Source organism: Bacillus sp. 11C, from assembly GCF_055486375.1.
Window position 1 is genome coordinate 1 of sequence record NZ_JBUPVZ010000015.1, and the last position, 57671, is coordinate 57671.

Annotated in this window: 55 protein-coding genes; 20 read left to right on the plus strand and 35 right to left on the minus strand. The window is 44.7% G+C overall.

What is annotated here, in order from left to right:
• Positions 1–114: 114 nt before the first annotated feature.
• The gene (dat, locus tag ACY3LV_RS17355; protein ID WP_464864231.1) at positions 115–963 is read right to left on the minus strand and encodes a D-amino-acid transaminase; all 849 of its coding nucleotides are present in this window, start codon (positions 961–963) and stop codon (positions 115–117) included.
• Positions 964–1246: 283 nt separating this feature from the next.
• Here dat and ACY3LV_RS17360 point away from each other — a divergent pair, with 283 nt between their 5' ends.
• Entirely contained in the window at positions 1247–2095 is an 849-nt protein-coding gene (locus ACY3LV_RS17360) for a polysaccharide deacetylase family protein (protein ID WP_333562003.1), read from the plus strand.
• A 25-nt stretch (positions 2096–2120) separates the two neighbouring features.
• Here the strand turns inward: ACY3LV_RS17360 and ACY3LV_RS17365 are convergent, their stop codons facing one another.
• The 3 genes from ACY3LV_RS17365 to ACY3LV_RS17375 form a co-directional block, all read right to left on the minus strand.
• Positions 2121–2864 (minus strand): NAD-dependent protein deacylase, encoded by a 744-nt coding sequence (locus ACY3LV_RS17365; RefSeq protein WP_148964125.1) that lies wholly within the window; start codon positions 2862–2864, stop codon positions 2121–2123.
• A 73-nt stretch (positions 2865–2937) separates the two neighbouring features.
• Positions 2938–4053 carry a mechanosensitive ion channel family protein gene (locus ACY3LV_RS17370; RefSeq protein ID WP_333518330.1) on the minus strand — a complete coding sequence of 372 codons (1116 nt, stop codon included), beginning with the start codon at positions 4051–4053 and terminating at the stop codon, positions 2938–2940.
• A 150-nt stretch (positions 4054–4203) separates the two neighbouring features.
• A complete protein-coding gene (locus ACY3LV_RS17375) occupies positions 4204–4311 on the minus strand; it encodes a YhdX family protein (RefSeq protein WP_003224203.1) in 108 nt (35 codons plus the stop codon).
• A 233-nt stretch (positions 4312–4544) separates the two neighbouring features.
• Between ACY3LV_RS17375 and ACY3LV_RS17380 the strand changes: the two genes are divergently transcribed.
• The 3 genes from ACY3LV_RS17380 to crcB are packed head-to-tail and all read left to right on the plus strand — an operon-like array spanning position 4545 to position 6011.
• Positions 4545–5276: a glycerophosphodiester phosphodiesterase gene (locus tag ACY3LV_RS17380; RefSeq protein ID WP_464864232.1), complete on the plus strand. Its 732-nt coding sequence runs from the start codon at positions 4545–4547 to the stop codon at positions 5274–5276.
• Positions 5263–5655 carry a fluoride efflux transporter FluC gene (locus ACY3LV_RS17385; RefSeq protein ID WP_464864233.1) on the plus strand — a complete coding sequence of 131 codons (393 nt, stop codon included), beginning with the start codon at positions 5263–5265 and terminating at the stop codon, positions 5653–5655. The genes ACY3LV_RS17380 and ACY3LV_RS17385 overlap by 14 nt, the downstream gene beginning before the upstream one ends.
• Positions 5655–6011, plus strand: coding sequence for a fluoride efflux transporter CrcB (gene crcB / locus ACY3LV_RS17390; RefSeq protein WP_464864260.1), 357 nt, complete (start codon positions 5655–5657; stop codon positions 6009–6011). Before ACY3LV_RS17385 ends, crcB begins: the two co-directional genes overlap by 1 nt.
• 13 nt (positions 6012–6024) lie before the next feature.
• Here the strand turns inward: crcB and ACY3LV_RS17395 are convergent, their stop codons facing one another.
• Both ACY3LV_RS17395 and ACY3LV_RS17400 read right to left on the minus strand, forming a co-directional pair.
• Complete coding sequence (locus tag ACY3LV_RS17395; RefSeq protein ID WP_333562006.1) at positions 6025–7407, minus strand: hemolysin family protein; 1383 nt, start codon at positions 7405–7407, stop codon at positions 6025–6027.
• A gap of 247 nt (positions 7408–7654) precedes the next feature.
• Complete coding sequence (locus ACY3LV_RS17400) at positions 7655–8836, minus strand: pyridoxal phosphate-dependent aminotransferase (RefSeq protein WP_464864234.1); 1182 nt, start codon at positions 8834–8836, stop codon at positions 7655–7657.
• Positions 8837–8993: 157 nt separating this feature from the next.
• Between ACY3LV_RS17400 and cueR the strand changes: the two genes are divergently transcribed.
• The 3 genes from cueR (at position 8994) to ACY3LV_RS17415 (ending at position 11862) form a co-directional block, all read left to right on the plus strand.
• A complete protein-coding gene (gene cueR, locus ACY3LV_RS17405; protein ID WP_148964340.1) occupies positions 8994–9425 on the plus strand; it encodes a Cu(I)-responsive transcriptional regulator in 432 nt (143 codons plus the stop codon).
• Positions 9426–9485: 60 nt separating this feature from the next.
• Positions 9486–10820 carry a hemolysin family protein gene (locus ACY3LV_RS17410; RefSeq protein WP_148964119.1) on the plus strand — a complete coding sequence of 445 codons (1335 nt, stop codon included), beginning with the start codon at positions 9486–9488 and terminating at the stop codon, positions 10818–10820.
• A gap of 142 nt (positions 10821–10962) precedes the next feature.
• Positions 10963–11862: an NAD(P)-dependent oxidoreductase gene (locus ACY3LV_RS17415; protein ID WP_333562008.1), complete on the plus strand. Its 900-nt coding sequence runs from the start codon at positions 10963–10965 to the stop codon at positions 11860–11862.
• A 20-nt stretch (positions 11863–11882) separates the two neighbouring features.
• Here ACY3LV_RS17415 and ACY3LV_RS17420 read toward each other — a convergent pair whose 3' ends face one another.
• From ACY3LV_RS17420 to ACY3LV_RS17430, 3 genes are all read right to left on the minus strand, one after another.
• Positions 11883–13010, minus strand: a complete 1128-nt coding sequence (locus ACY3LV_RS17420) for an NAD(P)/FAD-dependent oxidoreductase (RefSeq protein WP_464864235.1) — start codon at positions 13008–13010, stop codon at positions 11883–11885.
• A 101-nt stretch (positions 13011–13111) separates the two neighbouring features.
• Positions 13112–13711, minus strand: a complete 600-nt coding sequence (locus ACY3LV_RS17425) for a 1-acylglycerol-3-phosphate O-acyltransferase (RefSeq protein ID WP_148964116.1) — start codon at positions 13709–13711, stop codon at positions 13112–13114.
• Positions 13712–13844: 133 nt separating this feature from the next.
• A complete protein-coding gene (locus ACY3LV_RS17430; protein ID WP_464864236.1) occupies positions 13845–14840 on the minus strand; it encodes an aldo/keto reductase in 996 nt (331 codons plus the stop codon).
• A 194-nt stretch (positions 14841–15034) separates the two neighbouring features.
• On the opposite strand from ACY3LV_RS17430, the gene sigM reads away from it, so the two are divergent.
• From sigM to ACY3LV_RS17445, 3 genes are read left to right on the plus strand one after another with little or no spacing between them, the layout of a single operon-like run.
• Positions 15035–15526, plus strand: coding sequence for an RNA polymerase sigma factor SigM (sigM, locus tag ACY3LV_RS17435; protein ID WP_087991201.1), 492 nt, complete (start codon positions 15035–15037; stop codon positions 15524–15526).
• The gene (locus tag ACY3LV_RS17440) at positions 15516–16592 is read left to right on the plus strand and encodes an anti-sigma factor (RefSeq protein ID WP_148964114.1); all 1077 of its coding nucleotides are present in this window, start codon (positions 15516–15518) and stop codon (positions 16590–16592) included. Before sigM ends, ACY3LV_RS17440 begins: the two co-directional genes overlap by 11 nt.
• Positions 16580–16870 (plus strand): anti-sigma factor, encoded by a 291-nt coding sequence (locus tag ACY3LV_RS17445; protein WP_087991199.1) that lies wholly within the window; start codon positions 16580–16582, stop codon positions 16868–16870. The genes ACY3LV_RS17440 and ACY3LV_RS17445 overlap by 13 nt, the downstream gene beginning before the upstream one ends.
• 32 nt (positions 16871–16902) lie before the next feature.
• On the opposite strand, the gene ACY3LV_RS17450 is transcribed toward ACY3LV_RS17445, so the two are convergent.
• Positions 16903–17331, minus strand: coding sequence for a GNAT family N-acetyltransferase (locus ACY3LV_RS17450; protein ID WP_087991198.1), 429 nt, complete (start codon positions 17329–17331; stop codon positions 16903–16905).
• 109 nt (positions 17332–17440) lie between these two features.
• On the opposite strand from ACY3LV_RS17450, the gene pdxR reads away from it, so the two are divergent.
• Positions 17441–18844 carry a MocR-like pyridoxine biosynthesis transcription factor PdxR gene (pdxR, locus tag ACY3LV_RS17455; protein ID WP_464864237.1) on the plus strand — a complete coding sequence of 468 codons (1404 nt, stop codon included), beginning with the start codon at positions 17441–17443 and terminating at the stop codon, positions 18842–18844.
• 35 nt (positions 18845–18879) lie between these two features.
• Here pdxR and ACY3LV_RS17460 read toward each other — a convergent pair whose 3' ends face one another.
• From ACY3LV_RS17460 to citA, 4 genes are all read right to left on the minus strand, one after another.
• A complete protein-coding gene (locus ACY3LV_RS17460; RefSeq protein WP_148964410.1) occupies positions 18880–20235 on the minus strand; it encodes a sodium-dependent transporter in 1356 nt (451 codons plus the stop codon).
• Between the two features lie 120 nt (positions 20236–20355).
• Positions 20356–21753: a branched-chain amino acid transporter BcaP gene (bcaP, locus tag ACY3LV_RS17465; RefSeq protein ID WP_333562241.1), complete on the minus strand. Its 1398-nt coding sequence runs from the start codon at positions 21751–21753 to the stop codon at positions 20356–20358.
• Between the two features lie 257 nt (positions 21754–22010).
• Positions 22011–22880 (minus strand): SDR family oxidoreductase, encoded by an 870-nt coding sequence (locus tag ACY3LV_RS17470; protein ID WP_333562240.1) that lies wholly within the window; start codon positions 22878–22880, stop codon positions 22011–22013.
• Between the two features lie 78 nt (positions 22881–22958).
• Positions 22959–24059 carry a citrate synthase CitA gene (gene citA, locus ACY3LV_RS17475; RefSeq protein WP_464864238.1) on the minus strand — a complete coding sequence of 367 codons (1101 nt, stop codon included), beginning with the start codon at positions 24057–24059 and terminating at the stop codon, positions 22959–22961.
• A 108-nt stretch (positions 24060–24167) separates the two neighbouring features.
• On the opposite strand from citA, the gene citR reads away from it, so the two are divergent.
• Positions 24168–25043, plus strand: a complete 876-nt coding sequence (citR, locus tag ACY3LV_RS17480) for a transcriptional regulator CitR (RefSeq protein WP_087991192.1) — start codon at positions 24168–24170, stop codon at positions 25041–25043.
• A gap of 69 nt (positions 25044–25112) precedes the next feature.
• Here citR and ACY3LV_RS17485 read toward each other — a convergent pair whose 3' ends face one another.
• Entirely contained in the window at positions 25113–26126 is a 1014-nt protein-coding gene (locus ACY3LV_RS17485) for a C40 family peptidase (RefSeq protein WP_148964406.1), read from the minus strand.
• A 532-nt stretch (positions 26127–26658) separates the two neighbouring features.
• Here ACY3LV_RS17485 and phoA point away from each other — a divergent pair.
• The gene (phoA, locus tag ACY3LV_RS17490) at positions 26659–28044 is read left to right on the plus strand and encodes an alkaline phosphatase PhoA (RefSeq protein WP_464864239.1); all 1386 of its coding nucleotides are present in this window, start codon (positions 26659–26661) and stop codon (positions 28042–28044) included.
• A gap of 29 nt (positions 28045–28073) precedes the next feature.
• On the opposite strand, the gene spoVR is transcribed toward phoA, so the two are convergent.
• Positions 28074–29480: a stage V sporulation protein SpoVR gene (gene spoVR, locus ACY3LV_RS17495; protein ID WP_464864240.1), complete on the minus strand. Its 1407-nt coding sequence runs from the start codon at positions 29478–29480 to the stop codon at positions 28074–28076.
• 166 nt (positions 29481–29646) lie between these two features.
• On the opposite strand from spoVR, the gene ACY3LV_RS17500 reads away from it, so the two are divergent.
• From ACY3LV_RS17500 to ACY3LV_RS17510, 3 genes are all read left to right on the plus strand, one after another.
• The gene (locus tag ACY3LV_RS17500; RefSeq protein WP_464864241.1) at positions 29647–31173 is read left to right on the plus strand and encodes a mechanosensitive ion channel; all 1527 of its coding nucleotides are present in this window, start codon (positions 29647–29649) and stop codon (positions 31171–31173) included.
• 107 nt (positions 31174–31280) lie between these two features.
• Entirely contained in the window at positions 31281–31721 is a 441-nt protein-coding gene (gene nsrR, locus ACY3LV_RS17505) for a nitric oxide-sensing transcriptional repressor NsrR (protein ID WP_333562235.1), read from the plus strand.
• 151 nt (positions 31722–31872) lie between these two features.
• Entirely contained in the window at positions 31873–33312 is a 1440-nt protein-coding gene (locus ACY3LV_RS17510; RefSeq protein WP_464864242.1) for a C40 family peptidase, read from the plus strand.
• A 40-nt stretch (positions 33313–33352) separates the two neighbouring features.
• On the opposite strand, the gene ACY3LV_RS17515 is transcribed toward ACY3LV_RS17510, so the two are convergent.
• Positions 33353–33676, minus strand: a complete 324-nt coding sequence (locus ACY3LV_RS17515) for a YqzG/YhdC family protein (protein ID WP_333518348.1) — start codon at positions 33674–33676, stop codon at positions 33353–33355.
• A gap of 199 nt (positions 33677–33875) precedes the next feature.
• Between ACY3LV_RS17515 and ACY3LV_RS17520 the strand changes: the two genes are divergently transcribed.
• Positions 33876–34118, plus strand: coding sequence for a YhdB family protein (locus ACY3LV_RS17520; RefSeq protein ID WP_464864243.1), 243 nt, complete (start codon positions 33876–33878; stop codon positions 34116–34118).
• Positions 34119–34132: 14 nt separating this feature from the next.
• On the opposite strand, the gene ACY3LV_RS17525 is transcribed toward ACY3LV_RS17520, so the two are convergent.
• The 14 genes from ACY3LV_RS17525 to ACY3LV_RS17590 all read right to left on the minus strand — a co-directional run bounded on the left by ACY3LV_RS17525 (position 34133) and on the right by ACY3LV_RS17590 (position 49209).
• Complete coding sequence (locus tag ACY3LV_RS17525; protein WP_087991184.1) at positions 34133–34657, minus strand: NADPH-dependent FMN reductase; 525 nt, start codon at positions 34655–34657, stop codon at positions 34133–34135.
• Positions 34654–35301 (minus strand): response regulator transcription factor, encoded by a 648-nt coding sequence (locus ACY3LV_RS17530; protein WP_333518350.1) that lies wholly within the window; start codon positions 35299–35301, stop codon positions 34654–34656. The genes ACY3LV_RS17525 and ACY3LV_RS17530 overlap by 4 nt, the downstream gene beginning before the upstream one ends.
• Entirely contained in the window at positions 35298–36440 is a 1143-nt protein-coding gene (locus tag ACY3LV_RS17535) for a GAF domain-containing sensor histidine kinase (protein ID WP_464864244.1), read from the minus strand. The genes ACY3LV_RS17530 and ACY3LV_RS17535 overlap by 4 nt, the downstream gene beginning before the upstream one ends.
• 147 nt (positions 36441–36587) lie before the next feature.
• Positions 36588–38333: a phospho-sugar mutase gene (locus ACY3LV_RS17540; RefSeq protein WP_464864245.1), complete on the minus strand. Its 1746-nt coding sequence runs from the start codon at positions 38331–38333 to the stop codon at positions 36588–36590.
• Between the two features lie 133 nt (positions 38334–38466).
• A complete protein-coding gene (gene glpD, locus ACY3LV_RS17545; RefSeq protein ID WP_464864261.1) occupies positions 38467–40134 on the minus strand; it encodes a glycerol-3-phosphate dehydrogenase in 1668 nt (555 codons plus the stop codon).
• A 141-nt stretch (positions 40135–40275) separates the two neighbouring features.
• On the minus strand, positions 40276–41766 hold the full coding sequence (glpK, locus tag ACY3LV_RS17550) for a glycerol kinase GlpK (protein ID WP_333518352.1): 1491 nt from the start codon (positions 41764–41766) through the stop codon (positions 40276–40278).
• Between the two features lie 18 nt (positions 41767–41784).
• Positions 41785–42609 carry a glycerol uptake facilitator protein GlpF gene (gene glpF / locus ACY3LV_RS17555; protein WP_087991179.1) on the minus strand — a complete coding sequence of 275 codons (825 nt, stop codon included), beginning with the start codon at positions 42607–42609 and terminating at the stop codon, positions 41785–41787.
• Between the two features lie 177 nt (positions 42610–42786).
• Positions 42787–43365 carry a glycerol uptake operon antiterminator GlpP gene (gene glpP / locus ACY3LV_RS17560; RefSeq protein WP_333562231.1) on the minus strand — a complete coding sequence of 193 codons (579 nt, stop codon included), beginning with the start codon at positions 43363–43365 and terminating at the stop codon, positions 42787–42789.
• 27 nt (positions 43366–43392) lie between these two features.
• On the minus strand, positions 43393–44745 hold the full coding sequence (locus ACY3LV_RS17565; RefSeq protein ID WP_464864246.1) for an aminotransferase: 1353 nt from the start codon (positions 44743–44745) through the stop codon (positions 43393–43395).
• A gap of 144 nt (positions 44746–44889) precedes the next feature.
• On the minus strand, positions 44890–45804 hold the full coding sequence (locus tag ACY3LV_RS17570; RefSeq protein WP_333562229.1) for an AEC family transporter: 915 nt from the start codon (positions 45802–45804) through the stop codon (positions 44890–44892).
• A gap of 108 nt (positions 45805–45912) precedes the next feature.
• Complete coding sequence (locus ACY3LV_RS17575) at positions 45913–47454, minus strand: GNAT family N-acetyltransferase (protein ID WP_464864247.1); 1542 nt, start codon at positions 47452–47454, stop codon at positions 45913–45915.
• A 15-nt stretch (positions 47455–47469) separates the two neighbouring features.
• Positions 47470–48132 (minus strand): HAD family hydrolase, encoded by a 663-nt coding sequence (locus tag ACY3LV_RS17580; protein ID WP_464864248.1) that lies wholly within the window; start codon positions 48130–48132, stop codon positions 47470–47472.
• Between the two features lie 121 nt (positions 48133–48253).
• Entirely contained in the window at positions 48254–48676 is a 423-nt protein-coding gene (locus ACY3LV_RS17585; protein ID WP_148964390.1) for a CBS domain-containing protein, read from the minus strand.
• 137 nt (positions 48677–48813) lie between these two features.
• A complete protein-coding gene (locus ACY3LV_RS17590) occupies positions 48814–49209 on the minus strand; it encodes a YhcU family protein (RefSeq protein WP_464864249.1) in 396 nt (131 codons plus the stop codon).
• Positions 49210–49318: 109 nt separating this feature from the next.
• On the opposite strand from ACY3LV_RS17590, the gene ACY3LV_RS17595 reads away from it, so the two are divergent.
• Positions 49319–50224 carry an RluA family pseudouridine synthase gene (locus ACY3LV_RS17595; RefSeq protein ID WP_464864250.1) on the plus strand — a complete coding sequence of 302 codons (906 nt, stop codon included), beginning with the start codon at positions 49319–49321 and terminating at the stop codon, positions 50222–50224.
• A 22-nt stretch (positions 50225–50246) separates the two neighbouring features.
• Here ACY3LV_RS17595 and srtA read toward each other — a convergent pair whose 3' ends face one another.
• Together srtA and ACY3LV_RS17605 are read right to left on the minus strand one after the other, a co-directional pair.
• On the minus strand, positions 50247–50843 hold the full coding sequence (gene srtA, locus ACY3LV_RS17600) for a sortase SrtA (RefSeq protein ID WP_333518357.1): 597 nt from the start codon (positions 50841–50843) through the stop codon (positions 50247–50249).
• Positions 50840–54472, minus strand: coding sequence for a 5'-nucleotidase C-terminal domain-containing protein (locus ACY3LV_RS17605; protein WP_464864251.1), 3633 nt, complete (start codon positions 54470–54472; stop codon positions 50840–50842). Before ACY3LV_RS17605 ends, srtA begins: the two co-directional genes overlap by 4 nt.
• A gap of 82 nt (positions 54473–54554) precedes the next feature.
• On the opposite strand from ACY3LV_RS17605, the gene ACY3LV_RS17610 reads away from it, so the two are divergent.
• Positions 54555–55208, plus strand: a complete 654-nt coding sequence (locus ACY3LV_RS17610; RefSeq protein ID WP_148964385.1) for a spore coat protein — start codon at positions 54555–54557, stop codon at positions 55206–55208.
• On the opposite strand, the gene ACY3LV_RS17615 is transcribed toward ACY3LV_RS17610, so the two are convergent.
• The gene (locus ACY3LV_RS17615; RefSeq protein WP_464864252.1) at positions 55140–56108 is read right to left on the minus strand and encodes a hypothetical protein; all 969 of its coding nucleotides are present in this window, start codon (positions 56106–56108) and stop codon (positions 55140–55142) included. The two genes, ACY3LV_RS17610 and ACY3LV_RS17615, sit on opposite strands and share 69 nt — an antisense overlap.
• Positions 56109–56230: 122 nt before the next feature.
• Positions 56231–56809, minus strand: a complete 579-nt coding sequence (locus ACY3LV_RS17620) for a YhcN/YlaJ family sporulation lipoprotein (protein WP_333562222.1) — start codon at positions 56807–56809, stop codon at positions 56231–56233.
• Positions 56810–56958: 149 nt separating this feature from the next.
• On the opposite strand from ACY3LV_RS17620, the gene ACY3LV_RS17625 reads away from it, so the two are divergent.
• On the plus strand, positions 56959–57399 hold the full coding sequence (locus ACY3LV_RS17625) for a hypothetical protein (protein WP_333562221.1): 441 nt from the start codon (positions 56959–56961) through the stop codon (positions 57397–57399).
• The last annotated feature ends 272 nt before the right edge of the window (positions 57400–57671 follow it).

A 57671-nucleotide genomic window follows, 5' to 3' on the forward strand; every position in this document is an offset into this window, starting at 1 on the left:
ATTAGCTGAACAACTAAAGAAACAGCAGAAAACAAAAAAGCTTGTAGAAAAAACGTCGTTTTCTCTACAAGCTGAAGAGCTCCGCTTGCAAAGCGGGCTCTTTTTTATGCTTCATTACGAAATGCTTGCTGCCTGCTGAATGCTTTCTTGAAAAGCAGCCTGAAGCTGTTTTGTCACCGGTCCGGATTCGCCGTTTCCGATTGAGTCCCCATCGAGCGTCACGACCGGAATAATCTCTGCCGTCGTTGACGAGATAAAGATTTCCTCTGCCTGTCTCAGCTCTTCCTCACTGACAGGCTTCTCATCAAACTTGAGCCCGTTCTTTTCAATCAGCCCTAAAATATTCATCCGTGTAATGCCATTAAGAATGAGCCGGTTAGCCGGATGCGTTCGCACCGTCCCGTTGATAACGGCGTAAACGTTAGAGGATGTACCTTCCGTAACAACACCGTCTCTAATTAAAATGGCCTCAAAAGCTCCAGCTTCATAGGCCTTTTGCTTCGCCATGACATTATACAGTAAATTCAGACTTTTAATGTCACACCTCAGCCAGCGAAGATCCTCATCTGTAATGGCTGCCACTCCGTACGCCTGTTCTTGCTGCGGTTTTTTCACAGAAAATGTGTAAGCAGTCGTCTGCGGCTCAAGTCCAGCTTCGTACTGGTGCTTTCGCGGCGCCGCACCTCTTGTCGTCTGAATGTATACCGCTCCCTCACTGACCGCATTCTCCTGAACAAGCTTTTCCAGATCCCACTCGAGATCTTCTATACTGAACGGGAGTGAGATTCCGATTTCAGTCGCACTTCTGAAAAAACGCTCCGCATGCTCGCGCAAGCCGAACAATACCCCTTTGTACACCCTGATAACCTCATAAATACCGTCGCCAAACTGATAACCGCGATCTTCCAAATCGATTGATGCTTCGCTGCGTTCGATCAGCTGTCCGTTGACTAAAACCTTCATAATAGCCCTCCCTTTTCGAGATTTCCCTGAAGTTTTTCTAGCTGTCATTGTCACTTATTCTACCATATTGGATGAGCTGAAAAACAGAAAGAACAAGAGATCTATAGCGGGAAGGAGTTTATTTTTTCCTTAAAATCTGACATTTCGACATTTTTTCTATGTTCTTCCCATTTTTATTCCTGTATACTTGACTCGTAATACATAAGTTGTAAACTTATGCATCTTGATAAGCTGCCTGCTGTACAGCGTTATGTAGAGATTTTATGCCAATGGAGAGATTGTTATGCGACAAACGAGAGAAGACGCTTCTCCTTCTGCAGTTTCGCTTGCCTTTAAATTTGCAAGTTTAGCAGTTTTATGTGTGCTGCTTTTGATTATGGTGATGTTGGTTTATTCCAACAGCTCAACGAAAGCAAAGGAAGTCACTGTCACAACAAACGGCGAGCTTCGCAATGAGAAGGAAAGCCTGAAGCTGAAAAACGACTCCCCCGATCTGCTGATAAAACATCTGCAGACGAAACAGAACATGGGAGATAAGACGGTTTACCTAACCTTCGATGACGGCCCGTCAGCCTATACAAACCGCTTGCTCGACGTATTGAAGCGCACTGATGTAAAAGCGACATTTTTTATGCTGTCACCGCGGATGAATGAATTCAAACAAGCTGTAAAAAGATCAGAAAAGGAAGGCCATGCACTCGGTTTACACGGCGTCACCCATAATAATAAACTATTCTACCAAACACCGACATCCCCGTTAAAAGAAATGCGGGAGGCGCGTGACACGCTGCAAGACATTACAGGATATAAAACCGACCTTGTCAGAACGCCATATGGCAGCAAGCCGTCATTGACCTCCTCACAAATCCGCAATCTTGAGAAAAACGGTTTTGTGTACTGGGATTGGACCATCGACAGCATGGACTGGAAATACCGGAATTCAGCATATGTGACGTCCGTCTTACAGCAGCTTGAGAATATGGAACACAGCCGTTCAAGCCGGCCATATGTGATTCTCATGCATGATCTTCCGGCTACAGTGAACGCGCTGCCAGTATTAATCAATAAACTAAAAGAAAAAGGCTATTCCTTTGGAGTATTAGAGGACACAATGGTTCCTGTTCACGAATAAAAAAGTGAGGCGCATGAGTGCGGCCTCACTTTTTTATTCCCAAACTTCGGGCAAACTCTCCAATTTTTTGATGGATGACCATGTCAAACAAGCTGTCGCAATACGTCGGTTCTAGGTTAATGATGACTTTCTTCATGCCGGGAATCCGGCTTGCGTCCTCAGGCACAAATCTTGCCGGAGCGACTTCGAGAGATGTGCCTATGACCAATAAAAGATCTGCTTGATCCAGCTTTTCATAAAGGGTCTCAAAGTGCAAGACGGCATCGCCAAAGAGAACCACATCGGTTTTTAATACTGTTTTGCAAATGGCACCATCTTTTCCGGACGCCGTACACTCCGGCACCTCCCGCTCCAGCAAATGAGGGAGATCATATGGCGCTCCGCATGCCGGGCAGGCTGCTGTCCGGATAGACCCATGCAATTCGTACACATGTCTGCTCCCGGCTTTTTTATGAAGGCCGTCAATGTTTTGCGTAAAGATATCGACCTGCTTCCCTTGCTTCTCCAGCTCAGCCAAAAGCAAGTGCCCTTCATTCGGTTCAAAGCTGCCGCTCATTTTCATCTGGAACAATTCTTTGAATTTGGGCCAAAACTGACGCGGGTGGCTTAAAAAGTAATCAACACTCATCGCTTCCATTCTTGAGGCATCCTCCGTCCAGATGCCACCTGCCGAACGAAAGTCGGGAATTCCTGATTCTGTGCTCATTCCCGCTCCGGTCAGCACGACAATTCGCTGCGCTTCATTTAAAATGTTTTCGAATGTTTCCAACTTAACACCGCCTTTTTTCTCTTATTTTACCACGAAAAAGACTCCGCCTCTGTCAGACGAAGTCTTTCCCTTTTTAAGCCCGTTCCTTTTCCTCTTTACTTACATTCACTTGGAACGGATCGTTTTGGTGCTTTTGCTTCACAAAAACCATTTGGCCGGGATATGCAAACTCGACACCCTCTGCGGCAAGGATTTCAATGATTTTATAGTTGATATCCTCTCTAATATCGAGGTTTTCAGCCCAAACCGCTGTTTTTGTATAGAAGTTGAAAAATAAATTGTAATAGCTGTCGGCAAACGTATCAAAGTTGACCATGATCGTTTCATTATCAACGCCCTCGTGCTCTAAGAGCATTGTTCTGAGAGAACGAATAGAGCGGTCAAGATTCTCAACCGGCGTAGCGTAGGACACATGGATGGAAAACGTGATCTGGCGTTTGGTCATTCTTGTCCAGTTCGTGATCGCTTCCATCGACAGCGTAGAGTTCGGCACTGTTACAAGCGCCCCTTGTGCGGTTCTGAACCTCGTACTTCGGAAGGTAATATCCTCTACTGAGCCCGTTACCGTCGACGTCTCCACCCAGTCACCGATGGTAAACGGCTTTTCTGTAATAATAATGATTCCGCCGAAGAAGTTGCTGATGGTATCCTTCGCTGCAAGCGCAAAAGCGAGTCCCCCAAGACCTAAGCCCGCCACGAATCCATTGACATCATAATTGAATTCCTGAGCGATCACACTGACACTGAGCGCAATGATGACAAAACGAAGCAATTTGGATAAAAACGGTGCCAGAATGTCATCCATCTCCAGCTCAAAGCGCTGATTCACCTTATGGAAGATAAACGAAGACGCTGCGGTCAAATTACAAAGCCCCCAGCACAAAAGCGCCACAATCAGCGAGCGGTATATGTTGCTGATGACAGGCATTTGTTCGTCTAAAAACGGTGAATACCGGATCGCTAAAAACAGCCCTAAAGCAACAAAAAACCATCTGGCCGGTTTTTCAAACGCCACAACTACCTGTTTGAAAATTTCTGTTTTCCGCCGATTCGTGAGATTAAAAAGCAACTGAAAGAAATATCTTGTAAACAGTTTTCTGAGTATAAGAAACACCAGCAAAATCGCCAAGCTGATGCCGATTTGTATCATTTTATCAAGTGTGAAGTATTGTTGCAGATAATCTAGCATGACAGTCTCCCTTCTATTTAAATCAAATGTTTATTATACTAAAAGATTCGTAAAGATGCTCATCTAAATGTCTTATTTCAGCACAAAACCCCGGCGGAACGCCGGGGCCATTTCTCAATTCATCTATTCAGCCAGATTCAACAGGAACAGTCACTTACTTTTTTTCGTTTGTGTCTGATCTAGGAGAGTTGCTTTTTGCATTTCAGCATCCGTTTCGGCTTTAATTCTTTCCTCCACTCTGATTCTCCCTTTTCCCATGATCTCGCCTCCTTTTTTGCTATTATAAAGTAGCAGAATATTTCGCGAATGTGTCGAAAGGCCCAATTTCCTGACGAAATATGTTCTGATGCGTTAAGTGTCTTTTTTTAGTTATACGCGGTTCTCCGCCTGGACCATTCCAATATGGCAGAAAAAATTCACCAGTTTGTATCGCCGTGCATATATGGATTTGATACAATAACAGAAATGCCCATATGAGGAGCTGACTTAGCTTGTACACCATTGCCCATCGCGGAGCATCAGGTTACGCTCCGGAAAATACGTTTGCCGCATTTGACCTTGCGGCGGAAACGAATGCAGATATGATCGAACTGGATGTCCAGCTTACAAGAGACAGGCAGATTGTTGTGATACACGATGACAGAGTTGACCGAACAACAAACGGATCGGGTTTTGTTAAAGATTTTACATTGGAGGAATTGCAGAAACTCGATGCAGGAAGCTGGTACGGCCCTGCTTTTCAGGGAGAGCGGATTCCAACCTTGGAAGAGGTGCTCAAGCGCTACCACAAAAAAATCGGCCTATTAATTGAATTAAAAGGCCATCCATCTCAAATCGGAATTGAAGAAGAGGTGGGGCAGCTGTTAGGGCAATTTTCTTTTTCTATCAACAATATTATCCAATCCTTTCAGTTCCGCTCCGTCCAGAGGTTCCGCGAGCTTTATCCGTCGTTTCCGACAGCGGTCATTATAAGACCCAATTTTGGCTTGCTGTCCAGGCAGCAGCTGAAGACCTGTCAATCTCTCGCAAACTATGTCAATATAAAATACACCCGTCTCAACCGGCTGATGATCGCTTCCGCCCATAAAAATGGCTTAAAAGTGTTTGCATGGACTGTCAATAATCAGAATACAGCAGCAAAATTACAAGCAATAGGTGTAGACGGCATCGTAACAGACTACCCGGATTTCATTAAAAAGGATGGCAAAAATGAAAATATATAGCGCGATTTTTATCGGAGGCGCGCTAGGCGCCTGCCTCCGGTACGGATTAAACATGTGGTTACACTCCAATCAGTTCCCGGCTGCAACCTTGCTTGAAAACGCAGCTGGGAGCCTTTTATTAGGCAGTCTGACCGGCTTTTTTATGATCAAGGCAAAACGGCCTCTGCTGTCGGCTTTTTTTGGTACCGGCTTTTGCGGCGGCTTTACAACAATGTCCACGTTTTCTAAAGAAACGGTGATGCTTTTGCAAGCACAACCCTCATTAGCTGTTTTATATATGGCACTCTCATTGATATCAGGAATCGTTCTTGCGCTGATTGGCGTACTGGCGGGCCGTGGCGTAGCGGGCATTCAACAAACAAAGGAGCTGCAGGAATGATGACACTAGCGGGTATCTTTATAGCGGGCGGCCTTGGCGCGATGCTGCGCTTTTGGCTTGGCAATGTCATCACCGCCAAAACCAAAAGTCCCAGCCTGCCCATTGGCATATTAACAGTCAATATACTTGGGGCTCTCGGGCTTGGATTGTTTACAGGGCTCCACGTCACAAATGCTTCGGCCTCCCTCATCATCGGCACGGGATTTTTTGGCGCCTTTACGACCTTTTCCACTTTCAGCGTTGAAAGTGTTCAGCTCCTGCTGGCCAAACGCGTTATGGAAAGCATTCTGTACATCACCCTAACGCTTTGCGGGTCGCTTTTGGCGTTTTGGTGCGGCTGGACAATTGCAACGTAAAAAAACCTTGAGCTTATTTCTCGCTCAAGGTTGCATTGTTCAGCATCACAGGATCGGGCATCGGCAGCGTGTGGTGCGCGGTAACCCCGGTTGTGCTTGCTTCTTCTTTTATCTCGATTTGCTTGATTAATCGGCCGTCCATCTTCAGCACCTTTATCGTATATGAACCGATGCGGATGGATTCACCAGCCTCAACATCGATGTTTTCTTTTAATATCAGCCCGCCGATCGTATCGACGTCTTCTTGAATCGAAGCATCAAGAAGGCTGTTCACCTGATCGATCCGAACCTTTCCATCCATGACATAATGGCGGTCGCCAAGATGTTGGATCAGCGGCTGTTCATCCTCATCAAATTCATCTCTGATCTCGCCGACAATTTCCTCAAGAATATCCTCTGTCGTCACAAGTCCCGAGGTTCCTCCGTATTCATCGGACAATATGGCCATATGAATGCGTTCGCGCTGCATTTTAATCAGCAAGTCATGAACCGGGATGGTTTCAATCACTTCGATTACCGGCCGCACATACGGATGGATCGTCATCTTCATTCGTTCCTCTTCTGTCATAAACAACAAATCAGAAAACAAATGCTTCGTATTGACCAAACCGATGACACTGTCTTTGTCCCCGTCTGTCACAGGCCAGCGTGTGTATTTATCCTTCAGCATGACTTCAAGCATCTCGGCGATCGTCATCTCTGTTGACACAGCGGCCATTTCCTTCCGCGGTATCATAATTTCTTTGGCGATCCGATTATCAAATTCAAAAATCTTATTTACATATTTATATTCAGACGGATTAATCTCTCCGTTTTTTAAACTCTCAGACAACAGCATTCTGAGTTCTTCCTCAGAATGGGAACCATCATGTTCTGACGCAGGCTTTAAACCGAACAAGCCGCATAAAAGCCGCGCAGATCCATTGAGGATCCAAATAAACGGAAACAGGAGCAAATAGAATAAACGCAATGGACCCGCTATCAGCAAGGTCAGCTGTTCTGCCTTTTGGATCGCGACCGTTTTCGGGGCCAGTTCACCTACTACAACGTGCAGAAACGTGATCAAACCGTACGCGACCGCAAAAGAGATCGCATGAGAAACCGATTCCGGCAGGCCGAGCGGTTCAAACAATGGATGCAGCAGCCGCTCAAATGCCGGCTCCCCCAGTACACCGAGCCCGATTGATGTCAATGTAATGCCCAGCTGGGATGCAGATAAATATTCATCCAAATCTGTAATGACACGCTTTGCGAGTATCGCCCGTTTGTTTCCTTCCGTTATAAGCTGATCAATTTTGGATCTCCTTACTCTAACAATCGCAAACTCGCTCGCAACGAAAAACGCGGTTAAAGCAATGAGCACACCAATTAAAATCAGACTGTCAATATCGTCCATTTAACCTTATCCTCTCATACAAGGATAAGGAGTCACCTCCTGATATAATCATTTTTCCTTAACATTGAGGTACGCGGTGTATTGTTGCCTAAGCAGAGGGCCCCATCATACCACCTCCAAGTCAAAGTTTGATTATAAATTGTATATTTTATTGTAACACAACTCATTCCAAAAATGATTTTTAATTTTTAGACTATTATTGCAGAGCAGGCTTTAATCACAGGCACAGCGTTCAAAGCCGTTTTCGTTAAGCAAAATCTTTATATAAAGATACGAAAATATCCCGTGAATTTTTAATCTGCTCTATCGGCACACTGAAGGATAAACGGAAGTGCCCTTTCATTCCAAAACCGCTGCTCGGCACGATTAATAGTTTGTATTTTTGAGCGGCATGCACGCAAAAGGCGACTTCATCTTCTATTGGCGATTTCGGAAATACGAAAAAACCGCCTTTTGGCATTTCAAATTCAAAACCGGCTTCCTTTAAAATGCCGACCATTAAATCCCTGCGCTCTTTATAAGCGCTTGCGTCGACTCTTACATCATCCATTCTTGCCACAGCGCGCTGCATCATAACAGGCGCATTCACAAACCCAAGCGTTCGATTACAATACACAAAAGCATTGATCAAAAGGCCTGAATCAGGCATCCGGCTGTCCAAACCGATATATCCGAGCCGCTCCCCCGCTATGCCGAGATCCTTACTGAATGAGCTCGCCAAAATCACACGGTGATACGATTGAAACGGATTTGCCAGCTCTTCATCATAGATTAATTGACTGTAGGGTTCATCAAACAGCACATAAATGGTCTGGCCGTTCTTCTCTTCTACTTCTTTTAATAAAGCGCCTAAATCATCTATATTTTTCTGGCTGAGAACAGTGCCTGTCGGGTTATGAGGCGTGTTGAGAATCAGCCCTTTCGTCTTTGGCGTGATGGACTGCCTTACTGCTTCAATATCAATCTCAAATCGAGGCGTCAATGGGCAGCTGACAGCCTTTCCCCCATAGTTCTCAATATACAATTTATACTCGGCAAAATAAGGTGCGAGAATAATGACCTCTTCCCCCGGATTCACAATGCTTTTTAACGCGACATTCAATGCGCCGCCCGCGCCCACCGTCATGACGACTCGTTCCGCCGAGAACTCCGCTTCAAAACGGGACCCCAGAAATTGCGCGACCTTCTCTCTCGCTGCCGGAAGCCCTTGGTTTTGTATGTATCCATGATTGCCTTTTTCAGCTTCTTCTATTAATGCTCTCTTAAAAGCTTCAGGCGGTTCAACAATCGGGTTGCCAAGCGAAAAATCAAATACCTGGTCATCCCCGAACTCTTTCTTCAGCCTTGCGCCTTCATCAAACAGCTTGCGAATCCATGACCCTTTATGTAAGTTTTCTTCAACTTCCCGGGATAACCCAGCCAATTTCATCTGTCCCTTCCGTATAAAATATTTCGAAAATTGTTTCTTTCCATGTTACTTTAATCAGATGATGAATTCCACAACTTCCAGTACCTATCTGGGAAAAAACAATAAACTTGTGCAAGACACCCTTCATATATTAAACTATTCTCATAACTATAACGTGATGGTTGGGAGGGATATAGATGGGGCTGAGACTTATCGCATCAGTGAACTAGCAAAACTTGCCGGAGTAACGAAACGAACAGTTGATTATTATACGAATATCGGTCTGCTTACGCCGGCCAGATCCTGTTCAAATTACCGTTACTACGATGAAAATGCACTTAAACGACTCATATTTATTGTAGATTGCAAGAAGCAGCGATTGGCCCTGTCCGATATTAAAGATCGACTGGAGAACCAGTTTCCCTCTTCAGCTAAACTTGATGATGAAATTGGTAAACTGGCATTAGAAATTGATCATATGAATCACAATATCTCCGGAATCTTGCATCGGTTTGAACGGCTGAAGCCCGAGGATCGTGACAAGCTGAAAAACAAGCTCCCACCCGAAAAGCTCGCCGTGTTCCAATCATTTATGCTGCTGTTAAGTTAAAACCATTTTATCTAACAGGAGGTGTTACCTTCATTCTCAATTCTAGAGTGAAGGTTCTAATTGGACATAGTGAATTTGATTTTAGTTGCTGTTTTAATCGCCCTGACGGCATTTTTCGTGGCCTCTGAGTTTGCCATTATCAGAATCAGAGGCTCACGAATTGATCAGCTGATCGCGGAAGGAAATAAAGCAGCAATAGCCGCAAAAAAAGTGACTACGCATCTTGATGAATATTTATCTGCGTGTCAGCTCGGAATTACATTGACTTCCATTGGATTAGGGGTTTTAGGCGAGTCCACAATTGAAAGGATGCTTCACCCGCTTTTCATACAATTGAATGTGCCAGGTTCCCTTTCACATGTCATATCGTTTATTTTTGCGTATGCCATTATCACGTTCCTGCACGTTGTTGTCGGAGAACTTGCGCCTAAGACAGTCGCCATCCAAAAGGCGGAAGCAGTGTCTATGCTGTTTGCGAAACCGCTGATTTGGTTTTACCGCATCATGTTCCCGTTCATTTGGCTTTTGAACAATTCCGCACGGTTATTGACAAAAGCATTTGGCCTGGAGACCGTTTCAGAAAACGAACTGGCTCACTCTGAAGAAGAGTTGCGAATCATTCTGTCTGAAAGCTATAAAAGCGGTGAAATTAACCAGTCAGAGTTTAAATATGTGAATAAAATCTTTGAATTTGACGACAGGCTCGCGAAAGAAATTATGATTCCGCGGACTGAAATTGTCAGCCTTCCGCATGATATCAAGATTTCTGAAATGATGGACATCATTCAGATCGAAAAATATACCCGCTATCCTGTAGAAGAGGGCGATAAAGATAACATTATCGGGGTTATTAATATTAAAGAAGTGCTGACCGCCTGCATCAGCGGCGAGGTATCTGTTGATTCCACCATTTCTCAATTCGTCAACCCGATCATTCATGTCATTGAATCCGCGCCGATCCAAGATCTGCTTGTCAAAATGCAAAAAGACAGAGTCCACATGGCCATCCTGTCTGATGAATACGGCGGTACGGCCGGGCTTGTGACGGTTGAAGACATCATCGAAGAAATTGTCGGCGAAATCCGCGATGAATTTGATATTGATGAAATTAACGAAATCCGCAAAATCGGCGAAGGCCATTATATTCTTGACGGAAAAGTGTTAATCGACCAAGTAAACGACCTGTTCGGCATTCATTTAGAGAACGAAGAAGTCGATACGATCGGCGGCTGGTTCCTTACCCAAAAATACGATGTTGAAAAAGATGATTCTATCATCGAAGAAGGCTGCGAATTTATCATTAACGAAATCGACGGCCACCACGTCGCTTATATTGAAGTCAAAAAACTTGCGGCAGAAGAGCTGGTTGAAGCTGGAGAACCGAAAGAAGCATAATATAAAAAGACACCTTTTATTGAGGTGTCTTTTTTATTATGTTTTGTTTCTAACCTCCCTATTCTTTTATAAAAACTGAATCCTCGGGAATTCTAATCAGGGGACTGGATCTCATTTAAAAACAAGAAAAAGGAGTGAAACGATGAAAGTAGTGGTAACTGGAGCAGCAGGTAAAATAGGACGGTGGGCCGTAAGAACAATATTGGAGGCCGGCCACGATGTAACAGCGTCAGATAGAGTATTAACAGAGGAATCAGCATCAAAAACATTTGTCCAAGCCGATTTGCGGGATTACGGCCAAGTATGCCAGCTTATTATGGGCTGTGACGCTGTGGTCCATCTTGGGAATATTCCGACCGATGTCAGAAATCCCTCTCAGGCGATATTTGAAAATAATATGCTTGTCAACTTCAATATTTTGGAGGCTTGTAAAGATTTTAAAGTGCGTAAGCTTGTATGGGCTTCGAGCGAGACGGTGCTGGGATATCCGTTTGTGCCGAAAGAGCTCAGCTACCTTCCTGTAGACGAAGAGCATCCGACAATCGTAAAATCGTCTTATGCAATGGCAAAGCGTCTGACCGAGATCCTTTCAGATATGTTTTCAAAGCTGATGAATACACAAATTGTCACCCTCCGCTTTGCAAATATATATGAACCTGATGAGTATGAAAAAATTCCAGGCATGCATTGGAACGAAAAGCAAAAGGATATCCAAAAGAAAAATGCATGGGCGTATTGCGATGTGAGAGACGCTGCGCACGCTTGCCTGCTTGCAATCGAAAAAAACAATATCGGCAATGAGGTCTTCCACATTACGGCGCCGGATACCATCATGAAAGAACCGAGTGAAGACTTGGTAAAACGATTTTTCCCAGAAGTCTCTTTAAAGCGGGATATAAAAGGATATGAAACACTGATGGCGATCGATAAAGCGAAAAAGACCCTTGGTTATGAACCCCGTTATACATGGCGTTCTGTATTAAACAATGACGGCTCACTCAAAGCACTGCCAGAGGACCAGCTTTCATTATCCAAAATATAAAACAAAAAAGCAGCGGATGTTCATTGAACTTCTGCTGCATTTTTTATATCATATTCTTCTAAATCGATGTCTACGTCCATTTTAAGAGCCAGCTTCGCCAGCTGTTTCCCCATATAAGGTCCCATTGTCAAACCGGACGATCCAAGGCCATTTGCCGCTATGATCCCGTCCCAGCCGGGAAGAGGTCCGATCACCGGCACATCGTTCGGTGTAATCGGTCGTAAACCGACTCTTGCTTCTTGAAAGGTGCTGTTTGCTAAACCAGGAGCCATTTCCAATCCTTTGTTCAACAATTCCTGCAGCCCGCCTGCCGTGATCCGCTCATCACGACCTTCTATATCATCTTCACGAGTCGCTCCGATGGCCATTCTCTTGTCAGCATAAGCTAACAGATATTCCTTAGAAGGCGGCATGATAGCAGGCCAGCTGTCCATATGGTTTGCGTCAGGAACCTGTACATATATGATCTGCGCTTTTTGCACGCTTACTTTGAAGCGAATGCCTAAAGGCGCCAGCAATTGGCCTGCCCATACACCGGCACAAACAATCACCTTGTCAGCAGAATAACATTCATCACCGACGGTTACGCCTGTCACTCGTTTCGAATGATATTGAAGCTTGGCATCGCCTGTTAAATAAACGGCGCCCATTCTTTGAGCAGCACGCAATAATGCATCTCTCAGCATCTCGCCATCCACTCGGGCGGCTCCGCTTATATGAATTGAATGGTACCGTTTAGCCAGCAATGGAAACATGCCGGCGGTTTTGAATTCAGATAGAAAAGAAATGTCTCCGATTTCCGGGGCGTCTTGTTTGCGTTCTTGCACCCGTTTTTCAATCTTTTCAATCTTTTCTTTCTCGTGATGAATACTAAGAGCACCAACCGGAGCATAACCCGTTTCTATCTCGCCTGCTTTTCTAAGCTCCTCTATGAAACAGGGGTAAAAGTGCGCTCCTGCCTTTGCCAGTTTATACCACGCCTGATTCCGCCTCGGTGACAGCCATGGACAAATAATGCCTTTCGCTGCATGGGTGGCCTGTCCCTTATCTTTCCGATCTATGACAAGAACCTCAGCCCCCATTTTGGCTAACTGATACGCTGTTGACGCTCCTAGAATTCCAGCCCCTACTACGATAATTTTCATCATTTTCCGTAACCTTTCCCAATAATTAGTTCCTTATATAGTATAGCTAATTGCCAAGGAACTTATAAACAATCGGGAAATCGGTGAGGGCGGGCACTGGTGGATTATAGCTGTTCCAGCTTGTTTTCAAGCTCTTTAATACTGTTATTTAAAGCCTCTGTCATGGCTGCAAGTCTTTCTTTTGACGGCAGGTGGGCAAAATCAGCCTGCTGAAGCGGCTCACCGATAATGAGCTTCATTTTTCCTTTTTTGAATAATCCCTTTCCGCTTGAAGGCCCTTTATATGCAGCGGGAACGAGCGGCGCTTTCCCCATTTGCGCAATTGTCACGGCTCCTCTTTTTAAAGGCACGTCCTCAGAGGTCCTTGTTCCGCTCGGGAAGATACCGACGATCTCTCCTTCTTTCAACAGCTTAATAGGGGTTTTAATACTGCTTGGTCCGGGATTTTCACGATCTACCGGAAAGGCATTAATGTTCTTCAAGAACGAACCGATCCATTTATTTTGAAAAAGCTCTTTTTTCGCCATGTAGTGTATTTGATAAGGAAGAATCCCGACTCCGAGTGTGATCACATCAACCCAGCCGGAGTGTGTACACGCGATGACAAAACCTGAATCGGCCGGAAGGTTTTCTTTGTTATACACCTTCACTCCTCCGCGAAGAGAAAGAATAACTTTTAAAGCATTTGCACAAAACTTATACATATCGCACTTCCTTTGTCGTAATCAATGATTCTTTCTGCTATCTATTATAACAATATTTTTTATTACCTGGTACTAATTTTTAAGATTTCTCTGGTTAAAACGCCAAAAAGCTGAGGATCGCCCTCAGCTTTTGTTAGATTTCCTCTCTGGTCGGGGGTGCCATAAACTCGGGCCCGACCGGGGCTGAAATCGTATTTTCCAATATCGTATTGATGTCTTTATGATCTTCACTGCTCAGCTTCCAGCCTGTAATCTCCGATACCGCATCAACCTGCTCAGGCTTTCTCGCCCCCCAAAGAGCGATATCCGCTCCCGGCTGATCTAAGATCCATCTGACGGCCAAGTGAATCACTGATTTTCCATAACGTGTCTTCGCCAGCTCATCCAACTGATGAACAGCAGAAAGATACTCTTTAAAACGGGGCTGCTGGAATTTTGGATCATGATTTCGCAGATCGTCGCCCTCAAACGTGTACTCTTCGGTCATTTTACCTGTTAGCAGCCCTCTGCATAAACTGCCGTATAATAACGTTGTGATCTGTTTGTCTTTCGCATATGGAAGAACATTCTCTTCAATTTCTCTTTCAAACAGATTATATGGAGGCTGAATCGTTTGAAGCGGTGCAATGGCGCGAAATGTATCCATTTGTTCAACTGAAAAGTTACTGACGCCAATCGCCCGGATTTTGCCGGCATCATATAATTCCTTCATGACTTCCGCCGTTTCTTCAATTGGCACAAGCGGATCGGGCCAATGCACCTGATAAAGATCAATATAATCCGTTTGAAGCCGTTTCAAAGAAGCCTCGACTTCCTCTATGATTCTCGCTCTGTTCGCATGGCGGAAGAGCTGGTTGTTCTTCCAGTCCAGAGCCGTTTTCGTTGCGAGAATCACCTGATCTCTTTTGCCGTGCTCCTTGATCGCCTTCCCTACAGTTTCCTCGGACTGCCCGAAGCCGTAGGCCGGAGCGGTGTCAATCAGTGTGATCCCCTGATCAAGAGCGGAGCGGATGGTTTTGATTGATTGTTTTTCGCCAGTGCCTCCCCACATGGTTCCGCCAATCGCCCATGTGCCTAGGCCGATTCTGGAGGCTTTTATTCTGGTGTCTGCTATACTGGTATATTCCATTGTGCCACTCCTTCTTTTTTCACTCTCTTTTCCCCACTGGAAAACATGTTAAACATTTCTCGGTACTATCTTTCGCGGCCATTTTTAGGTACTATATAGGAATGGTGTTTGATGAGGTATAAAAAGCCGTTTGCATGTAATGTGCAACTTTAAACCTTTCTTATGCGTGTATAACATAGAGGGGAGAAAAGGCAGTGACGATCGATGAAATTTATCAAATGTACATGAATGATGTTTACAGGTTCCTGCTCTCCATGACAAAAGACAAGCATCTTGCCGAGGACTTGCTGCAGGAAACCTTTATGCGGGCATACATACACATTCACTCCTATGATCACAGCAAAGTAAAGCCCTGGCTTTTTCAAGTGGCGCGAAACGCCTTCATTGATTACGTCAGAAAGCATAAGAAAGAAGTAACCATTTCTGATGACTTAATCGGAAGCCTCTTTCAAAGTGCTGTTCAGAGCCCTGCCCATCAGGTAGAGATAAAGGAAGTGCTGACTGGTTATATGTCCGAGCTCCCCGATAATTATCGGGAGGCCTTAACGCTATATTATTTAAAAGAGCTAAATTACAAAGAAGCATCCCATATTATGAATATTTCAGAGGCGAATTTTAAAAGTGTTTTATTTCGCGCCAGACAGCGGCTGAAAGCACTTTATAATAGAGGTGTTAATGATGAATGAAGAATTTAAAAAGCGTTTTGATCAATATAAAAATGGGGAAATGAGCGACCGGGAAATGACCGCATTTGAGGAAGAACTAGAGAAGCTCGAAGTGTATCAGGAACTGATTGATAGCGAGCTAGAGGACGATAACGATTGGGATGTCAGTATCAGTCCAGAAAAACAAAAAGCGATTTTAGCCTATGGGAAACGCAAGTCTTATTTACGAATTTCTGTCCTTGCCGTTATTTCGACCTTGATGATTTTGCCGCTTTGTACGCTGGGAAGCTACCTCTATTACGGAATGGGAGGAAAACAAAGCACCGGCAATGAGTTTATGGAAACCGCCGCAGTCACTGTAGCCCTGACCATGCCAAATGTTCTTGTCGATACATCCGGACTGAAAAGCCAAGTGAAGCTGTTTGGCATGAATACCGAATTCCCGCTGCAAAAGCAGATCGGTACGAAGACAGTCGCAGTGGGGAATGAACGAGTTGAAATGTTTTATAATAAAGTGAAAGCGCCTGTCGTTAACTACTATGATTTAGAAGTGCATAAAACCGGCCATTACTTTACACACCCATCAAATGAGTCTGAACAATCCACTGCAAAAGCTGACCAAACGTTAAAGACATTGCCCGAAGGAACGGTTTCCGAGGTCTACCTTTCATATGACCGTGCATACCCGACAAAAGAAATATATAACAAGTTCAAAGGGTATGATGTGAGCTTTTTGTGGAATGCAATTGAAACAGAGAACAACAACAATGAGAAAGTATACGCAGAGCCGCTTGGCTATCCAGGGAAAGATTCAAAGTTCTTGGCTGCGCTTAATACAAAAGGCAAGTCAAATGGCGATCAGTTTATCAACGCCTTGACATTCATGTCCAAGCACGAAAAATGGGCGCAGGTTATTTCAAAACGAAAAGATCTGAATGTGGTTAAACGATTGGATTATGTAGAGAAAAACGGTGTCAATGTATACGGTTCGGTCGTTACAGGCCCAACCAAAGAAATCCAGCGGATGCTGAAGAACAAATCTGTAAAATCAGCGAATGTCGGCGAGGTGGAATTATGGAACTGGTAAGAATTTTTAAAGAACACAATGTATTCGGCTGGATTTCAGTCGGGACAGCAATTCTGTCCCTGCTCTTGCTGAATTTGGCGATTATCAGCAATGTCACAATTTATTCCTATCAAATGCTTCCGTTCGCCATGGCCGCCGTTCCGTTTGGCATAATTGAACTCTTCATCAAGAGAGGGCGCACCGGACCAGGCCTGCTCGGCGTCATCCTGAATCTCTTTGTGATTATTTGTGTGTATACCATTGTATCTGTAGATACTAATTTACAGTTTGGCTTTTAAAAGAAAGACGCCTGAAGAGGCGTCTTTTTTGATTACAGCGGCTTTCTAAACAAGTAGCTTTCTATCGTAAAACCCATTTTGTCTATATAAAATCGGTGTGCGTCTTTACGCTGAAGGCCAGATGAAAGACTGACAAAGCCAAGTCCGGCTTTTCTTGCCCAGTCTGCGGCATAATCCAAAAGTAATTTGCCGTATCCCTTTGATCGGCAAGGCGCGGTTGTCACAAGATCCGCAATCCATAAATGCTCTCCCTTGTGAATGGAAACCCTCGGCAGCGCGCCGCACAGCGCCCTGATTGCCGTATCCTCATATAAGGCAAACAGCATATACGATTCTTGCTGCACACAGGCGTCAAGCCTTTGTAAATACGTTTCTTCATCCAGTTCTGTTCTCAATTCACTCATAACCGGATACGATTCAGCCCATTCTTCTTTCGTGGTTAACTGTTTCATATGAATCATCTTCTCAATCCCCTTTCCTTTCGTTACAATGATCATAGCTAATAAATGGCATTTACCAAATAGCCAATATCAAAAAACATGACCATGCCAGATATAAAGGAGACTCGAGATGGATATCACGCCGTTTCTTGATAAAAAAAGCAAAACACCGCTGTATGAGCAACTTTATACCTTTTTCAAACAAGAAATTTCACACGCGAGAATTACGAAAGGAACAAAACTTCCGTCAAAACGCAGACTCTCTGTCTTGCTCGGTGTCAGTACGGCAACAATTGAACATGCATACGAGCAATTAACTGCTGAGGGCTATGTCAAAAGCAAACCAAAAATCGGCTGGTTCGCGGCGGGAGTAGAAGCAGATTTTCCAGCGGCTCCTGACCATTTTCAGCAGTCTATGCAGAAGGTCTTACCTGAAGAGAACGCACCTGCCATTGACTTTCATCAAGGCAATGTTGATCCGGCCCGCTTCCCCTTTAACGAATGGAGAAAAAGCATCGTAAAAAGTCTGGACCGCTATTCCGGACACACCTCTGGAGACCCTCAAGGAGAGCCTGAACTCAGGCGCATGATTACCCGTTTCGTCAGGCTGTCAAGGGGTGTCATTTGCGAGCCCGGACAGATCATGATTGGCGCAGGAACGACCGTGCTTCTGCAAATTCTTTGTCTTACGCTTAAGCACGGCACAAAAATCGGTTTTGAAGAACCAGGTTTTCACCGTTCAAGAAGATTATTTGAAGCAAATCGCATGAATGTCATTCCGATTTATTCTGATGAAGAAGGCGTCCTGCCGGGTGAGCTTAAAGCGCAGAATCCATCTCTCGTGTATACGACTCCTTCGCATCAGTTTCCGCTCGGGAGCATTATGACGATAACCCGAAGACAGGAGCTCCTGGCATGGGCAAAGGAAGCAAACTCGTTCATTATAGAAGATGATTACGATGGGGAATTTCGCTACAGCGGCCAGCCCATTCCGTCTTTGCAGGGTCTTGATCCAAATGGCAGAGTCATCTATCTCGGCACTTTTTCAAAGTCACTGCTGCCTTCCTTGCGGCTCAGCTACATGATCTTGCCCCCTCTACTCATGGAATCGGTCAGAAAAAACGCTCACTTAATGAAACAAACGGTCTCTTCCCACTCTCAAATGGCACTGGCAGACTTCATCGAAAGCGGAGAGTGGCAAAAGCATGTAAACAGAATGAGAGCCTTATACCGAAAAAAACACGCTGTCCTGTTAGAAGCCATACGGTCTGAACTAGGGAACAGCGTTGAGGTTCTCGGAAAAAACTCCGGTCTTCATATCCTCCTGCGGCTTTTGTTTCCTGCAAGTGAAGAAGAAGCGATTAGTGCTGCTGCCGACAATGGCGTAACCATCTATCCCGTATCCCCCTCTTATAAAGGACAGCCGCCATTTGTTTCTGTTTTAATCGGTTATGGCGGTTTGTCAGAAGAGGACATCAGGCTCGGTATCCAAAAGCTGAAAACGGCATGGGCACCGTTGATATCGTCTTATTAAATAAGAAAACAGGCCCCGGAAACGGAGCCTGTTGTTTAAAATGATAAAATCCCGATTAAATTTAAGAATACAATAATAATGGCCAGCGGTACGATAAAACGAAGCAAATAAAACCATGTATAAAAGAATGCTTTACCTGCATTTGATCCGTTTCTCATTTCTGCTAAAAGCTCGCGCTTCGAAATTTTGAGCGGGATAAAAAGAGAAATTAACAAAGCGCCTAATGGCATCAAAACATTGCTGACAGTAAAATCGGCAATATCAAAAAACGTTTTACCGAATATGTTCACATCGCTCAATACGCCATAAGACAAGCAACAAGGGATTCCAACCAAAAAGATCAACAGCCCGCTTGTCCATGACAGTTTTTTTCTCTTCTTTTCGTCCCCTTTTCCGATTGTGGCGACAATAATTTCAACCATCGAAAACGCTGAGGTTAAGGCTGCAAATAAAAACGCAACGAGAAAGCCGATAAAAAACAACGTGCCGAACGGAAGCTGTTCAAAAACGGCCGGAAGCACTGTAAACAGCAATGTCGGACCTTCATTTGGCTGAAAACCGAATGAAAAAACCGCTGGAAAAATGGCCAGCCCCGCCAAGAGTGTCACAATGATATTCATCACGACAATGGAGGCTGCCGAACGAGGGACATTTTGCGTTTTCGGCAAATAAGAGCTGTAAGTCACCATCACCGAAACCCCCAGTGTTAACGTAAAGAAGGCCTGTCCCAGCGCGAATAATATAGATTCCGGAGTCAAATTGCCGAAATGAGGCACAAGCAAAAATGTTACGCCTTCCAACGCACCATCAAGCGTGAGTGACCGAAGAACGAGCAGAATAAACAATAAAAACAAAATCGGCATGATCACCGCGCTGACCCGTTCAATCCCTTTTTGAACCCCTCTGGCGACGACCAAGACAGTCAGCACCATAAAAACAAACTGAGCCGCGAGCGTCTGCACCGGATTTTGAATAATAGAAGCAAACAGGGTTCCAAACTGTTCTTGAGAAAGCCCGGAAAGTGAACCAGATGCTGTTTTCACGATATACAGCAAAATCCACCCTCCGATTACACTGTAAAACGACAGCACTAAGAAACATGCGGCTACACCGACCCATCCCGTGAGAAACCAAGCTGTTCGCGGCGCTTCTTTTTTATATGCATCAATGGCATTCATCTGGTTCCGTCTTCCAAAAATAAACTCTCCCACTAAAAGCGGATAGCCTAAGAGAATGGTAAATAACACGAAGATAAGAAAAAAGGCGCCTCCCCCATTGGTCCCTGCTACATAAGGGAACTTCCAAATCGCGCCCAAGCCGATAGCCGAGCCGGCGGCTGCCATGACGAAACCGATTTTCGAAGCCCATTGGACTGGTTTTTGCTCAGACAATAAACGTCACTTCCTTTCCACCCTATATTATCTCTTATTTTTGTCTTCATTTCTATAGATTCATTTTCCAAGAACACAAAAGAGAGAGCGTCCTGAATGACCGCTCTCTTAACCACAAGATTATTGATTTAATTTTGAATGCTTTCTTGCATACAAGAAATAGATTGCCAATCCGATTAACAGCCATACAAGGAAGCGGACAATCGTCACCCATCCAAGATTTAAAATTAAGAACAGACAGAACAGAATCGCCAGACCCGGGATCACTGGAACCCCCGGACATGTAAAGGCTCTCGGTAGATCAGGCTGTTTCTTTCTCAAAACGATCACTGCCACAGAGATAAGCACAAACGCTGACAGTGTTCCGATGTTTACCAGTTTTGCAAGTTCATCCAGCGGAACAAGTGAGCCGAGGAGCGCCGACATTGTGCCGAAAAACCAAGTGGCCACATAAGGTGTTTTGTGCTTTGGATGGACCTTAGAAAGTGAGCCCGGCACCAGTCCGTCACGCGACATAGCAAACATGACGCGTGTCTGCCCATAAAGCATCACGAGCATAACTGTTGTCATTCCCAAAACGGCGCCAATATCAATGATGCCTGCCACCCAATTTTGCCCGGCGCTTTGGAGAACAAGAGAAACCGGATGATCCACGCCCGCAAACTGTGCAAACGGGATAACCCCTGTCATGATGGCTGATACAGTGACATATAAAATCGTGCAAACCAATAAAGAGAATATTATGCCTTTAGGCAGATCTTTCGCAGGATTTTTTGTCTCTTCCGCAGCAGAGGATACAGCGTCAAATCCGATAAAAGCAAAAAATACGAGCGCCGCTGCGCTGAATACGCCGCCAAAGCCCATCGGCATAAACGGCTGCCAGTTATGCGGCTTCACATAAACGGCTGCCACCGCGATAAACAGCAAAACGACCAGCACTTTCAAGATCACCATGATGTTGTTGACTCTTTTTGATTCTTTGATGCCTAAATAAAGCAAAAACGTTATCGCCATCACAATCACAAAGGCAGGCAGATTAAAGATGGTAAATGTGCCCTCCACCGCCCCCGGTGCTGCTGTTAAAGCAACCGGAAGATGAATGCCGAGCCCTGATAAAAACGATTGGAAATAACCAGACCAGCCGACTGACACCGCACTTACCGCCAGCATGTACTCTAAAATTAAATCCCACCCGATAATAAAGGCCAAAAGCTCTCCCAATGTCGCATACGTGAATGTATACACCGAACCTGAAACAGGCACACTTGACGCAAATTCTGCGTAAGACAGGGCCGCGAATAAACAAGCCAGCGCCGCCACAACAAATGAAATGGTCAGCCCGGGGCCGGCCGTGACTGCACCTGTTCCCGTCAGGACAAAAATCCCTGTGCCAATAATGGCGCCGATTCCAAGCAATGTTAAATCGAATGCCCCTAATTCTCTTTTTAAAGATTTTTCACCGCTCGTCGCAGCGATTAAATCCTGAATGCTTTTCTTCCTAAATACGCTCCCTTTCATTCCCCTTCAACTCCTAGACTAATTATCTATTTTTATATATTTTATTTGAATTTTCAGAATTCATGAGCGATAATGGCCAATTTTCTGTTTTTCCACTCTATTAGTACCGGTGAACGAATCATTCCTTTCTCCTAACAATATTTATTATATATAAAATCACAAAAATGAAAACTTAATTGTCAGAAAAGTCGACAAATTCTCACCTTGAAATATCTCCTCACATAAAAAAACCAGCTATCACGCTGGTTTTTCGTTGATTATGTTGAAATAAAACGGCCGCCATTTACATGAATGGTCTGCCCTGTCATATAGGACGATTCGTCAGACGCCAGCAGGACATATGCACCTGCATGCTCAACCGGCTGCCCCGGTCTTCCCATTGGCGTGTCCAAGCCGTGCTGTTTCACTTTTTCTTCCGGGAATGTCGCCGGAATAAGCGGCGTCCAAATCGGACCGGGCGCCACCGCATTCACTCTGATGCCTTTATCCGCAAGCGACATCGCCATGGATCGCGTAAAGGAAACAATCGCACCCTTTGTGCTGGAGTAATCAATTAACGCCGTATCCCCTTCATAAGCGGTAATCGATGTCGTATTAATGATGGCACTTCCCTCTTTCAAGTGAGGCAAAGCTTTCTTCGTCATATGGAACATGGAAAAAATGTTTGTGCGAAATGTCTTTTCCAGCTGTTCTGTTGAAATATTGAGAATACTGTCCTGCGGATGCTGTTCAGCAGCGTTGTTCACCAAGATATCAAGTTGGCCAAAGTGATCCGCTGTTTGCTGCACAGCTTGTTCACAATGATTCTCGTCCCCAACATCTCCCGGGATAAGCAGGCAGCGGACATTTTCCTTTTCGATTCGTTTACGCGTTTCCTCTGCGTCCGAATGCTCATCTAAGTAAAGAATGGATACATCAGCCCCTTCTTTAGCAAACGCAATAGCTGCGGCTCTCCCTATGCCGCTGTCGCCCCCGGTAATGATGGCAACTTTCCCTTTCAGCTTTCCGCTTCCTTGATAATCCTCGTCCTCTGACAGAGGCAGCGGATTCATTTCTGACTCAATGCCCGGCTGTCTGTCCTGATGCTGCGGCTCTTGCCCATCTGTTTGTCTGTCCATTGGGTTCATATTCATCACTCCTAGACATGTGGTTGATACTGAACGTTACCACGCCATAGAAGCGAATAAACGGCAAAATATGTTTTGTTATGAAAGAACTTCTTCAGGAATGGTGCCCGTATATTTCGCTGACGGACGGAAAATCATATTGTTTTCTGCTTGTTCCAGCACATGGGCGCACCACCCTACCATTCGGCTTGCTGAAAAGGTTGGTGTAAACAATTCATCGTCAAAGTCGATGGCCTTCATCACAGCAGCCGCATAAAACTCAACATTTGTATACAGCTTGCGTCCTGGTTTGTAGATTTCAAGCAAACGAATTGCCTCTGCTTCTACATGCAGCGCAAGATCAAGATCGCGGTCATTGCCGGCCACCTCTTCTGCTTTCTGTCTCAAAGCTTCTGCCCGCGGGTCCCTCGTCTTGTACACCCTGTGGCCGAATCCCATCAGGCGCTCTCCTTGTTCCAGTTTTTCTTTCAGGTATGCTTCAGCATGTTCTTTTTCTCCAATGTCTTCAAGCATTTTTGTCACCGCAGAGGGAGCCCCTCCGTGCAGCGGGCCTTTCATCGTGCCGAGAGCGGCAGTGACGGCTGACACTAAATCACTCTCTGTAGATAATGTGACCCGTGCAGAAAAAGTGGATGCGTTCATGCCGTGCTCCATGGCCAGAATCATATATGTTTCAAGCGCTTTCTTTTTTGCCTCTGAAGGCTGTTCACCTGTGAGCATATAATAGTAGTTTTCGACATGTCCGTACTGGGAAGATGGTGTAATTGCTTGTTCACCGCGCGCCCATCGTTTTCTATACGCAATGATGGAAGGCGTGATGGCAATCAGCCGAATTGCTTCTTCTGTTTTCGGATAGAACGTGTACGTATTTTCCCCCAGTGCTGAAACAACCGTTCTCAGCACCGACATGTCGTCCATGTTGTTTGGCAGTGACTGAATCAATCGTTCGATGTGTTCCGGCAGATGCCGCTCCGCAGCAAGCTTCCCTTCAAATGTCTGCAATTCTTCAGATGAAGGCAGTTTTCCAAATAAGATCAAATAAGCGGCTTCTTCAAAGCTGTGATTCAGTGCGATGTCTTTCGCATGGTGGCCTCTGTAAACCAAGCGGCCTTTTTCACCGTCAATATGGCTGATGGATGTTTCCACACATGTAATTCCCTTTAATCCGTAATGTACCATTTGTATTCCCCCTATCCTTTTCTGTTATTATAGTAAATATAATATTTAAAAAATATTGAATATTTTAAAGGGAATTAATTAAAAATATTAATCAGAGGGAGAATAGAAATGGATTTCAAATGGCTTCACACCTTCGTGACTGCTGCGAAATATGAAAACTTCCGAAAAACAGCGGAAACGCTTTTTTTATCTCAGCCCACTGTAACCGTACATATCAAGCAATTAGAAAAAGAAATCAGCTGCAAACTGTTCGAGCGAAAAGGCAGGCAGATCCAGCTGACTGATGAAGGCAGGGCTTATTTGCCGTATGCGCTCAGGCTGCTTGATGATTACGAAAACAGCATGGCAGAGCTTCACAGAGTGAGACAAGGCTACTCTCAAACCTTACAGCTCGCGGTTTCTCCGCTTATCGCAGATACAGTGCTTCCTTCTGTCATGAAGCGGTACACAGCAATGAATACAGAAACAGAAATGGCAGTGACGATTTTTGAATCGGCGGAAATCGCGTCACTGATTAAAGCCGGGGAAGCAGATATCGGGCTGAGCTGTTTAAAGGTACAGTCTTCCTCTTTAACCTGCCACTGCTTATATAAAGACCCGGTAGTCCTTGTTGCCCCGCCCGATCAGCGTTTCATGGCAGACAAAGAAATTGATGCCAAAGAGGTGCTGGAGCAATACCTGCTTTTGACCCACAATCATCCTGATTACTGGGACGACTTGCTCCGTCAAGTCAGAGTGACATTTCCATTTGTGAGAACAATGAAAGTCACTCAAACACATATAACGAAACGGTTTATCAAGGAAGGGCTCGGGGTTTCATTTCTGCCCTTATCGACAGTAAAGCGTGAGTTGGCAGAGAAACAGATGATCAGAATCCCTTATCAATCTGTACAGCTTCCCTATGCCGGCGCTTATGCAATCGCCCTTTATGAAAATAAGAAAGAAAAAAAATTCTTGGACTTTTTATCACATTTTCATTTTTAGGAGCAACCAAATCGGAAGTTCTCCGTCTAATGAAAAAACCCGTTCCAATGAACGGGTTTTCTTTTAAAATTAGAATCTTTTCGCACCGAGGTAACGAGGCTTCCAGTAGCTGTTGTCCAGGCTGCTGATTTGAACACCGTTAGATCCTGCATGAACGAAATTGTTGTTGCCGACATAAATCCCCATATGAGAAGGGCCGGATTTATATGTTGTGAAGAAAACAAAATCACCGACAGACGGGCTGGAAATGCTCTTCATAGAACTCCAGTATCCCGCAGTGCTTGTTCTGCCCACACTTGTTTGTTTATTCAGCACGTACCAGATAAATCCGCTGCAGTCAAAGCCGGAAGTCGTTGTTCCGCCCCATTTGTATGGCGTTCCGCTTAACGCCTTTGCATCAGAAACCAGCTTGCTTACATTAAGTGATGTAGTAGATGATGCTTTGCTGCTTGAAGATGATGAAGAGCCGGAAGAAACAGTTTTTGAGCTTGTGCTTGTTCCTTTCACTTTCAACACTTGGTTGACATAAATCAAATCTGATTTTAAGCCGTTTAAGCTTTTTAACTTGCTAACCGTTGTGCCGTATTGCTTTGCGATTTTAGACAGACTGTCCCCGCGCTTCACTTTATAAGTGGAAGTTGAAGACGTTGATACCTTCGATGAACTAGAGCTGCTAGAGCTTGTTGAACCTTTCAGTTTCAGGACTTGTCCGATACGAAGCAAGTCTGACTTTAAGCCATTCATTTTTTTCAGTTCACTGACTGTCATGCCATATGTTTTCGAAATTTTCCAAAGGCTGTCCCCGCTCTTTACTGTGTATGTAGAAGATGAAGAACTGGAAGAGCTGCTGCTTTTTGAACTTGAAGTTTTGCCGTTAATTGATAAAGTCTGCCCTGCGTAAATCATGTCTGAACGAAGGCTGTTCTCTGATTTAATTTTACCGATCGTTGTGTCGTATTTTCTTGAAAGTCCCCATAACGTGTCGCCTTTTTTCACCTGGATGCTTTGTGCAGATGCCGCTCCTGCAAATAGTGTCGATCCTAAAACCACTGCTGACGTAGCTGTAATGATTTGCTTTTTCATATTTTCCTCCCCAATGTTTATCTCTCTCTATATATGTATCTCTTTTTTTAAATTAATCTTATTGATTTCTATTATAAGGATAGATTCCCAACAGAAATAGTCTTGACTTCATGTGACTAATTTCTTACTTATTCGTTCTTAAAAAAAGTTTTTAAGGGTATAAAATATTTCATTTTCGTTTCAAAGGTGACAAAAAACGCGTCCTTTTGTCATGTTTATTGGGCTATTTTCCATTATACAGGGGATAAATGACAAACTTTCGGGGATCAACTCACATAGTGGAAAAGTGAGACATAAAGCATATTCGAGGAAAGCTGCGGTTATCCGCAGTTTTTTTATTTAAATAAACATATCACGCAAGGGCAGAGGGGTAAAGATTTTTCTGAAAAAATGAATGCTTTGATTGAAAAAAGACAAGATAACGAGACAGATGTTTTCATTTCCTTACAATGCTTTACTTAATGTTTACACGATCAAAAGCCGTGTTTAACAAAATTCCCCTAACATGATAAACAAATACATTAAAGGAGGCATGCAAAAAATGAATTTGTTTCAAAATATAAAATCTAAACTGCTGCCAATCGCAGCTGTTTCCGTGCTTACAGCCGGCATATTTGCCGGTGCAGAACTGCAGCAGACTGAAAAGGCCAGCGCAAAAAAACAAGACAAAGCCGAGATCAGAAATGTCATTGTGATGATCGGTGACGGCATGGGGACGCCTTACATAAACGCCTACCGTTCCATGAAGAATAACGGGAAAACACCGAATAACCCGAAGTTGACCCAATTTGACCCTAACCTGACAGGCATGATGATGACGCATCCTGATGACCCGGACTATAATATTACAGATTCAGCAGCCGCCGGAACAGCATTAGCGACAGGCGTTAAGACATATAACAATGCAATTGGCGTCGATAAAAACGGAAAAAAAGTGAAATCTGTGCTCGAAGAAGCCAAACAGCAAGGAAAATCGACCGGGCTCGTCGCAACGTCTGAAATTAACCACGCCACCCCTGCCGCATACGGCGCCCACAATGAATCACGGAAAAACATGGACCAAATCGCCAACAGCTATATGGATGACAAAATAAAAGGAAAACAAAAAATAGACGTTTTGCTTGGCGGCGGAAAATTATATTTTAACCGCGAGGACAGAAATTTGACGAAGGAATTCAAACAAGCCGGCTATAGCTATGTGACAACAAAACAAGCGCTGAAGAAAAATAAAGATCAGCAGGTGCTTGGCCTTTTCGCAGACGGAGGGCTTGCTAAAGCGCTCGACCGTGACAGCAAAACACCATCTCTCAAAGACATGACGGTTTCAGCAATTGACCGCCTGAACCAAAATAAAAAAGGATTTTTCTTGATGGTCGAAGGCAGCCAAATTGACTGGGCGGCCCATGACAATGATACAGTAGGAGCCATGAGCGAGGTTAAAGACTTTGAACAGGCCTATAAAGCTGCGATTGATTTTGCAAGAAAAGATAAACACACGCTTGTCATTGCAACTGCTGATCATACAACCGGCGGCTTTACCATCGGCGCAAATGGTCAAAAGAATTGGCACGCGGAGCCGATTCTCGCCGCAAAAAAAACACCTGAATTTATGGCCAAAAAAATCAGTGAAGGCAAACCGGTCAAAGATGTGCTCACCCGCTATACAAATCTGAAATTTACCTCTGATGAAATCAAAAGTGTTGAAGCCGCTGCACAGGCTGACAAAAGCAAAGGCGCCTACAAAGCCATCATCAAGATTTTTAACACACGATCTAACAGCGGTTGGACGAGTGCCGATCATACCGGCGAAGAAGTGCCAGTATACGCGTACGGCCCCGGAAAAGAAAAATTCCAAGGACTGATTAACAATACCGATCAGGCAAACATCATATTTAAGATTTTGAAAGCGGGAAAATAAAGAGGATGCAAAACGCTGCATCCTCTTTTTTATAGATACCTGCGGTGAACACCTTTTCCGTCGTACGAAAACATGACTTCCTTATCCTCAAGCACAGACTCGATGTGCACGCTTCTTCCCCATAGCTGGAATAAGTAAGGGAGCACTTTCTCTAAATATTTCAAATCCAGCTCTATGCCCTCATACCAATGCTTAATATAGAGCTCGTTATTTTTCATATAATCGCCGTCGTTTACTGTCAAATACGGAAACCCGCCGTTTACCCGCATGCTCACGAGCTGGTCGCGCACCGACTTCCACGCTTTATCGACGATTTTATAATCTCTGCCCTGTTTTTGAAACAAATAAAGATCCTCGCGCATCACTAAGTCTTTTGTTAAATAGTTGCGGATGAAAGAGATATCGGATTCAATTTCCCTGACCTCAAACATTTTCTCCCGGCCCGAGTCAGACTGTACGCCCACTTTCTTCATTTCATCCGTCGGATTATTGTACCGCTCCTCAATGTTTTCAAATATTTTCAGTCCTAAATAATAAGGATTGATGCCTGTTTTGGACGGCTGGACGACACCAGCATTCAGCTTGGCGAACTCGACCGCTTCATCAGAGGTTAAATCAAGCTCGCGTATAATTCGCTGGTGCCAATAGGAAGCCCAGCCCTCATTCATAATCTTTGTTTCCAGCTGAGGCCAGAAATAAAGCATTTCCTCTCTCATCATCGTTAAAATATCACGCTGCCATGGCTCCAGCTCACGTGAATGCTCCTCGATAAATAGCAGAATATCTTTTTCCGGCCGCGGCGGGAAAGGTTTTTTCGATTTTTTCACGTGTTTTTTCGGTTTCTTATCATCCAAAGACCATAAATCATCGTACGGCGTCGCTGCCTCTTCCATTTCATCTTCCTCATCATCCACACTCCATAGGAGCTTCGGACGGACCAAAGAAGGATCGATATGCTCCTGAATCGATAGGATCGCGTCTAAAAAAGCCTCTACTTCCTTTATCCCGTGAACCTGTTCATAGTACTTAATCCGCTCGGCTGTTGCCGCCATGCTTTCCACCATATCGCGCTTCGTGTTTTGGAAACGGCAGTTGTTTTTGAAGAAATCACAATGGGCGAGAACGTGAGCGACAATCAATTTATTTTGGATCAGTGAGTTGCTGTCCAGCAAAAAAGCGTAGCATGGATCCGAGTTAATGACCAGCTCATAAATCTTGCTTAAACCAAGATCGTAATGCAGCTTCATTTTGTGAAACTGCTTGCCGAAGCTCCAGTGGCTGAATCTTGTCGGCATCCCGTACGCGCCGAATGTATAAATAATTTCAGCCGGGCAGATTTCATATCTCATCGGGTAGAAATCAAGGCCGAATCCTTTTGCAATTTCGGTAATCTCCTCAATTGCCCGCTGTAATCCCTTCTTCTCCTCCGCGTTCAACCGAATCCCCCCTACTTGGACTTATCTATAATGTATGAGCCCGCCTGACAAAAGATGATAGCCGCACTTGGGCAAGAAAAAAATTCACCCGGCACATTCAGCTGTTTACCGATTGTGCCAGTGGGTAAAAACACACCATATTATGAAAAAAAGGAGCTGATACCAATTGAATGCAGCAGACATGCTTTCTTCTTATCTCAGTAAGCTGCCAAACTTAATCATTGCTTTACTCGTCTTATTAATCGGATGGGCTATCGCTAAAATCATTGAAAAAGCGGTATACAAAGGGCTCAGAAAAACAAAAATTGACGATAAGCTGTTTGCTGGGAAAAAGCCATCACGCTATTCCTCAGAAAAAGTCATAAGCAAGGTCGTTTATTTTATCGCATTGATTATCGTCTTTATTTTATTCTTTAACATTTTGCACCTGACAACAGTGGCATCACCGTTTGTCAGCATGCTTTCCGCCATTACCGCGGCTATCCCGAGCGTGCTGAAGGCCGGGCTCATTCTGCTGTTAGGATGGGCTGCAGCCTCTGTTTTGAGCTTCCTTGTCAAAAAAATCGGGATAAAGCTGAACACAAGTGACAAGCTGCGCAAGTGGAATGTTGTGTCTGAAGGAAAAGATATTCATCAGGCAGTTAATGCCGCTTCACAAGTTGTCTTTTATCTCGTGCTGCTTGTTTTCCTGCCAGGTGTCTTATCTTCTTTGAACATCAGCGGCATTTCGGGTCCGTTTACAAATATGATGGAAAGCGTGCTCGCTTTTCTGCCGAAATTATTTGCTGCCGCACTTATCGTTTTAATCGGCTGGCTTGTTGCCCGTCTTGTACGTGATATCATAACAAATTTCCTTGCAAGCATCGGCACGGAAAGATTCGCCGCACGTATGGGTTTATCAGTTTACTTAAAAGATACAAGCCTTTCTGCAGTCATCGGAACAATCGCTTATGTGCTGATTTTAATACCGGTTGTCATTTCAGCACTTGATCAGCTGGATGTCGCCGGCATTTCGAAACCTGCTGTCTCTATGCTGAATACTATTTTAAATATGCTTCCGAACATCATCATTGCCATCGTGCTTGTTATAGCGGGTATATGGACAGGAAAATGGGTGAACAACATGGTGTCCCGACTGCTCCATCGCGCAGGCTTTGATTCTGTGTTAGGAAAAATAGGGATGGAAACAGGAACACCTGCAAAGCTGTCCCTATCTCAAGTTGTCGGCATGATCGCGCAAGTCATTGTCATTCTGCTGTTCACAGCCGAGGCGCTGCAAATTGTTCAGCTGCACTTCCTTGTAGAGATTGCGACTGGCATTATCGCGTATCTGCCGAATGTCCTTGTCGCCGTATTCATTCTCGGAATCGGTCTTTACGCTGGAGAATTGGTTCGAAAAGTGCTTTCTAGCATCATTAAAGGCCAAGAATTCAAGTCTTTGGCGGCGATTGCCAAATATACGATTATCGCACTTGCTCTCTTTATGGCCCTGGATCAGCTGGGTGTTGCTGAAACGATCGTCAATTCCGCGTTCATCATCGTGCTTAGCGGCTTCGCACTCGCTTTCGGTTTATCCTTCGGCCTTGGCGGAAAGGATTTTGCATCACGTTATCTGTCTGCATTTGAACGCAAAATGCAAAACACCGAAATCGATAAAAACCGTAAAAACCAAAATCCGCCGAATAACATGTAAACAAAAAACGTGCACCCAACTGGGCGCACGTTTTTTAAATTCCTTTTTTTTCATTTTTCAATCGATTATGATAAGATATAGAAAATGTCTTATTCCGAGGTCTGATTATGAAGTTAACAAATTATACAGATTATTCATTAAGAGTGCTGATTTTTCTGGCTGCAGAACGTCCGGGAGAACTTTCAAACATAAAGCAGATTGCCGAAACGTATTCTATTTCAAAAAATCACCTCATGAAAGTCATATACAGGCTCGGCCAGCTCGGCTACGTAGAAACGATACGCGGACGAGGCGGCGGCATACGCTTAGGCATGGAACCTGAAGACATCAACATCGGTGAGGTTGTCAGAAAAACGGAAGACGATTTTAATATTGTTGAGTGTTTTGATGTGAACAAGAACCTCTGCATCATTTCCCCTGTGTGCGGCTTGAAACATGTACTTAATGAAGCACTTATGGCCTATCTTGCGGTTTTAGACAAATATACACTGCGCGATCTAGTCAAAAACAAGGAAGATATCATGAAGATTCTAAGAATGAAGGAATAGCTAAAGATTCCTTCTTTTTTTATGCCCTTTTTCCCTATTATAGATAAGAAATTTAGGCTGTTTTTAAAAAAAGGCAAAACGATGAGACGAAGCTGCCGATATAAAAAAGAAACAGTAAATTCAAATCATTGGGGGAAAAAGGAGAGCTCAGATGAAAAAGAAATTAGCAGCAGGGCTGACAGCTTCTGCGATTGTCAGTACAACTCTAGCAGTCACACCAGCTGAAGCAGCTACGATTAAGGTCAAAAGCGGAGATTCTTTATGGAAACTGGCCCAAAACTACAACACAAGCGTGGCGGCCATCACATCCGCCAACCATCTTTCGACTACCGTTCTGTCGATCGGCCAGACGCTTACCATTCCAGGCAGCAAGTCCGGCACTTCATCTACTTCAAGCTCAACAACCAAAAAGAGCGGAAGTTCTGTTTACACAGTGAAAAGCGGCGATTCACTTTGGCTGATCGCAACTGAGTATAAAATGACGGTGCAGGAACTGAAAAAGTTAAACGGACTCAGCAGCGACATGATTCGTGCGGGGCAGAAATTAAAGGTGTCCGGTACGGTAACTTCAAGCTCTAGTTCCAGCTCTAGTTCTAATACAAAAAGCAGTTCCAAAAAGAGCTCTAGCTCCTCATCTTCTGCCGGAACATACAAGGTGCAGCTTGGAGATTCGCTTTGGAAAATCGCAAACAAAGTCAACATGTCCGTTGCTGAATTGAAGGTCTTGAACAGCTTAAAATCAGACACCATTTATGTGAATCAAGTATTGAAAACAAAATCAAGCGGTTCTGATACGTCTTCCAAAGACACTTCATCTCATTCAAACCAAACGTCGGCAACATCGAAATACACTGTAAAAAGCGGTGATTCACTTTGGAAAATTGCAAACAGCTATAACGTGACCGTACAGCAAATCCGAAACAGCAACAGCCTGAAATCAGATGTGATATACGTCGGACAAGTGCTGAAGCTGACAGGTAAAGCATCTTCAGGCACTTCCTCACCGTCATCGTCTTCTAAGTCAAATGCAAGCTCTGGCACATCGACGACTACATACACGGTGAAAAGCGGCGATTCCTTGTGGGTGATTGCTCAGAAGTTCAATGTAACAGCTCAGCAGATTCGGGAGAAAAACAATTTGAGAACGGATGTCTTGCAGGTTGGCCAAAAATTGGTCATTACTGGAAAAGCTTCATCTTCATCCGGAACTTCAAGCACGTCCAGCTCATCAAGCGCGAAGATAAACACAATGATTGCCGCCGCTAAAGAGCACCTTGGGGTTCCTTATCGCTGGGGAGGCACGACACCGGCCGGATTTGACTGCAGCGGTTTCATTTACTATGCGCTAAACAAAGTCACATCCGTATCAAGATTAACGGCAGCCGGATATTGGAACACAATGAAATCTGTCAGCCAGCCTGCTGTCGGAGACTTCGTTTTCTTTTCAACATATAAAGCCGGCCCTTCTCATATCGGGATTTATCTCGGAAACGGAGAATTCATTAATGCCAATGATTCAGGAGTTGTTATTTCCAGTATGAACAACTCTTACTGGAAACAGCGCTATCTCGGTGCAAAACGATATTTCTAAGCAGAAACTGTATGGCCTTAGCGGCTGTACAGTTTTTTGATTAGAGCCGAAAAACGTTAATGCTGATCATATGTTTTGTCACCGGATGAAAATAGACTTCGGCCCGAACAGAAAAGGTGTCGTCATTCTGTCTGACCGTCACCCGAAAGACATCTTTTGTCTGATGATCATTCACCTCGGTTCTCCCCATATAAGCGTAATCAGAAAATGAAGCGCCCTTATATTCATCCTGAATTCTGCTCCAAGCGAGCTGTTCCCACTTTTGAACAGACTCGTTTGTGTCCGCTGAATGCCCTTTTGCAGCCATTGACACAATGATCAATCCGCAAAAAAGAAGCGCAATTGAATACGGCAGAGATTTCATATTTTCAGTCTCCTGTACCCAGATTATGTTCTCTCATAGGTTTTCCAAAAGCGATGGCTTCATTCAGTCATTTTGATTTTATGTCTCCCTCATATTGCTACCCTGTACTGCCGCAGACGCCAAGTTTTGCAACGTCAATTACATAGGATGCGGCATAAACTAATCATGAACTTCTCATACAAGAAAGGAGAAGCGATTCATGGATTATGCCGATTACGATAAAGCGCTGTATTACACCCACCGTTCCCAATGGGATAATTTATTAATTTTAATGGTGCGTACAGAGGATGATTTGTTATCAAAACGAATCGAGCATTTTCTGCACGCGTATCATTTTGAACAGAATTACGCTGTTCTTGAAAAGATGCTGTATTCCCTTCTCCGTTATATTGATCATGCCACAGAGCTGACTTACGAAGATCAATTAGCCCTGCTCACATAAACAAATCCCGGCGTTCAGACGCCGGGATTTCCTGCTTTTGCAAACATGGTGAGTTCTTCGACAAGCTCTTTTATGCTGATCTTTATAGGTTCCGTAACTGCAGCCTTTTCAATATCAATGTGCACTGGATCAAGTACAAGCTGTTTCGGAATCACATTGGCGTAGACACCCCGCATCACAGTTCTCATATTGTTCAGCGCGTTGATGCCGCCTTTTCCGCCTCCCGCCACTGCCAATAATGCAACGGGCTTATATTTAAATTGTTCGCTGCTTAGAAAATCCAGGGCATTTTTTAAAGCGCCGCTCATCCCGCTGTGATATTCAGGCGATAATAAGACAATCGCATCCGCTTTAGTGACGCGCTGCTTAAGCTCCTGTACCTGCAAAAGTTCTGATTGCTCTGCTTCACCGTTAAAAATCGGCAAGATAAACTCGCTTAGATCAATCAAATCCGTGTGATACAGCGCTGAAATGCAGGATGCGGCAATTCTTGTTCTGCCATGTTTTCTGGGCGTGCCATTTATAACTAACATGTTCATTTCGCGATCTCTCCATTCAGGTTATATTTTACTGCGAAAAGCGCTGCTTGCGTGCGGTCGGCCACTTCAAGTTTTGCTAAAAGATTTGACACATGGGTTTTCACTGTTTTTTCTGAAATAAACAAGGCCGCCGCGATTTCTTTATTGCTTTTTCCGTTCGCAATTTCGTTCAGAACGTCCTTTTCTCTTCGTGTTAATTGATAAAATTTTTCTTTTTCCGGATCGCGCTGATTTCTCATATGTGTCAGCACATGGGGCATAATAGCTGAAGAAAGCTTGTATTCTCCAGCATGCACTTGTCTAAGTGTTTTCACCAATTCCTCGGGCTCCGTATCCTTTAATTGATACGCCTTCGCTCCCGCCTGAAGCGCGGGGATGACGTGATCCTGATCGGAATAGCTCGTCAGCACAATAATTTTGACCCCTGGAAATTGCTGAACTGCTTTTTTTATGGCTTGTATTCCGTCCATCTCGGGCATAGACAGATCCATCAGCACAAGGTCGGGCTTTGTTTCTCCGATGATACGAAGAGCTTCTGTTCCGGTTGCGGCCTCTCCGGCAACTTCAATATCATCTTGGATGGCAAAGAAAAAACGAAGCCCCTTTCTGACAACATGGTGATCATCCGCTATTACAATTTTCATTGCACTGTCCTTCCTTTCTGATTGGCTAGCGGAAGCTTGACGGACACCTTTGTCCCCGCTCCAAGCTCTGACTCAATCAAAAACTCCGCGCCGGCTTTTTCCGCCCGTTCTTTCATACCCTTGATGCCAAGTGAAGGCAGACCGGCATGCGCTTCATAGCGAAACCCTGCCCCATGATCGATTATATCCAGCTCCGCATGGCATGAAGAAGCAGTCAGACTGACATACGCCGTACCAGTTCCGGCATGCTTTTTGCAGTTATTTAAAGCTTCCTGTACGACACGCCACAGCATATGCTCCTGCTCATCAATAAGAACCGGACAGCCTTTTTGTGTGAAAATGACATTCAATCCGATGAGCGCGCCATAGCTTTTAATGGCTTCAGGCAGCCCTTTTTCCAACCCTCCGGGGCGAAGCTGCCAAATTAACGCTTTCATTTCTGCGAGCGCGTCCTGTGATAGGTTTTGAATGAAATCAATCATCTGCTGCATATTCTCATCTTTTGTTAGTGTCTTTGCCGCTCTGGCTGTTAAACTAACGGAAAACAGCATTTGATTGACAGAATCATGGAGTTCCTGAGCGAGGCGGTTGCGCTCCATTAATAGCGCATTTTTTTGTTTATATTCAGAAAGCTTCATGCGCTGGATCGCGGTTCCGATCTGAAAGGCGACAGACTCGAGTAAATGCAGCTCTCCCTCATCAAACATGGTTTTTCCGGCCGCGGCTACATTTAACAATCCGAATCTCCTGTCTCCGTCTTCTAAAGGCACAGTTGCATGATGCGTAATCCCTTCTGTGTCAAAACAGTGCAGCTCTTCGGCCGACTCTATGCGTTTGCAGTTCATGATATTAGCCGCCCTTCTAAGCCCTCCGTTATTGAATTTCGTCAGGCAGTAGCACTCTCCTTCGCACATCAGCACTTTTTCCTTGCGGCTTAAAGCGGGGGGCAGATAGGCGTCAGCCGCTAACGTATAGGAGCCGTCTTCTTCGATTAGAAAAATCCATCCCGATTGAAGGTTCGTTACACTGAGCAATTCTTTTAACACCTCATCCAGTGTTGCTTTAACATCGTGCCCTTGGTTTAAGGTTTCCGCAATCGTTTTCAGCGTTTTTAATTTTTCCATCCTCGTTTTGCTCACGTCACTCACTCCGGCATTCATCTCCTGTTATCTAAGATTATACCAGTTTTATGTCATTCATTACTTCGCTTGAGGGATGATTTTCTTTCAGACTTTTGGATGAGAAAAAAAGCCGGATCACATACAATGACCCAGCCTTTACTTGAACTATTTAGCTGTAGCCTCTACAATTTCGTCTACCGTCTTCATTACATCGTCAGAAAGCGCGGCAAGACGCTTTTCACTGTCTTCTAAAGATGTTCCTTTTACGGCGAAATAGAATTTCACCTTCGGCTCAGTTCCGGAAGGACGAAGGCAGAACCAAGACCCGTCTTCCAAGAAGTATTTCAGTACATTTGATGTTGGCAAGCCGATCGCTTCTTCTTTGTTTTCCGTCAGAAGCATCCGTTTGCTTACTGCGTAATCTTCGGCTGTCACAACCTGTTTGCCGGCCATTTTTTGCGGCGGATTTTGTCTGAAGGAAGCCAAAATCGCTTCAATCTGTTCTGCTCCCTGTTTTCCTTTCAGCGTCAGGGATTTCAGCCCTTCACGATAAAAACCGTATTCGTTAAAGAGATTGATGAGCGCTTCATACAATGATATTCCTTGTTTTTTATAGAACGCGCAAACCTCAACTGCCAAGAGCGCCGCCTGAATGGCATCCTTGTCGCGGGCAAAATCCCCGATTAAGTAACCGTAGCTCTCTTCATAACCGAATTGGAAGGTGTACTGGCCTGTTGCCTCGTATTCCTTAATCTTTTCACCGATAAATTTAAAGCCTGTGAGCGTATCAATCGTATCAAGACCGAACGAAGAAGCGACAGCACGCCCGATTTCACTTGTGACAATTGTTTTGAGAACAACACCGTTTTCAGGCAGGATGCCTTGTTTTTTCTTTTCAGAAAGCAGGTAATGAAGCAGCAACGCACCGGTTTGGTTTCCTGTAAGCACTGTATATTTGCCTTGTTCGTTTTTCACCGCGATGCCAAGACGGTCAGCGTCAGGGTCTGTTGCGATGAGAATATCTGCGTTCCGCTCTTCCCCGAGTTTAATGGCATATTCGAAAGCCGCATGCTCTTCCGGGTTTGGAGAGGGAACAGTAGAGAAGTTTGCATCGGGCAGCTCCTGTTCTTTGACAACCGCTACATTATTGTAGCCGAGTGCTTCAAAACCGCGTCTGACCGGCTTATTGGCCGTTCCATGCAACGGTGTAAAAACAACATTTACATCAACTTCTTCGGGTAATTCAGGATGGACGGAAATGGACGTCAGTTTTTCTGTATAGGCTTTATCAATATCTTCACCGATGATCTTAATTAAGCCTTTTTCTTTTAATGTATTTTCAGTGTCGACTGTGATCGTCAGTTCATTTTCAATCGCGTTTACCTGCTCAATGACGATGTCCGCTTCCTTTGGAGGCAGCTGGCCGCCGTCATCTCCGTATACTTTGTAGCCGTTATATTCAGGCGGGTTATGGCTTGCCGTCACCACAATTCCCCCGTAGGCGTTCAGCTGTCTGACAGCGAATGACAGCTCCGGCGTTGGGCGAAGCTCATCAAATACGTATGATTGGATGCCTTGTGTCGCAAGTGTTTTTGCCGCTTCCATCGCGAACTCCGGCGATTTATGGCGGGAATCATAAGCAATGACAACGCCACGTTTTTTCGCTTCCTCACCTTGCTCTGAGATGTATGCCGCAAACCCGGCTGATGCTTTGCGCACCGTGTAAATATTCATCCGATTCGTCCCAGCGCCGATTTCTCCGCGCATACCGCCAGTGCCGAATTCAAGGTTTTTATAGAAGCAGTCTTCAAGAGCCTCTTCATTCCCCTCTAATTCAGTAAGGCGTTCTTTTAGTTCCGGATCTAAATGTTCTGTCTGTTTCCAGCGTTCATAACTTTTTCTCCAAGTCATATTCGTCCTCCTATGTATTAGCTTATGCCGTTATTTTAATATGAAGCGAGTTCCTCTGTCACTTGAAATCCTTGGATTCGGCGCTTTCGGCCCGTAAAAAGAAATAACGGGCTGAGAGACAGCCCGTTATGATTTATCGTTCGAGCGGCACAACCGCATCGTGTAAAAGCTTGTTGAGATTTTCAGTATGTGTGTTTTTCGTCTGCTCATTCCATTGGAATCGCTCGCTCATAAAATCAATAACGGCATCTTTATATGTTTTTACCCAATTGATATCAAAAAATAAACGTCCCGTTCTGCGGACAAAGAAGTCAGCAGGTGTTGCGGCCAACTCTTCTTCTATACTGTATTCTGCCTCAGCAAGAATATGAACCGGAATGTGGCGTTTCGCGGCCTCATCTTTCAGCGCTTCCACTCGGTTAAAGACTCGCTCTACGTTGGAGCCGTATCTGATCGCCAGCTGTTTTGCGTCTTTTTCTGATAAGCCGGCTGCGATTCCTTCTTTCGTTTTCGCCGTGACAAAGGATATGAGATTTTTCGAACCGCCGACGTGTCCCCCTGAGATTGGCATGTTTTTCGTTTTACATGGCCCGAAATCCTTTTCGCCTTCTTCTTTTAAGCGATCATTCACAAGATCGACGATATGCTCCGCCATTTTTCTGTATCCGGTCAGTTTTCCGCCGGCGATGGTGATCAAGCCTGAGTCAGATGTCCAAATCTCGTCTTTCCGTGAAATTTCAGAAGGGTCTTTGCCTTCTTCATGAATCAGCGGGCGCAGCCCCGCCCAGCTGGATTCGATGTCATTCACTGTGATTTTCAGCTCTGGGAACATGTAATTGATTGAACTGATGACGTAATCTCGATCCTCCGTTGTCATTCGCGGATGCTCCAGCGCCTCTTTGTAAACGGTGTCTGTTGTCCCCACGTATGTTTTTCCTTCACGAGGAATCGCAAATACCATACGGCCGTCAGGCGTATCGAAATATACCGCCTGTTTCAGCGGAAAAACAGACTGGTCAAATACAAGGTGAATGCCTTTCGTATGCTGCAAATGCTTTCCGTTATTCGAATGGTCTTTTTCTCTGAGCTGATCGACCCAAGGGCCTGTCGCATTGACAATTTTTTTCGCGTACACTTTATATTCTTTCTTTGTCAGCATATCTTCAATTAATACGCCGACTGCTTTGCCTTTTTCGTAAAGAAGCTCCTTCACTTTCGAATAATTCACAGGCTCTGCTCCGAATTTCACCGCTTCCTTCATGACTTCGATTGTCAGTCTCGCATCGTCAGTGCGGTATTCCACGTAGTACCCGCCGCCTTTTAAGCCGTCTTTTTTCACCAATGGCTCTTTTTGCAGCGTTTCCTTTGCTGAAAGCATGCTTCTTCGTTCTGATTTTTTCACGCCTGCTAAGAAGTCATAAACTCTTAAACCGATGGATGTTGTAAACGAACCGAATGTGCCGCCTTTATGAAACGGAAGCAGCATCCATTCCGGTGTAGTGACGTGCGGGCCGTTTTCATAAACAATCGCCCGTTCTTTCCCTACCTCGGCAACCATTTTCACTTCAAATTGTTTTAAATAGCGCAAGCCTCCATGAACAAGCTTCGTTGATCGGCTTGATGTTCCCGCCGCAAAATCCTGCATTTCGCTGAGCGCGACCTTCATTCCCCTTGATGCCGCGTCAAGAGCTGTTCCCGCTCCTGTAATTCCTCCGCCGATAATAAATAGATCGTATGTTTTTTTCGTCATGTCTGTCAGCATGCGATCTCTTTCCAGACTTGAAAATTGTTGTTTCATTATTGCTCCTCCTTGTTGTCACGGTGTGTAAATAGAAAAAGAGACCACAACATCCAAAGTGCATACTTACACTTTGGTGCTGTGGTCTCTCCTCATCTCAGGACCGTTCTTATTAACTTGTAACCATTATATCATACTCTTATTCTATTTAAAAGCCATAGCTGCTTTCACGGCTTTTTGCCAGCCTGTATACAGCTCATTTCGTTTTTCTTCTTCAAAATCAGGTTCAAACCGTTTATCCAGATTCCACTGGTTCGCGATTTCAGAACGGTCCTTCCAGAATCCCACAGCAATACCTGCCAAATAGGCCGCGCCAAGCGCAGTTGTTTCATTAATTTCCGGACGCTCCACAGGCACATTCAGAAGATCTCCTTGGAACTGCATCAGGAAATTATTTTTCACGGCGCCTCCGTCTACACGAAGCGTCTTTAATGAAATGTTTGAATCAGCTTCCATTGCGTCAAGCACATCTTTTGTCTGATAAGCCAATGCCTCCAGTGTCGCGCGGATAAAATGCTCTTTTGTTGTGCCTCTTGTCAGGCCGAAAACCGAACCGCGCACGTCGCTGTCCCAGTAAGGCGTTCCCAAGCCGACAAATGCGGGAACAACATATACGCCGTCAGTTGAATCCACTTTCTCCGCGTAAGATTCGCTTAGCGAGGAATCTTTGAACATTCTCAATCCGTCTCTGAGCCATTGGATGGCAGAGCCTGCGACAAAAATACTTCCTTCTAAAGCATATTCAACTTTTCCGTCGATGCCCCATGCGATTGTCGTCAAAAGCCCGTGTTCGGACTTAATTGCTTTTTCCCCTGTATTCATCAGCATGAAACATCCTGTGCCGTACGTGTTTTTCCCCATGCCTTCTTCAAAGCACGCCTGGCCGAACAGTGCGGACTGCTGGTCGCCTGCCGCTCCCGCAATCGGGATGTTTTTTCCGAAGAAGTGATAATCAACAGTTTCCCCATACACATGGGAGGACGGCTTTACCTCAGGAAGCATGGATTTCGGTACGTCCAGAATGTCTAACAGTTCATCATCCCATTTCAAATCGTAAATATTAAACATCAGCGTTCTGGACGCATTGGAGTAATCGGTCACATGCGCTTTCCCGCCGGACATTTTCCAAATGAGCCATGTATCAATCGTTCCAAACAGCAGCTCGCCTTTTTCCGCTTTTTCTCTCGCGCCTTCCACATTGTCTAAAATCCACTTTACCTTCGTGCCGGAGAAATACGGATCGATTAAAAGCCCCGTTTTTTCTCTGAATACATCATTATGTCCTTTTTCACGAAGCTCCTCACAAATGCCGGACGTCTGTCTGGACTGCCAAACGATCGCATTATAGACAGGCTTTCCTGTATCCTTATCCCACACAACTGCCGTCTCGCGCTGGTTCGTGATACCGATGCCGGCAATTTGAGAGGCGCTGATTCCTGATTCAGAAATCACTGATGCGATAACAGCGAGGACAGAGCCCCAAATTTCATTCGCATTATGCTCAACCCATCCTGGATGCGGGAAGTATTGTGTAAACTCCTTTTGAGCGGAGTGAACGATTTTGCCTTCTTTATTAAAGAGAATCGCTCTTGAACTTGTCGTCCCTTGATCTAAGGATAAAATGTATGTTTCCATAAGATGTCTCCCCTTTGATTAAATATATTTTGAATTTGATAATGTTTTAGCTGAATGTGTTTTCGTATAGCCATAGAGTCCTAACAATAACACAACCAATATAACGCTTACAATCCAGAAACTGCTTGTGATATGCCCTTTAAATGCAGCGTTGTAAAATACGCCGCCGAACGATCCGCCTAAAATGGGACCGACTACCGGTATCCATGCGTATTTCCAGTTTGATGGACCCTTCCCCGGAATCGGAAGAAAAGCGTGGGCAATCCGCGGACCTAAGTCGCGGGCCGGATTAATCGCATAGCCGGTGGTGCCTCCAAGAGAGATACCGATCGCCACAATGAGAAAACCGACGATTAAAGGATTAAGCCCTTCTGTAAATTGATTTGCCCCAATGGACAAGATGCCAAGCACAAGGACAAATGTCCCGATCACTTCACTTAAAACGTTTGAAAATGTATGCGGAATGCTGGGTCCTGTTGAGAAAACACCCAGCTTGGCAGCGGGATCTTCCGTTGACTTCCAATGCGGAAGGTAATGCAGATAGATTATCACCGCACCGATGATCGCCCCAATCATTTGCGCCGCAATATAAACCGGAACCTCTTTCCATGGAAAATCTCCAACAAATGCAAGCGCTATCGTTAGCGCCGGATTCAAATGGGCTCCGCTGATGCCGCCAACCGCATAAGCAGCCATGGCAACACCCAATCCCCACCCGAATACAATAACAATCCAGCCAGACTGGAATGAAAGCGATTTCTTTAAATTGACACCTGCACAAACACCTGCCCCAAAAATGATCAGCAGCATCGTACCGATGACTTCTCCCCAAAATGCTGTCATAGCACATTCCTCCTAAAGTCACGATTAACAGTATGATAGAGAAGAAGAGAATAAAAAAACCACAACAAACCGCTTTACTGGTGCATAGACATGTACCGTAAAGAGCTGCTGTGGTCTCCGAGTTCTCCATCACAATGTATTAACCTAGTGCAATTGTATCAGTGGATGTAAGCGGTGTCAATCATTTTCCGTCAAAAAGTTTTCATATTTCTTCCATAATTTGGTGTTTGATGTTGTGACGGCCACAGCCCCCGCTTTCAAGGCCCGTTCCACATCCTCTTCCGTACGGATGAAACCGCCGGCAAAGATAGGAATCCCCGTTTTCTCTTTTATTTCTTGAATGAGTGACGGAACGATGCCTGGCAGCACTTCAATGAAGTCAGGTTTATGCTTGCCGACAAACTCCATGCTTTTCTCCATCGCGCTTGTATCAAGCAGAAAGAGGCGCTGAATCGCATAAATTTTCTTCTGCTTCGCTTTGGCAATCACGCTTGACCTTGTTGAAATAATCCCGGCAGGCTTGATGTCCTGGCAAATAAACTCTGCTCCGTATTCGTCATGCTTGATCCCTTGAATGAGATCGACGTGCACCATCATGTTCTTTCCGTGCTTTTGCGCTTCTCTGATCACGCCCTTCAGCTGGCCGAGATGAATATCAAGAATAACACCGTAGGAAAATGAACTGTTCAAAAACTCATCAAATTGTTTCATATTTCGTATAGCCGGTAAAATCGGCTGATTGTGAAAACTCATCATGTGCTCCTTTAATAAATCACTTTTATATTACATCGTTTGAAAGCTTTCTTTCACCGTTTTCACGATAAAGGAAAGGTCCTCTTCTGTCAGGCAAAATGGCGGCGCGAGCTGGATGACGTTGTTGTAGCCGGCGACTGTATCCCCGTTTTTGCCGATGATCAGCCCTTTTTCTTTGCACGCTGCAACCACTTGGTTTACTTTGTCGGCATCTGCCGGCTCTTTTGTTAATTGGTCTTTGACGAGCTCGATTCCGATCAGCAGCCCTTTTCCTCTTACATCTCCGACTGCCGGGTGTTCTCGCAAAACCTGAAGCTCACCCAAAAGCTTTGCTCCAAGGTCGCGGGATCGCTGAATCAGCTGTTCGTCCTCCATAATTTGCAGGTTTTTCAACGCCACTGCACAGGCAGCCGGGCTTCCGCCGAACGTGTTCACGTGACGGAAACGGTCGTAAGGCGCTTCCCCCTGATACGCATCGAAAATATCCCGTTTAACAGCAGTCGCTGACAATGGCAGATACGCGCTTGTGATTCCCTTTGCCATCGTAATGATATCAGGCTTCACGCCGTAGTGCATAAATCCGAACGGCTCGCCTGTCCGTCCAAACCCGCAAATGACTTCATCGCAAATCAAAAGAGCGCCATGGCGGCGGCAAATATCCTCCACCCTCTTCATATATCCGTCCGGCGGCATTAGGATGCCCCCGCCTGTTATGATAGGCTCCATGATGACCCCGGCAATCGTTTCGCTTAATTCCCATGTCATGATGCGGTCAATTTCATTTGCGCTTTCAAGCGTGTCGGCATCCTCCGGGTTCCGGTATACATCTGGCGGGGCTGCATGCAGAAACCCTTGGCTTAAAGGCTCATATTTATATTTCCGCTGCGCCTGTCCGGTTGCTGAGAGCGCTCCCAATGTATTGCCGTGGTATGCCCTGTATCTCGAGATGAATTTATAACGGCTGTGGCCGCCGCTTTGCAGATGGTACTGGCGGGCGATTTTAAAAGCAGTTTCGTTTGCTTCCGATCCGCTGTTGGAAAAAAAGATGACATAATCGCCGCCGAGCCATTCATTCAGCTTTTCCGCCAGTTGAATTGCCGGTGCGTGACTTTGCGTTAACGGATAATATGGAAGCTCCTTTAGTTGCTCATAGGCAGCCTTAGCAAGCTCCTTTCTGCCATAAAATATATTGACGCACCACAATCCTGACATCGCATCCAAATAGCGGCGTCCGTCTATGTCCGTCACCCAAGCCCCCTCGGCCTTTTGGGCAATCAGGCTGTCCGCTTGATGCGCTCCCTTCATGGCATGCCACACAAATTGCTCATCTTTTTGCTTTAATCCCTGAAGTTGCTGACTGTTTTCCATCCCCATCATCTCCATTTCATTAGCGTTCGCTACATTGCCAATACAATTGAAACAGACCTTTTCTTATGTGATGTCTTGGTGATGATTTCCCTGCCTTCAATATAAAGCCAGACGGGGTTCGAGTCAATAAACCGCGGAATGAATAAAACACCCTCTATCTCAAGAAGAAAGAGGATGCAGCATCCAAAGCAAAACAGGCAAGGTAACAATGCTCAGCATCGTACTGATAAAAGTCGCGCTCGAAACGACTTCCGGCCTTGTATTAAACTGGACAGCCATTAAAGTTGTATTGGCAGCCGTCGGCATAGCCGCGACGAGAATCATGATTTGTTTTGTCATGTCATCCACCGGCAATATCAATGTGAAGCCTAGCGCAATCACCGGAGATACCATCAGCTTCAAAAGCAATGAATAAGAAATTTTTCTGTATTCAATATTCTTAAAAGAGATCACTGCAAGCTGCATGCCAAGAATGATCATAATGGTCGGAATGGCAGCATTTCCGACCAGCTCAATCCCCGTCATTAACTCTTTAGGGATTGAAATATGCATAAGCTGAAGTATTGACCCAAAAAGTGCTCCGTACGCAACAGGCATACGGATGACCCGGGTTATGACCGTTTTAAATCCGCCTTCCTCCGAACCTCCTTTTGCCGCATAGTACATGCCGATCGTGCTCATGATTAACTGCTGCAGCACCATTAACACCACAGCCGTATCCAGCCCGGCTGTCCCAAACACCAGCAGGACAACAGGCGTTCCGTAATTCCCATTATTCATAAAAGCGGATGACAGAATCATGGCGCAACGATCTTGGTTTGGGTACTTATGAAAAAAAGATAAAAAGGAGACAAATAGAATAAGGACTAAGCAAAGCCCCAGCACAAAAATAGAGAGATAGACATAATCCATCGTGAGCTTGTTCGTATAAAACGTATCAAACGCCAGAAAAGGAGACATTAAGTATAAGGACATTTTGGACAGTGTTTGTATATCAAAGCCGAGCGTTTTCTGTCCGATATAGCCAATTGCAAAAATTCCGAATACAGGAACTAAAACAAGCAGAAACTCCATAAGGCACCTTCTTTTCCAGAATACAATTTCCTTTTATTTTAAAGAAAGCGCGTAACCGTTTCAATTCCGCTTATGATAAAAAACCCGCCAATGAGGCGGGTTTCAGAATTATTTTTTATATTGAATATGATAAATATCACGCCGTCTGTCTTTTAGCTGGCGCACCGTACCGTTTTGGCGCTGTCTTCTGAGAATTTCAAGATCAACATCACCGATGACGACCATTTCGATATTCGGATTTGTTTCACCGACAATGCCGTCTCTGGCGAATTCAAAATCGGATGGTGCGAAGATGCCTGACTGAGCGTATTGGATATCCATATTTTCCGTTTGCGGAAGGTTTCCAACCGTCCCGGAGATGACCGTATAAATTTGATTTTCAACCGCTCTTGCCTGCGAACAGTATCTGACACGCAAGTATCCTTGGCGATCTTCTGTACAAAATGGCGTAAAAATGATTTTTGCGCCTTTATCCGCCGCAATCCTGGCGAGCTCAGGAAATTCTATGTCATAACAGATCTGAATCGCGATTTTTCCGCAGTCCGTATCAAACACGCGAACCTGGTCTCCTGCGCTGATTCCCCACCATTTGCGTTCATTCGGCGTAATATGGAGTTTGTATTGCTTCTCGATCGTTCCGTCCCGTCTGAACAAGTAAGCGATATTGTAAATCTTGTCTTCCTCTTCGACAAAATGAGACCCGCCGATGATGTTGACATTATACTTCACAGCCAAATCAGTAAATAAGCTGATGTAATCTTCTGTATACTCGGTAATTCTCTGAACCGCCAAGCTCGGTGACCGTTCCTCAAGGAAAGACATCAGCTGGGTTGTGAAAATTTCCGGAAACAAAGCAAAATCAGATCGCGCGTCTGAAGCGACATCGACATAGTATTCTACTTGATTGGCAAATTCCTCAAAGGAATAAATTTTCTTCATTTCGTATTGGATAACACAAATTCTCACAGGGAACGCCGATTTATAATAGCGTTTTGTCTGCTGAGGAAGATAATCGACATTATTCCATTCCATCAACGTCGCATACTTGATCGAAGCTGTATCGTCCGGGAGATAATTCGGGTTAATCCGCATAAGGGTAAAACCATTCATCAGCTGAAAAGAAAGGACCGGATCGTAAATTTGGTGGCGTGTCACCTGCTCAACATACTCTCTCGCCGTCATTTCATCTGCATATTTGTGAAAGTTCGGAATCCGTCCGCCTATGATAATGCTTTTCAGATTTAAACGTCTGGCCAAGTCCTTTCTCGCCTCATACAAACGATGGCCGATCTTCATTCGTCTGTATTCCGGATGAACCATGACCTCAATGCCGTACATATTCAAGCCATCAGGATTATGATTGGTGATATAACCGTCATCTGTAATGTCCTGCCACGTATGGCGGTCATCATATTCATCAAAATTAATCAGGAGGCTTGAGCACGAACCTATTATTTCACCTTCGAATTCTGCACAAAACTGCCCTTCGGGAAAATGCTCCAAGTGGCTGATTAAATGCTCCCGCTTCCAAGGGTCCATCCCCGGAAAACAGTCCTTTTGAAGATCAATAATCTTGTCGATATCTTTCTCTTCGATATTGCGAATGGCCATTTTCTTTTCAAAACGGCTCAAATCTAATTTCTCAGACAATTTACTCGCTCCTTTTTAGTGTTGTGCGTTCAGTGAATCAAGCAATAGGGCGAGCTCCATCTCCGCCATTGATTCAAGCCTGTGATCATAGTCTTCAAACATCAAGGTGCCGGTCACTTTATTCGGGACGATGACACACTTCATCCCCGCCCTTTTCGCAGCAATCGAACCATTGACAGAATCCTCGAACGCCAGACATTCAGATGGCGATACCCCAAGGTTCTTTGCCGCCAATACATACAGCTCTGGATTCGGCTTCACCTCTTCCACATCATCCGCCGTTTGAATGACCTCAAAATCATCAAACAGGCCGATTTGCTTCAAATGGCCGGACACCCATTTATAGTCAGAGCTGGAGGCAAGGCCTACTTTTAAGCCTAAATCCTTTGCCGCATTCAAATACGCTTCGACACCCGGTCTCGCTTTTTCTGTTTCCATGCGTTTCGTAAACCGCTCTCTTCTCAGTTTTGTCAGCTCTTCATGGTTCAGCTTTCGGCCGATCTGCTCTTCTAAATATTCAAAAGGCTGAAATCCCGCGGCTGTTCCGATGACCTTTCCCCAGATGGATAGCGGAAGGACCGAGCCATGTTCCTCAAATATTTCCTGAAGGACTTCATATTCATGTGTTTCTGTATCGAGAATAAGCCCGTCAAAATCAAAAATTAACGCTTTAATCACTGCGTACAACTCCTTTAGTCCGAATTGAGACATATGTATACACTATACCCCGAAACGTGTCTGCTTTCAAAAAGTAAGGGTTAATGTGAGAAAGAGCCTGCACACCGCAAGCTCTTTCTTATTAATGAATGTTTTGATGAGAAATGTTTGTCAGCGCTACTCCCGCAGACTCGTTCGACATCTGATTGACTGCCAGGTCTCCAAGCGCAACGATCCCGACTAGATTGTTTTGATCTACAATAGGAAGGCGGCGGATTTGGTGCTGGGCCATCAGCTGCGACGCGTCTTCCAGGCTCATATTAGGATTACCTGATATGAGGTCTGTTGACATCACTTCTGAAACGGGTGTCTGGCCATCTCGGCCGTGAGCTGTAGTTCTTAATGCAATGTCGCGGTCAGTCAGCATTCCTTTTAAAACACCTTGATCCACAACAGGAATCGCCCCGACGTTATACTGGTTCATGAGAGAAGCCGCTTCCTGAATCGTTTGATTCGGAGAAACGGTTGCCACCTGCGTTGTCATTGTATTTTTAACTGAACTCATTGTCAGCACCCCTTTCACCCATTAGTATGTTCAGACACGCGCTGATTAAAAAGGGAGTTAGAGGAAAGGTTTTATGATATGATTTCTTTGATGCAAAAAAGAGCTTTTCTGAAAACGGAAAAGCTCCTGCCGCCGTATTATATCAGCCTTCTGTGACCGGAAAAGGCTTGATTTGTCTTCGTTTGAAAGTCAGAAAAAGCAAACGGAAAATAAATCCCAAAATCATTCAGCATCTTGCTGTTTTTCTCAAAAATCGCCTGATTACTTATATCGGCATGCGGTGAAGGCTTTGTCAGAATAATATGTATCATTTGCAGACAAGCCATAATTTGAAATGCTTCTTTTAGTGTTCCTTGGTAATAATGGTTATTTAAAGACAGAACGCCTTTCTTTTTAAAGCGCTGAATGTCCAGTTCGGAGAAATAAAGAGGAAATACATCATGGAAAAGCTCCATTGACAGCTCCTTGATAAAGCTCTCCTGTTCTTCAGTTGCTGCGTTCACAATTCTCACGTCAATCACCTTTCTTGCCATCGAATATCCTAACTCTTAATCAAGAATAGCACAGAAAAAAACCCGAATGCTAAGGTAAGTGTTTCCTATGAGAAACGCGGCCTTCCGCTTCGAAAAGGAGCCATTTGACATGAAACAAAAAGGCAGAGGGCTTGAGCTCCTCATCAATGAAAAACAGGATGGCCAATGGCTGTTTTCTGTACTGAAAACAGCGCTCAAAGCCTCTAAACCCGTGCTTCAAGACTGGGTGTCCCATCATCGGATCAAGGTCAATCACGAATCCGTCTTACACAATATAACCGTAAAAAAGGGAGACCGCCTGTTCATTGATCTTCAGGAAAATGAAGAATCTTCCGTCATACCGGAATATGGAGAACTTGATATTTTATTTGAGGACAATCACATGCTCATCGTGAATAAACCTGCGGGCATAGCGACACATCCGAATGAGGATGGCCAAACCGGCACATTGGCTAACTTGATCGCATACCATTATCAGGTGAATGGTGAAACATGCAAGGTGCGGCATGTCCACCGCCTTGACCAGGATACATCTGGCGCCATCGTTTTTGCCAAACATCGTTTGGCACACGCCATTCTGGATCAGCAGTTAGAGAAAAAGACGCTGAAACGCACGTATACCGCCATCGCTGAAGGAAAGCTAAAGACAAAAAAAGGGACAATTGATTCACCGATCGGCAGAGACAGATCACACCCGACAAGACGCCGGGTTTCACCAGGCGGGCAAGCAGCCGTCACTCATTTCAAGGTGATTGCCGGCAATGCGAAGAAGCGGCTGTCACTGGTTGAGTTAGAGCTGGAAACAGGCAGGACACACCAAATTCGTGTTCATATGGCGAGCATCGGCCATCCGCTGGCAGGAGATGCGCTTTACGGAGGCGGAAGCACGCTGCTAAACAGACAGGCGCTGCATGCCAGAAAGGTACAAGCGGTTCACCCAATAACCGACGAGCTGATTGTTGTCGAGGCACCTTTCCCAGCTGATATAGAAAACCTTTTCCACTCTTATTTTTAAGCCGCAGGCATCGCCGCGGCTTTTAAGTAACCCGTTTTCCATATATGATATAGCGTTTCGGGGCATTGCCGATATATGAAAACGGATAGCAGGTCGTCAGAATGAGTTCCTCTTTTTCATGCTGGAGCGTAATAATGGATGTGTCGTCTTTATCGACAATTTTTGTTTTTACTATTTCATACGTGAAATCGCCATATGACAGGAAAATACGAAGCCTGTCCCCCTTTTCCAGCTCTCCCGTCCGGCGAAACACGGTATCCCGATGTCCCGACAGTACAATTTGCCCGTTTTCATCAGGATAATAGCTATCCTTGTAATGCCCGACACCTTTTTCTAAATCATCTGCATCGGTGCCCTCCACGATCGGAAGCTCAGCCTTAATTTTGGGTATCTCCAAAATGCCGCTCGCTTGTCCGGTCTCAGGCTTAAATGATGCTTTGTTCTCTGCTTGAACAGCGCTTTTTTTCTCGCGCGAAGCTACCCGCTGCTTTTCAGCCGCCAGTTTCGCTTCTTTTAATGTCTGTTCGGTCTTCATATTGGTATCGATCAATTTAAGGCCACCATAGCCTGCGATCACTAGGCCGGCCGCAATGATGACGAGTGGAATAACCTTTTTCACGTTTTGGAGGCGCTCCTTTTTCTTCTGACATATAGATAAGTTCCCGACAGTGCCGCCGCCGCACCGATCACGATAAAGTTATAGTAGCCCGCTGATGTATCCGGAAGCTGATGATCGAACCCACTTTTTGCAGTCCCGTTTTGTATTGGCAATGTGCTGATACTGACGTCAGTATCAGCGTTTTTTTTCGGTATTTCGCCGATTCTCAAAATGGCAGAAGGCGGAAGCTGATGAACGGGTACAGTACCCGGAGTCTCTTTTATATCAGTCTGATCTTCCCCAGGCTCTGGGTCCACTTTAACGGGCTGCTCTGTTACCGGGTCAGCTCCCGGCTCTTCAGTTACTGGGTTTTCTGTTACTGGAACTTCAATGTCACTGGCTTCAGCAAGCTTAATTCTTCCCTCTTTTGTATAAGAAATAGGCTCATCAAAGCTTTTTACGTACTCAACTGTCGCGTCCAAATCCTCGGGCCCTGTCACAGGATTTTTCCCATGCGATCCGATTAGCTGATATTTGGTCCCTGTCGCCGTCGCCATAAAATTATTAACGGTCAGTGTGTATGTCGCATCAGGCTGAATCTCGGCGCCATCTGCCATTTTCATCTCGACAGCTTTTCCGGTTTCTTTATCCCACGTATACGTAAACCCGCTGATGCTGTAGTCAGGCCCAAAAACCGGCGAGATTTGCGCATTGATAATCTTTCTTAAATCTTTTCCCTTAATCTCAAGCTTCGTTAACACATTACCGAAAGGCTGGATATTATAAAGATCTCCCCACGTAATGGGGCCCTTCTTCAGCGCTTCCCGTATTCCGCCGCCATTCATAAGGGCAAAATCCGTTTTCATGGCCGCTCTCATGCCATCCGCAATCAGATTTCCAAGAGGCGTGTCCCCGTCATTCGAATAACCGCCTTCCATGTCAATAGCCGCTTCACCGACAACCTCACTGATAATCGGTTCGGCTAGTGTTTGATATTTATTTAAAATAGCTGAGGTGCTTGGATCCGGTTCTATTTTACTCTGATCGACATATTCGATTTCCGCCGACTTTTTCACAATGTCTTTTGTCGTTTTATCGATCTCTACATCAACAACACCTATCGCTTTTCCATATTCAAAAGCCTGAACGATCAGTTTTCCGTTCACTTCGCCGTTAACAATCTTGTGATTATGCGCTGCAAAAATCACATCTATTTCAGAATCTGTTTTGTTTGCTAAATCTGCTGATTCACCTGTAATTGCAGTGCCATTTTGTTCAGCTGACATATGTGCGAGAACCGCGATGGCCTTCACGCCTTTTTTCTTCAGCTCTTCGGCCGCCTCATTCACCGCTGTCACTTCATCGGTAAATTCGATGTTTTTTATTCCCTCAGGCATGACCATACCCGCTGCCGACTGTGTGACAACCCCGATAAAAGCAACCGGTATGCCCTCCACATTTATGATGTCATATGCCGGCAAAAAGGGCTCTCCAGTCGATTTCATCTTACAATTTGCGCACACAAGGGGAAAGTTCTGTCCATCATATCCGCTTGTGCCTTTCGGGTGATCTCCGCCGTTTAAAATCCTCAGCAGTTCATCCGCACCTTCATCGAACTCATGATTGCCGACAGTTCCGACATCAAATCCGATATCCTCCATCAATTCTACAGTTGGTTCATCTTGTAGAAGAGATGAAACTGGAGAGCTGCCTCCGATCATATCACCAGCGTGAACAATCAGCGTGTTTTTCTTTTCAGCCTTTTTTTCTTTCAAATATGCAGCCGCATAGTCCATGCGTCCAAAGACGCCGTCTGCAGTTCCGTTTCCATCAAGATCAAGCTCATATTGCTGATCAATCTTGCCATGCAAGTCGTTCATACTGAGAATGCTAAGCGACACATGTTCTTGCGGTGCCGTTTGCCTCTTTTTATATCCTGCACTTTCCGCTTCACTTGCTGAGGCGAAGAAAATTCTGTTTTCCACAGCCACCCGCTTCCATTCAGCCGGCTCCACATACGTTTTATTTGACGAATCTCCCACATATCTTGTCAGGCCTTTCCCCTGCTCTCTGGCTCTAAACTCAAACGGCATTTCCATAAGGGGGTCGTTTTCATTCCATAATCCTTTTTGTGCTTTTTTCGCAGCGGCTCCGGCAGCCTGAAACTGCTGATAATCCTCTTCATTGTCTACAGGCCAAATAAAATACGTCGGGGCATAGCCATTTTTGACAAGCTCTAAGTTCACATTTGAACCCGACTTTGTTATGACCTGCCCGAGAAGTCTGCCATAGCTGTCCTTGGCTTCACTTCCGACTTTAACAGTAATGTCATCTCCCGGAGACAAAATTGTTTTTAGATAGTCAGATGCTTTTTTGCCAAACCTTAATTGATTTTCGTCTGCTTCATTTTTTGGTGTGTGATACGTTTCAGGTGTATCTACATTTACAAACCGGATTTTTGTCGTTCCAAGTATCGGAGATTTGAGATGAATGGTATCACCGTCAACAACCCGATCAACAATACCTTCATATTCACCCTCCGCAGACGGAGGAGCTGGCTGTTCTTCGAGCAGCTTCAGGTCAGACGATTTTCGCGGAAGCAGCTGAAGGGATTGGTACCTGCTTAACACACCGGTAAATTCATACCATTTTCCCTCATCAAGTTCGCCTATGGCCCCTGTTTCATTCATAACCCGAAGCATCATAGCATGGTGGTCTCCATCAATCATCGTTACATTATAGCCGCCGCCGGCTGGAGAATTTGGAATTGAGGAAACAAACGCTTTTAGTGTCACAATCCGGCCTTCAAACTGATCACCCAGACTGCTGTTAACCAGTTCATTGATTGTTGAATGTATAGGAGCGGGGAGAGATTGGTTTGACTGGTTGATTTTGATGCCTGATGAGTTTGGAACGATTTCTGTCAGCCCTTGGTATGTCGTGATTTTTCCTTTTACCGTGATATCCATGCCTTCTTTTAACTCGGGAAACAGTTCAGGGGAAGACGAATAAATGTTAATGCCTCCGGTTTCATCCTGCATAAAGGTCGACAGCTTCCCGCCGCCGACCGCGCTTTGATCAGCAGTGACGATCCCTTTTATTGTTACTTCTTTATTCAGCCGTCCCCGCGCTTCATTTATCGTCACCAGCTGTTCAGCCGGCGGCGTTTTCATGTCATCAGTTAAGTTCATCGACTGAAGGTTCTTAAGTCCTGTCGTGTTAAAATATTCTTCAAGCTGTCCTTGAACAGTTATCTTTTTTCCAAGAAGAAGCGGATTGGTTTGCAGCCCAAATTGGCTCCTAAAATCGGAGGGGATTTGCACAGGAAGGATGTGTTCCGGCGATGTCTCGTTTTTACTGTCTGCCAGCGCAACATTATAATCATTTGAAAAAGGGCTTGTCAGTTTATACCGCTGCGGGGAAACAGCCTGGCCGACAGCATATCCTTCAACAAGCGCCTGTCCTTCTTTTTGCTGTACCGCCATATCAACCGATATAGGATGTTGCGGATCAGCCGCCTTTACAGCTTCGCACGTGTACATCACATTTAAGAACATCAATGCCGCGACTAACACTATATGCAGAATACGCCTCATCATTTTTCCTCCCTTAATAAACACATTACAGCTTATCATTTCGACAGGCACCATATAATTCCTTTCAGGCTTCTGCATAAAACGCGGCAGACTGATACAAAATACAGCTGATCTGAAAAAAAAGGAGGAATTCGGTTTGGATCAGTTAAATCAGCAGCAGCAATCCCAAATGAACAAAGGCATCCCTGGCAAACCGCATAAAAACCACGGCGGACATGAAATGTTTGATATGCACGAGGTGCTTTCAGGAACACTTAATGTCCTTGACCAGTTTACGATGCTGAAACAATTTTGTAAGGATCAGGAATTAGTAAACATCCTTGATCGACAACATCAATTCATTGCGTCTCAATATAACTTAACTGCTGAATGCTTTAAAACAGGAAACGAGCCTTCACAAAAAACAGCAACTTATATGATGAAGGAAGACAATCAGACTGTTTACGGCATGCAGCCGTCACAGCCTAAAAAACCTGTTCAATCCATGAATGATATTGATGACAGCATTATCAGCCGACAAATGCTTTGCACTGTTAAAGCACAAGCTTCTATGCTGACGATGGCTTCTCTGGAAATGACAAATCCAGCCGTCAGACGCGTATTGTCAGCGCAGATTCAACAGTATGTTGAAATGGCTTTCGAAATTTTCCTATACCAAAACAAACACGGCTATTACCAAGTTCCTCAGCTAGATGCGCAGGACATGGAACAAATGAAAAATTCATTTGCTCCGGCACAAGGACAAATGCCTCCAACTCAAGGCGGTATGGGCCAACAAGGACTTCATTAATAACAAAGGCATTGGATAGGATCTATCCAATGCCTCACTGTTTTCATCAAATGTTTTCTTAAAGTCTTTTTCAAATTGATCAAGACTTTCCTTTGTTGCCGATTTAAACCCTTCTGTAAAGTCTCCTTTCTTTGCCGTTTCCTTTATCATTTTTGAGATAACGCCTTCCCCGTATTTGTCCGTCAGCTCATTGATCATATAAAAGCTTTGCAAATAGACATCAGTGTCATATTCGACTCGTGCTTCCTGCCAGTCTTGATCTGTCTGCAAACGGTCAAAGGGCACGACAGAAAACGTGACCGGATCTATGAGCAATTCATAGTTCGCCATCCACTCGCTTAACCCTTCATGAAACCATAACGGAAACTCAGCAGGATCTGCATCAAGCTCCTTCAATTTGTGGTGAAACGCATGGTGCGTATATTCATGGATCAACAATCTCTGATACAAATAAACCGCTACCTCGTCACCTTCTAAAAGCTTCTTTTTTTCTTCAGGCAACAAACCGATCAGCTGCTCCCGTTCAGAATAAAAACCAACGACATCCAATAAACCTGAGTAATCCTCCATCTGTTTTTCATTAGGAAAAAAAATAATATCAACAGGCTTTTGATTCGAATATCCAATCATTATCCGATTAATACTGACCGCATATTCAAGCGTTTCTTTCGTTAATGGCAGTATGGACTTTTCCTTGGAAGTGTAATAAATATCGGCTTGTTTGAATGACTCTTTCTTCATGTGCTTCGTCACTTGTTCTTTCGTTATACCAGATGCCTGCCCTGGCAAAGACAGTATATACAACGTGCTGGATACGATGGCCGAGCTTACAGCCAGCATCACAAGGACTCCGCACAGGAATAGAGCGGATGCCGCACGCTTTTCTATGCCACCCCGCAAACGTCTCCCTCCCTGAGCCGGTCCGTCTTGTACCTTTTATTTTCACTCTATGCAGCAAGAGTTTGCGGTGTGCCATTAACGCCAAAAAAGCCGCACAAATTGTGCGGCTGCTTTGTTCATTCTTATTCAGCTTGCGGGAATATACGCTGTACAGTTTTACTGAATTCATCGAAGAATCCTGCAATCGGATCGCCATTTTGAATCCGATCGCCATATCCCTGCATTCGGTCAACAAAGTCTGGATTGGCAGAAACATAAACATTATCCATATTTTTATCAGTGTCTTTTACTTTATCGGAAATTTTCTTTTTCAGATCCTGTCCAACATCTTCTTTTCCATTTTTCAATACAACTGCAACATACGCTTGATTTCCTGCAACGATCACATTTGCTTGCTCTACTTCTTTCATATCAGAAATTTTATCAGCAGCATCGTCAGCAACTTCTAATTGTTGATTCTCATTACCATTGTTATTGCCGTTATCGTTAACATTATCGGTTACATTATTATCGACATTGTCACGATTGTTATTGACATCGTTAATATTTCCTCTGCCGTTATCGTTCACTGGATTGCGGTAGTTAACGTTTTCTGGATTTGCATTATCTCGTCTGCCCTCACCCTGATTGGCCATACCGCAGCCAGTCATAAGCAAAGGGACAAGAAGCATGGACGCAAGGACTTGTTTTTTTCCAAGCATGTGAATTCCTCCTTTATCACTTTACTTATAGGTTTTTCTAAATAGCTTTAAATATGCATGTAAATCTGAAGGAAAAGCTTTCCCGGGAAATAAAACGGTTAATTTGTCTAATGAGGGGGAAAATATGAATACACTAAGAAGGAGGGATTATGTTGTTCAATCAGCGAAAAGGAATCAGTCCCACAGCATTGGTGATAGGCTCAACTATGCTTATTGCTGCTTTATCGCCTCAGATCCGCAAAAGATTCAGCGGGTTTATCACAGGACAAATGAACAGACGGAATTCTGATAATAAGATGTTTGATGCTTCTAATGTAGGAAACATGGTCAAACAAGTATTGGGCGGCGGCGATAAACAGGAACGTTCACAACATCAAAGCCAGCAACAAAATGGCCGGCAGCATCAGCATGCCGAACAGCAAAAAACACAGCACCAGCACACACAGTCTCAAACGAGTCAAACCGAGTCAGCTGCGAAAAAAAGACAGTCTCATTATGCTGAACCCGTTCATTTTGACCAAAGCGCAATGAACGTTATGGATGATAACACCATGATGGGAATCCTGGAGGACTTAGAACCGGGCCGTTAAAAAAACGTGTCATCCAAGGTGAATTGCACAATGGTTCAAATGGTTAATTTTGCTTTTCATTTTTCTTGTTTTTTATTTTTCTGCCTGTTTTGGAGTACAATTGGTAGCATTAAAAAATCCTTCTTGCGTGAAATGAACGTTTGAAGGGTTTTTTATTTATGCTGCCACTGAATCCAAAGCAATCTTTATCGATTGATGTTACTCCCCACATCAAAAAAGTGAAGCAAGAACACTAGTTAACACTGTTACTGCCGATATAACGCGTCTGAGTT

What these genes read in the sequence shown, in the direction of transcription:
- dat (WP_464864231.1), bottom strand. Translation starts at nt 963, where the DNA reads ATGAAGGTTTTAGTCAACGGACAGCTGATCGAACGCAGCGAAGCATCA.
- ACY3LV_RS17360 (WP_333562003.1), top strand. Translation starts at nt 1,247, where the DNA reads ATGCGACAAACGAGAGAAGACGCTTCTCCTTCTGCAGTTTCGCTTGCC.
- ACY3LV_RS17370 (WP_333518330.1), bottom strand. Translation starts at nt 4,053, where the DNA reads ATGCTAGATTATCTGCAACAATACTTCACACTTGATAAAATGATACAA.
- ACY3LV_RS17375 (WP_003224203.1), bottom strand. Translation starts at nt 4,311, where the DNA reads ATGGGAAAAGGGAGAATCAGAGTGGAGGAAAGAATTAAAGCCGAAACG.
- ACY3LV_RS17385 (WP_464864233.1), top strand. Translation starts at nt 5,263, where the DNA reads ATGAAAATATATAGCGCGATTTTTATCGGAGGCGCGCTAGGCGCCTGC.
- crcB (WP_464864260.1), top strand. Translation starts at nt 5,655, where the DNA reads ATGACACTAGCGGGTATCTTTATAGCGGGCGGCCTTGGCGCGATGCTG.
- ACY3LV_RS17395 (WP_333562006.1), bottom strand. Translation starts at nt 7,407, where the DNA reads ATGGACGATATTGACAGTCTGATTTTAATTGGTGTGCTCATTGCTTTA.
- ACY3LV_RS17400 (WP_464864234.1), bottom strand. Translation starts at nt 8,836, where the DNA reads ATGAAATTGGCTGGGTTATCCCGGGAAGTTGAAGAAAACTTACATAAA.
- cueR (WP_148964340.1), top strand. Translation starts at nt 8,994, where the DNA reads ATGGTTGGGAGGGATATAGATGGGGCTGAGACTTATCGCATCAGTGAA.
- ACY3LV_RS17415 (WP_333562008.1), top strand. Translation starts at nt 10,963, where the DNA reads ATGAAAGTAGTGGTAACTGGAGCAGCAGGTAAAATAGGACGGTGGGCC.
- ACY3LV_RS17420 (WP_464864235.1), bottom strand. Translation starts at nt 13,010, where the DNA reads ATGATGAAAATTATCGTAGTAGGGGCTGGAATTCTAGGAGCGTCAACA.
- ACY3LV_RS17425 (WP_148964116.1), bottom strand. Translation starts at nt 13,711, where the DNA reads ATGTATAAGTTTTGTGCAAATGCTTTAAAAGTTATTCTTTCTCTTCGC.
- ACY3LV_RS17430 (WP_464864236.1), bottom strand. Translation starts at nt 14,840, where the DNA reads ATGGAATATACCAGTATAGCAGACACCAGAATAAAAGCCTCCAGAATC.
- ACY3LV_RS17440 (WP_148964114.1), top strand. Translation starts at nt 15,516, where the DNA reads ATGATGAATGAAGAATTTAAAAAGCGTTTTGATCAATATAAAAATGGG.
- ACY3LV_RS17445 (WP_087991199.1), top strand. Translation starts at nt 16,580, where the DNA reads ATGGAACTGGTAAGAATTTTTAAAGAACACAATGTATTCGGCTGGATT.
- ACY3LV_RS17450 (WP_087991198.1), bottom strand. Translation starts at nt 17,331, where the DNA reads ATGATTCATATGAAACAGTTAACCACGAAAGAAGAATGGGCTGAATCG.
- pdxR (WP_464864237.1), top strand. Translation starts at nt 17,441, where the DNA reads ATGGATATCACGCCGTTTCTTGATAAAAAAAGCAAAACACCGCTGTAT.
- bcaP (WP_333562241.1), bottom strand. Translation starts at nt 21,753, where the DNA reads ATGAAAGGGAGCGTATTTAGGAAGAAAAGCATTCAGGATTTAATCGCT.
- ACY3LV_RS17470 (WP_333562240.1), bottom strand. Translation starts at nt 22,880, where the DNA reads ATGAACCCAATGGACAGACAAACAGATGGGCAAGAGCCGCAGCATCAG.
- citA (WP_464864238.1), bottom strand. Translation starts at nt 24,059, where the DNA reads ATGGTACATTACGGATTAAAGGGAATTACATGTGTGGAAACATCCATC.
- citR (WP_087991192.1), top strand. Translation starts at nt 24,168, where the DNA reads ATGGATTTCAAATGGCTTCACACCTTCGTGACTGCTGCGAAATATGAA.
- ACY3LV_RS17485 (WP_148964406.1), bottom strand. Translation starts at nt 26,126, where the DNA reads ATGAAAAAGCAAATCATTACAGCTACGTCAGCAGTGGTTTTAGGATCG.
- phoA (WP_464864239.1), top strand. Translation starts at nt 26,659, where the DNA reads ATGCAAAAAATGAATTTGTTTCAAAATATAAAATCTAAACTGCTGCCA.
- nsrR (WP_333562235.1), top strand. Translation starts at nt 31,281, where the DNA reads ATGAAGTTAACAAATTATACAGATTATTCATTAAGAGTGCTGATTTTT.
- ACY3LV_RS17510 (WP_464864242.1), top strand. Translation starts at nt 31,873, where the DNA reads ATGAAAAAGAAATTAGCAGCAGGGCTGACAGCTTCTGCGATTGTCAGT.
- ACY3LV_RS17515 (WP_333518348.1), bottom strand. Translation starts at nt 33,676, where the DNA reads ATGAAATCTCTGCCGTATTCAATTGCGCTTCTTTTTTGCGGATTGATC.
- ACY3LV_RS17520 (WP_464864243.1), top strand. Translation starts at nt 33,876, where the DNA reads ATGGATTATGCCGATTACGATAAAGCGCTGTATTACACCCACCGTTCC.
- ACY3LV_RS17525 (WP_087991184.1), bottom strand. Translation starts at nt 34,657, where the DNA reads ATGAACATGTTAGTTATAAATGGCACGCCCAGAAAACATGGCAGAACA.
- ACY3LV_RS17530 (WP_333518350.1), bottom strand. Translation starts at nt 35,301, where the DNA reads ATGAAAATTGTAATAGCGGATGATCACCATGTTGTCAGAAAGGGGCTT.
- ACY3LV_RS17540 (WP_464864245.1), bottom strand. Translation starts at nt 38,333, where the DNA reads ATGACTTGGAGAAAAAGTTATGAACGCTGGAAACAGACAGAACATTTA.
- glpK (WP_333518352.1), bottom strand. Translation starts at nt 41,766, where the DNA reads ATGGAAACATACATTTTATCCTTAGATCAAGGGACGACAAGTTCAAGA.
- glpF (WP_087991179.1), bottom strand. Translation starts at nt 42,609, where the DNA reads ATGACAGCATTTTGGGGAGAAGTCATCGGTACGATGCTGCTGATCATT.
- glpP (WP_333562231.1), bottom strand. Translation starts at nt 43,365, where the DNA reads ATGATGAGTTTTCACAATCAGCCGATTTTACCGGCTATACGAAATATG.
- ACY3LV_RS17565 (WP_464864246.1), bottom strand. Translation starts at nt 44,745, where the DNA reads ATGGAGATGATGGGGATGGAAAACAGTCAGCAACTTCAGGGATTAAAG.
- ACY3LV_RS17570 (WP_333562229.1), bottom strand. Translation starts at nt 45,804, where the DNA reads ATGGAGTTTCTGCTTGTTTTAGTTCCTGTATTCGGAATTTTTGCAATT.
- ACY3LV_RS17585 (WP_148964390.1), bottom strand. Translation starts at nt 48,676, where the DNA reads ATGAGTTCAGTTAAAAATACAATGACAACGCAGGTGGCAACCGTTTCT.
- ACY3LV_RS17590 (WP_464864249.1), bottom strand. Translation starts at nt 49,209, where the DNA reads ATGGCAAGAAAGGTGATTGACGTGAGAATTGTGAACGCAGCAACTGAA.
- ACY3LV_RS17595 (WP_464864250.1), top strand. Translation starts at nt 49,319, where the DNA reads ATGAAACAAAAAGGCAGAGGGCTTGAGCTCCTCATCAATGAAAAACAG.
- ACY3LV_RS17605 (WP_464864251.1), bottom strand. Translation starts at nt 54,472, where the DNA reads ATGGTGCCTGTCGAAATGATAAGCTGTAATGTGTTTATTAAGGGAGGA.
- ACY3LV_RS17620 (WP_333562222.1), bottom strand. Translation starts at nt 56,809, where the DNA reads ATGCTTGGAAAAAAACAAGTCCTTGCGTCCATGCTTCTTGTCCCTTTG.
- ACY3LV_RS17625 (WP_333562221.1), top strand. Translation starts at nt 56,959, where the DNA reads ATGTTGTTCAATCAGCGAAAAGGAATCAGTCCCACAGCATTGGTGATA.